General features: G+C 42.4%; 41 protein-coding genes and 1 rRNA gene (1 of these 42 only partly in view). 13 read left to right on the top strand and 29 right to left on the bottom strand.

Translation table 11 applies throughout. From position 1 onward, the window contains the following. Positions 1 to 7: 7 nt before the first annotated feature. Both rrf and B0O44_RS23245 read left to right on the top strand, forming a co-directional pair. Positions 8 to 119 (top strand): 5S ribosomal RNA (gene rrf, locus B0O44_RS23250). A 385-nt stretch (positions 120 to 504) separates the two neighbouring features. Continuing rightward, positions 505 to 1,485 carry an acyl-ACP desaturase gene (locus B0O44_RS23245; RefSeq protein WP_110834488.1) on the top strand — a complete coding sequence of 327 codons (981 nt, stop codon included), beginning with the start codon at positions 505 to 507 and terminating at the stop codon, positions 1,483 to 1,485. A gap of 66 nt (positions 1,486 to 1,551) precedes the next feature. Here B0O44_RS23245 and B0O44_RS23240 read toward each other — a convergent pair whose 3' ends face one another. The 11 genes from B0O44_RS23240 to pyrR all read right to left on the bottom strand — a co-directional run bounded on the left by B0O44_RS23240 (position 1,552) and on the right by pyrR (position 17,667). Next, complete coding sequence (locus B0O44_RS23240; protein ID WP_110834487.1) at positions 1,552 to 4,941, bottom strand: methylmalonyl-CoA mutase family protein; 3,390 nt, start codon at positions 4,939 to 4,941, stop codon at positions 1,552 to 1,554. Positions 4,942 to 5,011: 70 nt separating this feature from the next. Then, a complete protein-coding gene (pafA, locus tag B0O44_RS23235) occupies positions 5,012 to 6,679 on the bottom strand; it encodes an alkaline phosphatase PafA (protein WP_110834486.1) in 1,668 nt (555 codons plus the stop codon). Positions 6,680 to 6,752: 73 nt separating this feature from the next. After that, positions 6,753 to 8,039: a bifunctional folylpolyglutamate synthase/dihydrofolate synthase gene (locus B0O44_RS23230; RefSeq protein WP_110834485.1), complete on the bottom strand. Its 1,287-nt coding sequence runs from the start codon at positions 8,037 to 8,039 to the stop codon at positions 6,753 to 6,755. 25 nt (positions 8,040 to 8,064) lie between these two features. Continuing rightward, the gene (locus tag B0O44_RS23225) at positions 8,065 to 8,880 is read right to left on the bottom strand and encodes an energy transducer TonB (RefSeq protein WP_110834484.1); all 816 of its coding nucleotides are present in this window, start codon (positions 8,878 to 8,880) and stop codon (positions 8,065 to 8,067) included. Beyond that, positions 8,880 to 9,281 carry an ExbD/TolR family protein gene (locus B0O44_RS23220; protein WP_110834483.1) on the bottom strand — a complete coding sequence of 134 codons (402 nt, stop codon included), beginning with the start codon at positions 9,279 to 9,281 and terminating at the stop codon, positions 8,880 to 8,882. Before B0O44_RS23220 ends, B0O44_RS23225 begins: the two co-directional genes overlap by 1 nt. Continuing rightward, on the bottom strand, positions 9,281 to 9,991 hold the full coding sequence (locus B0O44_RS23215; protein ID WP_110834482.1) for a MotA/TolQ/ExbB proton channel family protein: 711 nt from the start codon (positions 9,989 to 9,991) through the stop codon (positions 9,281 to 9,283). The genes B0O44_RS23220 and B0O44_RS23215 overlap by 1 nt, the downstream gene beginning before the upstream one ends. Before the next feature lies 1 nt (position 9,992). Then, a complete protein-coding gene (locus tag B0O44_RS23210; RefSeq protein ID WP_146229894.1) occupies positions 9,993 to 11,261 on the bottom strand; it encodes an HU domain-containing protein in 1,269 nt (422 codons plus the stop codon). Between the two features lie 54 nt (positions 11,262 to 11,315). Next, positions 11,316 to 13,022: a TonB-dependent receptor gene (locus tag B0O44_RS23205; protein ID WP_110834480.1), complete on the bottom strand. Its 1,707-nt coding sequence runs from the start codon at positions 13,020 to 13,022 to the stop codon at positions 11,316 to 11,318. Positions 13,023 to 13,034: 12 nt separating this feature from the next. Beyond that, positions 13,035 to 16,052, bottom strand: a complete 3,018-nt coding sequence (locus B0O44_RS23200) for a tetratricopeptide repeat protein (protein ID WP_110834479.1) — start codon at positions 16,050 to 16,052, stop codon at positions 13,035 to 13,037. A 131-nt stretch (positions 16,053 to 16,183) separates the two neighbouring features. Continuing rightward, the gene (locus tag B0O44_RS23195) at positions 16,184 to 17,116 is read right to left on the bottom strand and encodes an aspartate carbamoyltransferase catalytic subunit (protein WP_110834478.1); all 933 of its coding nucleotides are present in this window, start codon (positions 17,114 to 17,116) and stop codon (positions 16,184 to 16,186) included. 2 nt (positions 17,117 to 17,118) lie between these two features. Next, positions 17,119 to 17,667 carry a bifunctional pyr operon transcriptional regulator/uracil phosphoribosyltransferase PyrR gene (gene pyrR, locus B0O44_RS23190; RefSeq protein WP_110834477.1) on the bottom strand — a complete coding sequence of 183 codons (549 nt, stop codon included), beginning with the start codon at positions 17,665 to 17,667 and terminating at the stop codon, positions 17,119 to 17,121. Between the two features lie 119 nt (positions 17,668 to 17,786). Here pyrR and B0O44_RS23185 point away from each other — a divergent pair, with 119 nt between their 5' ends. Continuing rightward, positions 17,787 to 18,182 carry a thiol-disulfide oxidoreductase DCC family protein gene (locus tag B0O44_RS23185; RefSeq protein ID WP_110834476.1) on the top strand — a complete coding sequence of 132 codons (396 nt, stop codon included), beginning with the start codon at positions 17,787 to 17,789 and terminating at the stop codon, positions 18,180 to 18,182. Here the strand turns inward: B0O44_RS23185 and B0O44_RS23180 are convergent, their stop codons facing one another. The 3 genes from B0O44_RS23180 to B0O44_RS23170 all read right to left on the bottom strand — a co-directional run bounded on the left by B0O44_RS23180 (position 18,183) and on the right by B0O44_RS23170 (position 23,135). Then, a complete protein-coding gene (locus B0O44_RS23180) occupies positions 18,183 to 19,787 on the bottom strand; it encodes a beta-N-acetylhexosaminidase (protein WP_110834475.1) in 1,605 nt (534 codons plus the stop codon). It abuts the gene before it with no gap. 83 nt (positions 19,788 to 19,870) lie between these two features. Beyond that, a complete protein-coding gene (gene rpsA / locus B0O44_RS23175; protein ID WP_110834474.1) occupies positions 19,871 to 21,805 on the bottom strand; it encodes a 30S ribosomal protein S1 in 1,935 nt (644 codons plus the stop codon). A 121-nt stretch (positions 21,806 to 21,926) separates the two neighbouring features. Beyond that, on the bottom strand, positions 21,927 to 23,135 hold the full coding sequence (locus B0O44_RS23170; protein WP_110834473.1) for a PepSY-associated TM helix domain-containing protein: 1,209 nt from the start codon (positions 23,133 to 23,135) through the stop codon (positions 21,927 to 21,929). A 221-nt stretch (positions 23,136 to 23,356) separates the two neighbouring features. Between B0O44_RS23170 and B0O44_RS23165 the strand changes: the two genes are divergently transcribed. After that, on the top strand, positions 23,357 to 23,953 hold the full coding sequence (locus tag B0O44_RS23165) for a TMEM175 family protein (RefSeq protein ID WP_110834472.1): 597 nt from the start codon (positions 23,357 to 23,359) through the stop codon (positions 23,951 to 23,953). Positions 23,954 to 24,086: 133 nt separating this feature from the next. Then, positions 24,087 to 24,767 carry a substrate-binding periplasmic protein gene (locus tag B0O44_RS23160; protein ID WP_110834471.1) on the top strand — a complete coding sequence of 227 codons (681 nt, stop codon included), beginning with the start codon at positions 24,087 to 24,089 and terminating at the stop codon, positions 24,765 to 24,767. On the opposite strand, the gene B0O44_RS23155 is transcribed toward B0O44_RS23160, so the two are convergent. Together B0O44_RS23155 and B0O44_RS23150 are read right to left on the bottom strand one after the other, a co-directional pair. Next, positions 24,752 to 24,988 (bottom strand): DUF6965 family protein, encoded by a 237-nt coding sequence (locus tag B0O44_RS23155; RefSeq protein WP_110834470.1) that lies wholly within the window; start codon positions 24,986 to 24,988, stop codon positions 24,752 to 24,754. The two genes, B0O44_RS23160 and B0O44_RS23155, sit on opposite strands and share 16 nt — an antisense overlap. A gap of 12 nt (positions 24,989 to 25,000) precedes the next feature. Next, on the bottom strand, positions 25,001 to 25,498 hold the full coding sequence (locus B0O44_RS23150; protein ID WP_110834469.1) for an ACT domain-containing protein: 498 nt from the start codon (positions 25,496 to 25,498) through the stop codon (positions 25,001 to 25,003). A 403-nt stretch (positions 25,499 to 25,901) separates the two neighbouring features. Between B0O44_RS23150 and B0O44_RS23145 the strand changes: the two genes are divergently transcribed. Then, a complete protein-coding gene (locus B0O44_RS23145) occupies positions 25,902 to 26,339 on the top strand; it encodes an OsmC family protein (RefSeq protein WP_110834468.1) in 438 nt (145 codons plus the stop codon). A 36-nt stretch (positions 26,340 to 26,375) separates the two neighbouring features. Here B0O44_RS23145 and B0O44_RS23140 read toward each other — a convergent pair whose 3' ends face one another. The 5 genes from B0O44_RS23140 to cmk form a co-directional block, all read right to left on the bottom strand. Further along, positions 26,376 to 26,786 (bottom strand): DUF5655 domain-containing protein, encoded by a 411-nt coding sequence (locus B0O44_RS23140; RefSeq protein ID WP_211321437.1) that lies wholly within the window; start codon positions 26,784 to 26,786, stop codon positions 26,376 to 26,378. A 63-nt stretch (positions 26,787 to 26,849) separates the two neighbouring features. Continuing rightward, positions 26,850 to 28,256, bottom strand: coding sequence for an efflux transporter outer membrane subunit (locus B0O44_RS23135; protein ID WP_110834504.1), 1,407 nt, complete (start codon positions 28,254 to 28,256; stop codon positions 26,850 to 26,852). A 10-nt stretch (positions 28,257 to 28,266) separates the two neighbouring features. Next, positions 28,267 to 31,443, bottom strand: coding sequence for an efflux RND transporter permease subunit (locus tag B0O44_RS23130; RefSeq protein ID WP_110834467.1), 3,177 nt, complete (start codon positions 31,441 to 31,443; stop codon positions 28,267 to 28,269). Between the two features lie 48 nt (positions 31,444 to 31,491). Next, on the bottom strand, positions 31,492 to 32,661 hold the full coding sequence (locus B0O44_RS23125; protein WP_110834466.1) for an efflux RND transporter periplasmic adaptor subunit: 1,170 nt from the start codon (positions 32,659 to 32,661) through the stop codon (positions 31,492 to 31,494). A 148-nt stretch (positions 32,662 to 32,809) separates the two neighbouring features. Then, entirely contained in the window at positions 32,810 to 33,487 is a 678-nt protein-coding gene (gene cmk / locus B0O44_RS23120) for a (d)CMP kinase (RefSeq protein WP_110834465.1), read from the bottom strand. Positions 33,488 to 33,628: 141 nt separating this feature from the next. Between cmk and arfB the strand changes: the two genes are divergently transcribed. Beyond that, positions 33,629 to 34,042: an alternative ribosome rescue aminoacyl-tRNA hydrolase ArfB gene (arfB, locus tag B0O44_RS23115; RefSeq protein WP_110834464.1), complete on the top strand. Its 414-nt coding sequence runs from the start codon at positions 33,629 to 33,631 to the stop codon at positions 34,040 to 34,042. Between the two features lie 27 nt (positions 34,043 to 34,069). Here arfB and B0O44_RS23110 read toward each other — a convergent pair whose 3' ends face one another. Both B0O44_RS23110 and lon read right to left on the bottom strand, forming a co-directional pair. Beyond that, positions 34,070 to 35,026, bottom strand: coding sequence for a lipid A deacylase LpxR family protein (locus B0O44_RS23110; protein ID WP_110834463.1), 957 nt, complete (start codon positions 35,024 to 35,026; stop codon positions 34,070 to 34,072). 68 nt (positions 35,027 to 35,094) lie between these two features. Then, entirely contained in the window at positions 35,095 to 37,566 is a 2,472-nt protein-coding gene (lon, locus tag B0O44_RS23105) for an endopeptidase La (protein ID WP_110834462.1), read from the bottom strand. A 280-nt stretch (positions 37,567 to 37,846) separates the two neighbouring features. Between lon and B0O44_RS23100 the strand changes: the two genes are divergently transcribed. Further along, the gene (locus B0O44_RS23100) at positions 37,847 to 38,473 is read left to right on the top strand and encodes a tetratricopeptide repeat protein (RefSeq protein ID WP_110834461.1); all 627 of its coding nucleotides are present in this window, start codon (positions 37,847 to 37,849) and stop codon (positions 38,471 to 38,473) included. Positions 38,474 to 38,534: 61 nt separating this feature from the next. Here B0O44_RS23100 and B0O44_RS23095 read toward each other — a convergent pair whose 3' ends face one another. Continuing rightward, entirely contained in the window at positions 38,535 to 39,062 is a 528-nt protein-coding gene (locus B0O44_RS23095) for a hypothetical protein (protein ID WP_110834460.1), read from the bottom strand. Further along, positions 39,062 to 40,582: a 2,3-bisphosphoglycerate-independent phosphoglycerate mutase gene (gene gpmI, locus B0O44_RS23090; protein ID WP_110834459.1), complete on the bottom strand. Its 1,521-nt coding sequence runs from the start codon at positions 40,580 to 40,582 to the stop codon at positions 39,062 to 39,064. The genes B0O44_RS23095 and gpmI overlap by 1 nt, the downstream gene beginning before the upstream one ends. Positions 40,583 to 40,847: 265 nt before the next feature. Here gpmI and B0O44_RS23085 point away from each other — a divergent pair, with 265 nt between their 5' ends. The 4 genes from B0O44_RS23085 (at position 40,848) to B0O44_RS23070 (ending at position 43,672) form a co-directional block, all read left to right on the top strand. Beyond that, positions 40,848 to 41,243: a DUF4783 domain-containing protein gene (locus tag B0O44_RS23085; protein ID WP_110834458.1), complete on the top strand. Its 396-nt coding sequence runs from the start codon at positions 40,848 to 40,850 to the stop codon at positions 41,241 to 41,243. 93 nt (positions 41,244 to 41,336) lie between these two features. After that, entirely contained in the window at positions 41,337 to 42,179 is an 843-nt protein-coding gene (nadC, locus tag B0O44_RS23080) for a carboxylating nicotinate-nucleotide diphosphorylase (protein WP_110834457.1), read from the top strand. Positions 42,180 to 42,182: 3 nt separating this feature from the next. Then, positions 42,183 to 42,827: a glycerol-3-phosphate 1-O-acyltransferase PlsY gene (gene plsY, locus B0O44_RS23075; RefSeq protein WP_110834456.1), complete on the top strand. Its 645-nt coding sequence runs from the start codon at positions 42,183 to 42,185 to the stop codon at positions 42,825 to 42,827. A gap of 11 nt (positions 42,828 to 42,838) precedes the next feature. Next, positions 42,839 to 43,672, top strand: coding sequence for a M48 family metallopeptidase (locus B0O44_RS23070; RefSeq protein ID WP_110834455.1), 834 nt, complete (start codon positions 42,839 to 42,841; stop codon positions 43,670 to 43,672). Between the two features lie 23 nt (positions 43,673 to 43,695). On the opposite strand, the gene B0O44_RS23065 is transcribed toward B0O44_RS23070, so the two are convergent. The 4 genes from B0O44_RS23065 to B0O44_RS23050 form a co-directional block, all read right to left on the bottom strand. Beyond that, a complete protein-coding gene (locus B0O44_RS23065; RefSeq protein WP_110834454.1) occupies positions 43,696 to 44,961 on the bottom strand; it encodes an anthranilate synthase component I family protein in 1,266 nt (421 codons plus the stop codon). Positions 44,962 to 45,045: 84 nt separating this feature from the next. Next, complete coding sequence (locus tag B0O44_RS23060) at positions 45,046 to 46,323, bottom strand: adenylosuccinate synthase (RefSeq protein WP_110834453.1); 1,278 nt, start codon at positions 46,321 to 46,323, stop codon at positions 45,046 to 45,048. Positions 46,324 to 46,434: 111 nt separating this feature from the next. After that, complete coding sequence (locus tag B0O44_RS23055; RefSeq protein ID WP_110834452.1) at positions 46,435 to 46,923, bottom strand: Fur family transcriptional regulator; 489 nt, start codon at positions 46,921 to 46,923, stop codon at positions 46,435 to 46,437. Between the two features lie 63 nt (positions 46,924 to 46,986). Continuing rightward, entirely contained in the window at positions 46,987 to 49,197 is a 2,211-nt protein-coding gene (locus tag B0O44_RS23050) for a RelA/SpoT family protein (RefSeq protein ID WP_110834451.1), read from the bottom strand. Positions 49,198 to 49,435: 238 nt separating this feature from the next. Between B0O44_RS23050 and B0O44_RS23045 the strand changes: the two genes are divergently transcribed. Next, positions 49,436 to 49,768 carry the 5' portion of a DUF4294 domain-containing protein gene (locus B0O44_RS23045; protein WP_110834450.1) on the top strand. 297 nt of this gene lie beyond the right edge of the window, so the window shows 333 of its 630 coding nt (coding positions 1-333); it begins with the start codon at positions 49,436 to 49,438; its stop codon lies beyond the right edge, outside the window.

Here is a 49,768-nt window from a genome sequence, read left to right as displayed (position 1 = left end):
AAAATATTTAGGTGCCTATATCGGTGGTGTCCACCTCTTCCCATTCCGAACAGAGAAGTTAAGCCCACCAGAGCCGATGGTACTGCGGTAACACGTGGGAGAGTAGGTCGGTGCCAAATCTTAAAGAAAGCCTGTAGTGAGAACTGCAGGCTTTTCTTGTTTATGGGCATTCTGTTCCAGGTCAGGTCAAGCCAAGCCACACCAAAGCCGGCCTGAGCGGGCTTATTCAAACAGCAGCTTTTCCCTTTCCGAAGGGCCCAAACCTTGACCGGACGGGAAACCTTAAATCCATACCAAACCCTGACAGAGACAGAACAAATGAGTCCTGATCAGTCCCCTGGTACCTGAGATGGAAACGCTGAAAGCTTTAGTTTACACACAGGAAATCAGGCTTCTTCTACATGGAAAGTTGTATGAAATGATATAGTGATAATAAAATGATCAAGGTCAGTTTTTATGCAATTTTTTTGGTTATCTTTGCAACTAATTTAAACACACAAAACAATGAGTTTTTTCGCAGAGAAAAGAAGGGAAGTGATGCTGCACATTGAGAAGTACATGCTCGAAATGATGCCTACATACCTCAAACCGATTGATACGAATTGGCAGCCATCTGATTTTTTACCTGACTCTACGAGTGAAACCTTTTACCAGGACATTAAAGCACTTAGGGAAAAAGCTCAGGACCTTTCTTATGATCTGGTGGCCGTTCTTATTGGTGATACCATCACAGAGGAAGCCTTACCAACTTATGAGTCCTGGCTGGCCATGGTTGAAGGTGTAAGCAGGGATGAACAGGGAGGTTGGATGAAATGGAACCGTCACTGGACTGCAGAAGAGAATCGTCATGGCGATTTACTGAATAAATATCTTTATCTATCAGGACGCGTTGATATGCGTCAAATGGAAATCTCTACCCAGTATTTAATTGCTGATGGGTTTGACATTGGTACAGGCCATGATCCTTACCGGAATTTTATTTACACCAGTTTCCAGGAGCTGGCGACAAATATTTCGCACAGAAGGGTAGCTTCCCTGGCTAAAAAGGATGGGGATACGCTATTGTCGAAAATGTGTGGTGTAATTGCCTCAGATGAAGCAAGACATGCAAAAGCGTACAAAGATTTCATCAGTAAGATCTTTGAAGTGGATCCTAACGAAGCGATGTTGGCTTTTGAGGATATGATGCGCAAAAAAATCGTTATGCCGGCACATTTTCTTAGAGAAATGGGAATGAAAATAGGGCAAACCTTTGGTCATTTTACAGATGCTGCCCAACGTTTGGGTATTTATACGGCTATGGATTACGTAGAAATTATGCAGCAATTAATTGAAGAATGGAAACTCGAAGGCATGCGCGACCTTAATGAAGCGGGTGAAAAAGCCAGAGATTATATCATGGCGCTGCCAAACCGATTAATCCGCATTGCAGAACGAATGAAAAATCCTACAATGGAATATAAATTTAGCTGGATACATGCTTAATCAATCCAAATTATAAAACAAAGGCCCTGAATAATTTATTCAGGGCCTTTGTTTTATAGGATAAATTTACATATTTCTTCTGTACTGACCCCCAACTTCATAAAGGGCATTGGAAATCTGTCCCAGGGAACAGATTTTGCAAACCTCCATGAGTTCTTCAAAGATGTTTTTACCGGCTACAGCTGACTTTTGTAATTGTTTCAGTACTTTGTCTGTGTGCGCAGAGTTTCTGTCCTGAAAGGCTTTTAAAGCATTGATTTGATATTGTTTCTCTTCTTCAGTAGCACGGATGACCTCACCAGGCACAATCGTTGGTGAACCGTTTTTATTCAGGAAAGTATTTACACCTACAATCGGATATTCTCCGGTATGCTTCAGGGTTTCATAATACAGACTTTCCTCTTGTATTTTTCCTCTTTGGTACATGGTTTCCATGGCACCCAGTACCCCTCCTCTGTCGTTGATGCGTTTAAATTCAAGTAGCACAGCTTCTTCAACAAGATCGGTCAGGTCTTCAATAATAAAAGATCCTTGCAAAGGGTTTTCGTTTTTGGCCAGTCCCAATTCCCGGTTAATGATCAGTTGTATCGCCATAGCTCTTCTGACAGATTCCTCTGTTGGCGTAGTGATTGCCTCATCGTAAGCATTGGTATGAAGGGAGTTGCAATTGTCATAAATAGCGTACAAGGCCTGCAGGGTCGTTCTGATGTCATTGAAATCAATTTCCTGTGCATGTAAAGACCGACCTGAAGTTTGTATATGGTATTTTAGCTTTTGAGAACGGTCATTACCCTTGTATTTATTTTTAATCGCTTTTGCCCAAATTCTTCTGGCAACCCTTCCTATTACCGAATACTCCGGATCAATGCCATTGGAAAAGAAAAAGGATAAGTTAGGAGCGAAATCATCTATATGCATGCCCCTGCTTAAATAGTATTCCACAAAGGTAAAGCCATTGCTTAAAGTAAAGGCCAATTGTGAGATTGGATTCGCTCCTGCTTCGGCAATGTGATATCCTGAAATGGATACGGAATAAAAATTCCTCACCTTTTCATCTATAAAATACTTTTGGATATCGCCCATCATCCTTAAAGCAAATTCTGTAGAGAAAATGCAGGTGTTTTGGGCCTGGTCTTCTTTAAGAATATCGGCCTGAACAGTTCCCCTCACCGTACTGATGGCATGTGCTTTGATTTTAGCATAAATGTCTGCGGGAAGGACCTGATCACCTGTGGTACCAAGGAGCATCAGGCCAAGTCCGTTGTTGCCCTCAGGCAGCTGACCATTATATTGGGGCCTGGTTAAACCTTTTGATTCGTACAAGGCCTTTATTTTTCTTTCAGTCTCTGCTTGCAGGCCATTTTCTTTAATGTATTTTTCACATTGCTGATCGATGGCTGCATTCATAAAGAATCCCAAAAGCATAGGGGCAGGGCCATTTATGGTCATGGAGACAGAGGTAGAGGCTGCACAAAGATCAAAGCCGGAATAGAGTTTTTTTGCATCATCCAACGTGGCAATGCTCACCCCGGAGTTTCCGATTTTACCATAAATATCCGGCCGGATATGAGGGTCTTCGCCATAAAGGGTAACAGAATCAAAAGCAGTGGAAAGCCTGTGCGCAGGCTGACCGAGAGAGACATAATGGAAACGTTTATTTGTTCTTTCCGGACCGCCCTCTCCGGCAAACATACGGGTGGGATCTTCACCATCTCTCTTGAGCGGGAAAACACCTGCTGCATAAGGAAATTCTCCGGGAACATTCTCTGTCAAAAGCCAGCGCAGAATGTCTCCCCAGTCCTGGTACCTTGGCAGGGATACTTTAGGTATTTTTAGTTTGGAAAGGGATTCATAAAATAAAGGCTGTTTGATTTCTTTGTCCCGGACTTTGTAAATGAAATTCTCTGCTTTATATTTTTCCTTTGTTTCCGGCCATTCTCTTAGCAGACGTCTGCATTGTCCATCCAGTAGTTCTTCTAAATGGTTGTATACATCTTGCAAGGCTTTTTGTGTATGCGAATCAACAGTCACATTGGAAGAGGCTTCGCTTTCTGCTAGTTTCAATACCCCCTGAAGCTGGTATAGCTTTCTGGCAATAGTGCTTTGCTGATCCACCCATTCATTATAAGTTTGACTGGATTCGGCAATTTCGGCAAGGTATCTGATCCGGTCGGGTGGAATAATGTATATTTTTTCGGATTGCTCAGCGGTAAGCACCATCTGTGCTTTAAAGTCAACACCTGTTTTTTCTTTAATTTTATCCATCAGTGAACTGAACAAATTGTTCATTCCCGGGTCATTGAATTGGGAAGCCATGGTTCCATAAACAGGTATGAAGTCATCTTTGGCATCAAAGAGGTTGTGGTTCCGTTTATACTGCTTCCTTACATCACGCAAGGCATCCAGGGCACCTCTTTTGTCGAATTTGTTGATCGCAACCAGATCTGCAAAATCAAGCATATCAATTTTTTCCAGCTGTGTCGCTGCACCGAACTCAGGGGTCATCACATATAAAGAAACATCGCAATGCTCTGTGATTTCTGTGTCGGACTGGCCAATACCAGAGGTCTCCACAATGATCAGGTCATATCCTGCAGCTTTGCAGATGTCAATGCTTTCCTGCACATTTTTAGAAAGGGCCAGATTTGCCTGTCTGGTCGCCAGAGAGCGCATATAAACCCTTTTGTTGTTGATGGCATTCATTCTGATCCGGTCGCCAAGTAGTGCCCCGCCTGTTTTTCTTTTAGAAGGGTCTACCGAAATGATCGCCAGGGATTTATCTTTTACCTCAATGAGAAACCTTCTGACCAGTTCGTCGACCAGAGAGGATTTTCCTGAACCCCCGGTCCCGGTAATACCAAGTACAGGGGCTTTATTATTTTTAGTTAATTTTTTAAGTTCATTGACAAAGGCCTGGGCGGCCTCGGGGTCATTCTCCGCCACTGTTATGGCGGTGGCTATGCTTTTAACTTCTTTATGTGGAATTTTTTTTAGTTCTCCGTTCACAGAAACAGCCGTGATGTAATCGGTCTGCTCCAGCATGTTGTTAATCATACCCTGCAGTCCCATTTTACGACCATCGTCTGGGGAATAAATTCTGGTGATGCCGTATTCCTGTAATTCCTGAATTTCGGACGGAAGGATAACACCTCCACCTCCTCCAAATATTTTAATATGGGATGCCCCTCTTTCCTGAAGGAGGTCAAACATATATTTAAAGTATTCCATATGTCCTCCCTGGTAGGAGGTCATGGCAATACCCTGTACATCTTCCTGTATTGCACAGTTGACAACCTCATCGACAGAACGGTTGTGCCCTAAATGGATCACCTCTGCCCCAGAGGATTGCAGAATGCGCCGCATAATGTTAATGGTGGCGTCATGGCCATCAAATAGTGCGGCAGCTGTTACGAAGCGTATTTTATTTTTAGGTTTATAGATTTGAATGTGTTCCATAGAATGGGATTATACTTGGTGAACAAAGGTACTAAAAAATGAAAAGCCGCAGGTTGTGCGGCTTTCATTATTATTGTGTAAGTTCTGTGATTGGTTCACCTACGCTGCCACTTGGCATCTGTATCTGGAGCATTGCCGCCAGGGTAGAAGCAATGTCTGTCATATAATGGTTCTTATTGGTTTTTCCTGCTTTTACCTTCCAGCCCATAAAAACGAGCGGAATGTGTGAGTCATAGGGATACCAGGCACCGTGTGTTGTTCCTGTTGCGCCGCCATCAAACCAGTTTGGCTTCAATACGAAATAAACTTCACCACTTCTACGGGCATTAAATCCATTTGCAAGACGTTTTTTGATTTCCTCAGGCAGGGTTGCTGTACTGATTTTTGTCAAATCCACTGCATCCATAATACCTGCCTGATGTTTTAAGAAATTAATGGTGGTTTTTTTAATCTGTTCAAAATCCACTTTGTTTTCAGTGATGAGTGGTTGGTCAAAAATGACCTGGTTGTTCATCACAATCAGAACACTGTTTTTGATTTTGAACTCTTTTTCCAGCGTACTGTTCAGGTCTTTGGCCAATTGTCTGTTGCTCACCAGGCCACCCGGAAGTTTATTTTCTTTCATAAAACCGGGAACATGTGCAGCACCATGATCTGCGGTCAGGAAAAACAGGTAATTGCCTTTACCAACTGTTTTGTCCAGGTAAGCAAAAAAATCTGCCAGGTCCTTATCCAGACGTAAAAAAGTATCTTCTGCCTCTATAGAATTGGGACCAAACTGATGCCCAATGTAATCTGTTGAAGAGCAGCTGACGGCAAGAAAATCAGTAACCGGCCCTTGACCAAGATGCTCAGAAGCAATGGCTGATTTTGCAAGGTCGAGCGTCATGGTATTGCCATATGGCGTACTTCTGATCAGGTCATAATTATTTCCGATAGATTTTTTCAGAATATGTGGAAAAACTGTTTTATCCTCACCTTTGTAAAGGCCTTCATAGGATTTATCATCCGTTGTACTTTGTACATAAGTGTTTATCGGATATAGGGTATTCCAGTCCTGGGCATAATAGGTGTCTGGTTTTTTTAGTTTATTGTAGTCTGCAACCCAGGATGGTAATTCCTGCATATAATATGTACTGGTGATCCAGTTTCCGGTGACCCCGTCATACCAATAGGCTGCATTTGCAGCATGGCCGGCCGGTAAAATAGAACCCCTGTCCTTAAGGGAAATTCCTATTACTTTGCTCCTGAAATTGGTAGCCAGTCTTAGTTCATCGGTAATGGTACTGGAAAGCATGTTTTTTGGAGACATCTCTCCGGCGTTCGAACTACTGCCAACCGTTTTTACCTCTTTATCTTCAGTACAATATACATCCCTTCCCAATTCAGGGTCATACCAGTTATTACCTATAATGCCATTAATTGCAGGAACAGAACCTGTATAGATACTGGAATGTCCGCAGGCCGTATAAGTCGGCAGGTATGGGATAAAAGTATTTTCCGCAGAAAAACCTTCATTGACGAGTCTTTTAAAACCACCATTGCCATAACGCTCATAATATCTGTACAGATAATCCCATCTCATTTGGTCGACAACCAGACCTACAACCAGTTTAGGCCTGTTAACCGCCGCCGGATAGGTGGTACTTGAAGAAACTTGTTTAGGTGTTTTCTGCTGTGCAAATGCAGGACTGCACAGCATCATCACTGCTGAAAACTGTAGGAGTAATTTTTTCATTATTTGTTATATAGTGTATGCGACAAATGTACTCAATCCTTTAAAATTACCAGATTAAGCCAAAGTAAAGATATTATATCACTTCGGCGACTACAAAAGTGCTGCCCCCTATAAAAATAAGGTCTTCAGCTACAGCTGCAGCCTTAGCCGCATTTAAGGCTTCTTTTACCTGGTCAAAAACTTTTCCCTTAAGTCCAAGCATTTTTGCCTGGGCAGCAAGCTCAGCAGCTGGCATTGCTCTTTCTAATGCAGGCTGCGAAAAATAGTAGCGGGCATCTTTTGGAAGAAGGGCAAGCACGCCACTGATGTCCTTGTCTTTTACCATGCCAATGACCATGTGGAGCTGCTTATGGGGCGTATTTTGTATGTTTTTAAGCACTTCCGCTATTCCAGCGAGGTTATGACCTGTATCACATATAATTAGTGGGGCCTTTTGCAGGATCTGCCACCGGCCCTGCAGACCGGTTATTTTTTTAACATTTTTGAGCGCATGGTAAACAGCTTCATCTGAAATAAGATAGTTTAGTTTTTTTAATTGCTCAATTGCAGCGGCTACAGTTAAAACATTTTTAAGCTGATAGGAACCGGTCAGATCGAGTGTAAGTTTTTCGAAAAACAGCTCCTTATTTTTATAGATAGACAAGGAAAGGTAATTCCCTTTTTGCCCGATGTTCGCTGCATGCCAATGGTCTTGCGCAAAAAAAAGCGGACTATTGGTTTCTGTAGCCTTAGTGAAAAACACGGGGTCTGTTTCCGGATGCCGTTCCCCGATCACTACCGGGGTATCTTTTTTTATAATACCTGCTTTTTCAAAAGCAATTTCCTTCAGTGTATGACCAAGCATATTGGTGTGGTCCAGGCTGATGTTGGTAATTACAGATAAATCCGGATGAATAATATTGGTGGAATCCAGGCGGCCACCCAATCCGACCTCAATAATGGCCACATCCACCTTTTGCTGCTCAAAATATGAAAAAGCCATTGCCACGGTCACTTCAAAAAAAGAAGGCTCTAAAGATTCAATCAAGGCACGCTGTTCCCTGACAAAATGAGTTACAAAGGGTTTGGAAACCATTTTACCATTAACCCTTATTCTTTCTCTGAAATCTTTAAGGTGGGGCGAGGTATAAAGGCCCGTTTTATACCCGGCCTTTTGCAGTATGGCCGCAAGCATGTGTGAGGTCGAGCCTTTGCCATTAGTTCCGCCTACATGTATGGTTTTAAATTTTTGCTGTGGATTTCCTAATGCCTGGCACATTGCAACTGTATTGTGCAGGTCTTTTTTGAATGCAACTGCCCCAACACGAGTAAACATTGGAAGTTTACTGTAAAGGTAATCCAGGGTTTCTGAGTAAGTCATTTTAAAAATGATGCTTTAAGAAAAGCTATTTTACTTTGAAATTAAAAACAACTACGCCAACCTGTACATCAGGAGCAGCGTCTGACTGATTGAGCCGGGCACCCATTACGGCTTCTTTACATTTCTGCCAGAGGTCACGGTCATTTAAAGTGGTCCCTTTTACACCCGGGACCGCATTGATGACAATTCCTTCCTTATTGATGGAAATACGTACGGCAATTTTGCCTGTCTTTTGACCATCATCATGAGGAGTAACCAGATTTGTAAAACGTCTTAAGGCAATGGGGGTTTCTCCAAAACCTGAACCGCCTTCTCCATATTTATTACTCAGCGGATCGCCGTTAATGCTGCCCTGGTTACCTGGCGTATCACCGGTACCATCACCCTGCCCGGTACCTTTGTTGGCTTTACCTTTATAAAGGGCATTCTGATTAATAGTTGGTTTTGCCGGTTTGCTTTCCACAGCAGCAGTAGGAGGGGCGGTTGTTTTTGTTTTTTTGGTATTGATGTTTACCGACTCTTCTGTATTCTGTGTAACCACCTCTTTATCGCTGGTTTGAGTGGTTGGCTGCTCAATGGTTGGTTTTTCAGGAACCACCTTATCCGGTGCTTTTTTATTGGCATTGGGATCTGCAGAAGGTTCTTCTATACTGGTGTAATCTGTACCCATTCCGGTAACAGATGTTCCGTAATTCACCACCATTCCGCCCATTCCCGCTTCCTCTACAGGCTTAAAGGAACCTATAACAATGAAAAAACTTAAAACCAGCAATACAGCCATAATCCCGGTGGATATGGCTAAAGCTTTAGGGTAATTATTTTCTTCTTTGTAGTACGACATTATTTTTTTGGTTCAACAGCCAGTACGACCTTAAGTTTCAGTTGATTGGCAACATCAAAAACCTGCATGGTATTTTCTATAGATACACCTCTTGCCACATACAATACGATGGTCATATCGGGTGAAGCCTTTTGATAAGTTTCTACGGCAGCTTTCAGGTTTTCCAGAGTAACCTGTTGCTTCTCAACAAAATAATTCAGTTTATCATCAATAGAAACGGTAATTGTTTTCTGCGCGGAAGATTGCTGCCCGGATTCGGACCTTGGGAGCAATAACTTGACCACCTTTGGATTAACTACTGCAGATGCAAGCAGAAAAAACAACAGCAGAAAGAACATAATGTCGTTTAGTGCAGAAGTATGCACTTCAACTGCTCCTTTTTTTCTTTTTCGCAGATTCATTATTTCCCTGGTTCTTCTAATAAATCAATAAACTCAATGGCATCTGTTTCCATTCTCAAGATGATCCTTTCAACCATCATGTTTAAAATGTGGTACAGCACATAGGCAATGATACCAATGATCAGACCTGTTGCCGAAGTGATCATTTTAGTGTATAAACCACCAGAAATTGTACCAATTTCAATAGCTCCTTTTATAGATACGTCATGGAAAATGGTAATAACCCCGATAATGGTACCCACGAAACCAAGCATTGGGGCAATACCTGCTATAATTCCCAGGATACCAATGTTTTTTTCCAATTTGGATACTTCCAGTTTACCTACATTTTCTATAGCGGCCTCAATGTCCTTAATAGGGCGTCCGATCCGTTTTAACCCCTTTTCCAACATTCTGCCCAAGGGAGAATTGGTGTTGCGGCAAAGGGCAATGGCGTTTTCCAATCGTCCGTCATGGATATATTGTTTAATCTGAAGCATTAAATTGGCTTCTGTCTTGGAAGATTTTCTAATGGTCAGGTAACGTTCGGTAAAAATTACTAATCCCAGGAAAGCCAGGAAGGCAAGAGGGATCATCACCCAGCCGCCTTTAAACAGCAGGTCTATGAAATGAAGTTCCGGAGGCGCAGTTGTTACAGCCTGTTTTACAGCATTGGCAGTATCGGTTAGTCGGTTCGCCGTATCACTGGCACCCTGTAGCAATGTGATCATATTATTCTGGTTTGTGTGTATTGGTAAAAACGTAAAGACCTGTGATTTTAATCTTTTCTTCCAGTCTTATTTTTTCGGCATCTGCAGTGGCTTTATCCTTATAGCTTGCAATACTGATTTTAATCTTTTTTCCTTTTCTATGGCTGACAATGGTTGCGTTGACACCCCATTTTCTTTTCATAAATTCGATAAACCGGTCTGCTTCCTGTTGATTTGCCACTGAGGAACCAATAACTTCATAGGTTGTTTGCTCAGCAGGTTGTGCAATAGTTGTAGCGGAGCCAGCAAGGTTTACACTGTCTTTTGAAGGACTGACTTTGGCTGCAAGCGTGTCTTTTTTGACGGTCTCCTTTTTAGGGAGCGAATCGACCGGTTTGTTCAAACTGTCCTTTACCGGATTAGGCAATACCGGTTTCTGCTGCTCTGCAGCAGGACTGGCCTGCTTGACCAGCTGATCAAAAAACTGAGGCTTCAACAGAAAAAGGCCCATAAAAATAATCAGCAGGACCAGTAAGGTCAGGATCAGGATCAAATATAGCGGTGTACTTTTTCTTTGTTCTTCATCGGGTACAACAGGGTCCTTATAAAAAGGAGTGTTCACTATTGGTTCATTAACCGGAAGTGGATCTGAAGAAGGTGGAATCACAACTAAAGGTACCTCTGGTATGGCTTCCCCTGTTGATGGATTTTCGTTTTCATCTGCCGCAGAAATGAATTCTTCCTGGTTGTTTTCCGGGGCAGGAACAAGTTCTTCTTCCTGTAAGTTTTTTTCTTCCTCCGGGTCCTGAACCTGCGGCTGGGCATCATGATGGGGCACTACAGTTTCCACCTCAGGAACAATTGTATCGGTTTGTTCAGGTGCAGGTACCTGTTCCTGAACACTTGGAAGGCCGTAAAACTCAAAACCAAGCTGCAGGTCTTTTTCCGGATGAAATGAAGTAAGGCCGTTTTCACTAATTAATTTTCCCAACGGAGAAAGATCGGCCTGTTTATGATCCGTCAGTTGTTTTTTCAGGCCCAGTGTAAACTGTTCAATGTAATAATTGGCAGATTCAACAGATATATGGTGTTGCTGGCTAATGTGCGCAGCCAGTAAAGAACTTTCCGAGACCTCCGTTTTAAATTGTAAAAGATAACTCGGAGGAAGGAAAGAATGTAAATTTGCATCATACCTACCAGGAGACTTTTTTTTAAAGAAAGTTCCCAGATTTGGCAGTCCAACCTCTTTATGTGTTTGAATAAGCTCTGTTAAGTACGATAATATATCCATTTTGGTAAAAATAAATTTTAATTCTTTATCAACCAATTATTAATTAAAAAGCGGTTAGAAAGAATAGGTCAGACCTCCAAATACATTTAGGCCAATAGGCTGATAATAAAGGAACCTGCCATTTGATGTATTATTCAATAAATTATTCGCTTTGGCAAAAACAGCAAACTTGTTGTTGATTTTATAATTTGCGCCTATACCAAGGTCCACAAAACCTTTAACGTTCACAACGGTTTCATTGTTGCGGTCAGGTACCACATATGGAGTCACCGGCTTTGCGGTATACAGCTTCGCTTTGCTGTCATCCTGCAAGGCAACAGCAGCATTGAAGCTCAGCTTATCGTTGAAGTTATACAATAGATTGGAACTCACCCTAAGTTGCGGTTTAAACCAGCTTTTTGTTTCAGAAGCCGGCTTATAGTTTTCCAGGTTTAATTTTCCTGTCCATTTCAAAGCATTGCTCACCTGTACGGAAATTTCTCCCTCAACTCCAAAAAGTTTCATGTTTCCAAAATCATAGATGACATCAAATTTATAAGGAGAAGCAAAGTCATTTACAAATAAGGGCATTTGTGAAATTTCTTTATGATAGACCTTGGCTTTATAACCAAAGCCCGGGCCTGCCGTTCCTTTAATTCCTCCGGTGATGCTCAGTTTCTCTACAGAATTCTGGATTTCAATATTGCTGTTCAGAAAAGGGTTTTCATCCGTCAGCTGTTTTAAGGACGTCCGGTTCACATCTCCTTTTAACTCTCCGAAAACCTGCAGGTAATCCGGAATCAAAGTGAAGTCTGCCGTTACTGCCGGGAAAATTCTGGTTTCAGAGAAGGCGCCGAATTCCTGGACAAAGTTAATTCCTGCATTGATTTTTACGCCATTGGATTGTAACCTGATGTAGGGGTTCAATTTCAAAAGGTTGTTGCCCACACTTACATTCAGGTCCTGGGTTTTTCCGAATTCTACTGAAGTTGCAAGCCCAAGGTTAAAACTGCTGATCCTTTTATTCAGATAACCGTTTAGTACAACCGAGTTTTCTTTTGCATTGAATTTATCTCCCCAGATATAGCCGTTTAATTTTGCCGCATAACTCAGGGCATTCTCATCTGTGGTATACTTGCTGGCTATTTCTCCTTCGGCTTCAAAAAAATTGAAAGCTTGTTTTTCCGGATTGGCGTTTACAAAGGAATTGTTTGGATCTTGTCCATAGAAAGCAAGGCCATTTCGCTGATAGTTGACACGACCACTTAAAGTAAACTGGTCACCGATACTTCGTCCGAAAACACTAAACTCCTGCTGATTGAATTTTTGTTCATTCAATTTACCTTGTTGGCCAAAGTGTCTGAAAAAACCACCAGCCTGCAAGGCTTCATCCCGGCCCAGGTTAATGTATGCCTCGGCAAGTGTTGTGGTTGCAGAACCAAAGCCCGCTTTCACATAATTGTTCATTAAAGCAGCCTGACGTTCATCGGCCAGTTGCTGGGCCTGTAATTTATTGATGTCCGAATTTAATTCCAGTTTGCGGTCTGTCAGGGCATAATTAAAACGCGCCTTATAGGTTTTGATGTCATTAAGGTCCGGACTTCTTCTGAGCTTTACGGCTTCGGCCAGAACAGGTTTATATGGTCTGACGACTTCAATTTCTTCTGCGATGGTCTTGTCGTCTTTTTTCTTATCGGTAGTTTTGGTATCCTGTGCCTGAAGGCCCAATGTACCCGCTGAAATAAAAAGTACAGTCGTATATAGTAGTTTGCTGAATCTCATGTGTGTGCTCGCTTATTTAATTTTTTCTAATTTCTCTTTTGCTGTCGGAACAATATCATCCTTGCCTTCGTAATTGTCTATGATACTCAGCAAGGTACTTTTGGCTTGTAATTTATCTTTGAGCGCAAGATAGTTATCAGATAACAGTATAAATGCTTTGGCAACCCAGTAGTCATAGGAGGCCATATTGTTGATCAGGTCGAAACAGGTCTTCTGAGAAGTTTTATAATCACGTTTTGCATATTGAAGGGCCGCCAGTGTATATTTTGCTTCAGCAGCTGCCAGAGTTTTGGTTTTACTGACCACGTTACTGAAAGATTTGATGGCCATTGTGGTATCTGCTTTTAAAAGATAAGCCTTTCCTGCATACAAATCCGAGCTGTTCTTTTCCTCTTCAGAAGCTTTATCAGACTCCTTAACCAGTTGTGCGTATTTCAATTCATCATCAGGCATTTTTAGCGCATCATAAGCTTTTAACAGGTTATTGATGGCATAAGAATAATGGACTTTGTAATCTGCGGTGGTTTCCAGTCTTTTCAGGTAAACGACAGCTTCATTGTATTTTTTCTCTTTTAAAAATACCTGGGATATACTGATTAAAGAACGTTCCGTATAATCACTGGTCCAGTCGTTCAAAATGTATTCGTAATCAGGAATGGCCTCGGCCGAACGGTTGAGCTTAACCAGGGATTCTGCACGGATAAACTTAGCTTCCTTGTCGTGGATGGCTTTTGGAAATTTGTCAAAATACCCGTTCACTGCCTCAAAGGCGCCTTGAAAATCGCCCTTCAGGTAACGGTTATTTGCAGCCTGAAAAACGATGTTGTCCTGATCGGCAACAGAATAATTTCCAATCGGAGTGGTACCTGCATAAGCAATAAAACCATTTGCATCACCTCTGTCTACATAAATATTCTTGATGGAAGCCAGGGCTTGTTTTGCCTCTTCAGTACTTCCATAATCGGTAATAACTTTTTTGAAGGTGGTCAGGGCTGCATCATCCTGGTCCTGGTTGTATTGTACAAGACCAATAGTGACCATTGCCCTTGGTACATAACTGCTGTGGGGGTATTTACTGATTAATCCGGTCAGGTCTGTTTTTGATTTATCAAGGTCCCCTTTATTAAAATAAGTATAAGCCCTTTCAAAACCCGCATCATCTGCATAATTAGATCCCGGAAATTGTTGCAGTAAACTTTCCATGGTGCTGATCTTTGCATCATCCTGACCACTTAAACCCTGGATCATACCCCTTTGGAATAAGGCATAATCTTCACCGGGAGATCTGCTGCTGATGATCTTATTGTAGTTCAGCAAGGCATTGTCGTAACTTTTATTGACAAAATAGGAGTCTGCCAGCCTGATGGTCGCATCATTAACCGTTTTGGGATCTTTATCGTTCCCATTCAGGAAGCGTTCAAAATAAGTTGCCGCCTTTGAATATTTTTCGTCTTCAAAAGCCGCATAAGCCAAAGCATAATTGGCAAAATTGTAGACTTTGGTTTTATCTGCCGCCGGCATGCTCAGAAAGGTTTCAAAAGTTTTCACGGCCTCACCGTACTTTCTGAGCTCGTAAGCTGCTTCTGCACTCCAATATGTGCTCAAGGCATGAATTTCCTCATCTTCAGGGAATTTTGCTGAACGAAGAAACATAGAGAGGGCATTAGGAAAAGCACGCTCATTATAGAACTCCAGGCCTCTGAAGTAAGTCACTTTCTGATAGGCCTCTTTGGCTTCCGGTGATTTATTTGGAATGGGCTCCAGAATATCAATGGCCGCCTGGTAGTTTTTACTGCTTAACAGAATTTCACCCAATAAAGTCTTAGCCTCATTGATTTTGCGGGAAGTAGGAAACTGTTTAAGAAAATTCTGTGTGGCTTCCAGGGCCTGCTGGTTAAACTCAAGTTCATAACTCAGTTTGGCATAATTGATCCAGGCATCTTCCTGAATGAATTTGTCGAAACTAAGCCTTGAAGCCCTGAAGAAGGCACTTCTTGCTTTCTCTTTATTTTTTAACTCCAGAAACGAACGCCCCAGGGTGTGCATTCCGCTCTGCAGGTATACATCATCGCTATTTAACTTTTCCAGGACGGTGACCGATTCTTTATATTTTTTGAGTTGGAACAGGGAATAACCGTACTGATAAACAAACAGGTTATTCACCACGCCTGACTTATCTTTTGCGTAATAATCAGCAAAATATTTCTCGGCATTTTTATAATCGGATTTTGCAAAATAGGAAGCAGCAATCAGGCTAAGCATTTCCGCTTCATATTGTTGTTGTGAAGTCTGAAGTACAGGAACAGCATAACTGATCACATCATCATAGCGCTGGTCCAGGTAGTACATAGAGGTAATGTAATATGGATAACTGGCCTGATAGGTTGGTGAGCCTTTCAGTTTTTCGAAATTGGCCAGCGCAGTTTTATACTCTTTGTTAAGGTAATTGATATAGGCAAAATAATAGGTGGCACTTTCCTGGAAAGGAGAGACCTCTTTTTTTACAGATTCAAAAAGAGGTTCTGCTTTTTCAAAGTCTTTAAGTTCAAAATAAGCATAACCTTGTTTGAACTGGTATTCCAGTCGCTGTTTCTGGGACAGGGTAGAAGGGTCTGTTTTTTCAAACCATTCCAGGGCCTTTTGATAGTTTTTCTGTGCAAAATAAGACTTTCCTACATGGAAATAAGCCAGCTTTGTATTGGGGTTTAAAGGATAGTCTTTGATGAAATTCTGAAAGAGGTTTTCGGCATCTGCATTTCCCAGTTCAAGGGCACACACAGCGGCATAGAATTTTGCATTTTCCTTTAATAAGGTCAGTTCAGCATTGCTTTCCTGTTGGGCAGCAGGTTTGATCCTGGATTGTTCCACCAGTTTAAACTGCTGTGCGGCAGCTACATATTTTTCATTGTCTAATAATTCTAATCCGCTTTGATAATTCTTGTTAAGGTTTACTAATGGACCTAACTGGGCATACCCTGCCGTTAGGTTTCCTGCCAATAAAAGCGGTATAAAAAGGTATTTTTTCTGCATCGGATTTCAAATATGGTTGTCGCTAATATAGATATAGTAATGTATCTTATTAACATTAGAAATTAACATGTGTTAATAACACTGTTTAACGTAAAGTTATTTAAATTGGTATAAAAAAGAAGCTGAAGATCTTAATCCCGCTGAGAAGCAAGGAGATAAAGTACGGCCATTCTGACGGCGACCCCATTTTCTACCTGTTCAAGGATAATAGACTGTTTACTGTCTGCAACATCACTTGTGATCTCCACACCCCGGTTGATCGGGCCCGGGTGCATGACAACAATCTCTTTGTCCAGGCTATCCAGAATCTGTTTGTTCAGGCCATACATCATGGCATACTCCCGAAGGGAAGGGAAGTATTTGATGTCCTGTCTTTCCAGCTGTATGCGAAGCATATTAGCCACATCACACCAGTTTAATGCTTTTCTAAGATCGTGTTCTACTTTAACCCCCAGGCCGTTAATAAACTTAGGAATCAGGGTGGTCGGTCCACAGACCATCACTTCGGCTCCTAATTTCTGAAGGCATAAAATATTGGAAATCGCGACCCTTGAATGCAGGATATCACCCACAATGACCACTTTTTTACCGGCAACATCTCCAAGTTTCTGACGAATGGAAAAGGCATCAAGTAAGGCCTGTGTCGGATGTTCATGTGCTCCATCTCCGGCATTGACGATCTGGGCGTTGATGTGTTTACTTAAGAATACACCGGCACCGGCATAAGGATGTCTCATGACAACCATGTCTACTTTCATGGCCAGAATGTTGTTCACCGTATCAATTAAGGTTTCTCCTTTACTCACCGAGGAAGAGGAGGCCGCAAAATTAACGATGTCAGCCGATAAGCGTTTCTCTGCAAGCTCAAAGGAAAGTTTAGTACGGGTAGAGTTTTCAAAAAAGATATTGGCAATCGTGATGTCTCTTAAAGAGGGAACCTTTTTTATGGGCCGGTTAATGACTTCTTTAAAATTATCTGCAGTTTCAAAAATCAATTCAATATCATTCCGGTCAATATCTTTAATGCCTAAAAGATGTCGGGTTGATAATTTTTCTGCTGCCATTTCTACTTATTTCTTTCTGATAATAAAATTACTTTGTCTTCTCCTTCTGTTTCTTTCCAGCTGACCCTGACCAGCTGAGAATCCAGGCTGTCTACCTGTTGTCCGATGTAATCCGGTTCAATAGGGACGTGTCTGGAAAACCTGCGGTCTATAAGGACCATCAACTCTACTTTGGCTGGCCGTCCATAGGCAAGCAAAGCATCCAGTGCCGCGCGAATGGTCCGTCCTGTCCACAACACGTCATCTATCAGGATCACATTTTTACCTTCAATAATAAAATCTATGGTATTGCTGCTGGCCGAGACCAGGCCATCTTTGCGCCTGAAATCATCCCTGAAAAAAGTAATATCAAGATTACCTTTCTGGATTTTATTGTTTTTTAAGATCTCAGAGAGCTCCATTTTGACGCGATCAGCGAAATAACTTCCTCTTGGCTGGATGCCAATCAAAACAGTGTTCGAAAAATCGGTATGATTCTCAATTAGCTGATGACAAAGTCGCTTAATTGTGATTTGGAATTTTTTTCCGTCTAGCAGGGTTCTTTTTTGCATTGACTCAAGGATTAGACAAATATAGAAAATCGAATTGAAATCTGTAATTGCTTTTCCATTTTTATTAGGTATTGTATAAGTTTTAGCCTGGAAAGAAAGCTAAAACCTTAACTTTGAGGATGGAGCGGGGAATAATTTTTTTTGACGGGGTTTGTAATCTATGCAACAGTGCTGTTCAGTTTGTCATTCAGCGGGATGCGAAAGATTATTTTCGGTTTGCGGCCTTGCAAAGCGAGCAGGCACAGGAATACCTGGACCGCTTTGCTGTTGACTTTCAGGCCATGGACAGTATTCTGCTGCTGGAAAACGGGAAACTTTACCGGAGATCTTCAGCCGCACTCAGAATCACAAAACATTTGGGTGGGCTATGGCCAGCGCTGTATATCCTGATTTATATTCCGGCCTTTATCCGGGACTTTTTTTATAAGCTGATTTCGGGTAACAGGTACAAAATCTGGGGCAAAAGGACAAGCTGTATGGTCCCCACCCCAGACCTTGAGAAAAAGTTTTTATAATCAGGGTGTCAAATACCTTTTACTGTAATTAATGTTCATCAGGTCATAGCGTTTAAACTGTGTTTTTAACCTGTTTTTAAAATCAGCCAAATTTCTTTTTTCCTTAGGGCTCCATAAAACTTCACTTAAGGCATCCAGACGTGGAAAGAGCATATATTCCACCTTGGCCGGATTGGTGATGTATTCAGACCATAAATTCCCTTGTCCGCCCCAGATGTACTTGCCTTCGGCCAAAGAAAGCTCTTTAGAGACCGGTTCATAATTGTACACCACCTCCAGCGGAAGGTATTTGGCCGCGGTCAGGGAATCGTCTTTTAAAAATTGGGTATGATTGAAGTACATCATGTTCTCGGGGGTCATAATGACCTTATGTTGTTGTTTGGCTGCCGCAATCCCACCTTTTTCACCCCTCCAGCTCATGACAATGGCGTTGGGCGCAAGGCCTCCGTCCAGGATTTCGTCCCAGCCGATAATGGTTTTTCCCTTGCTGTTGACAAATTTTTCGATCCGGTGGATAAAATAACTTTGCAGTCCACTTTCATCTTTCAGTTTATTGTCTTTTATAATTTGCTGGGATACCGCCGATTGTTTCCACCATATTTTTGAGCCCTCATCACCGCCAATATGAATATAAGGAGCAGGAAAAAGCTGCATCACTTCTGTGAGTACATCTTCCAGAAAACTAAAAGTCTGATCAGTAGGCTGTAATACATTGTTGAACTTATTGAAAATTCCCCAGGTCTGGGCCACTTCATATTTTTTAGCAGGTTCAGTTCCCAGTTCCGGATAAGCGGCCAGGACAGCCATGCTGTGCGCGGGCATTTCTATTTCAGGAATAATGGTAATGTAGCGGTCCTGAGCATATTTAATCACTTCTTTAATCTGCTCTTGCGTGTAAAAACCCCCATAGCGTTTGCCATCATTACCGGTTCCAGGATACAAGCCTATAATCGAGCCGTCACGCCATGCTCCAACTTCAGTCAGTCGTGGATATTTTTTGATTTCTATCCTCCAGCCATGGTCATCGGTTAAATGCCAGTGAAAATAATTCAACTTATGCATGGCCAGGTAATCGATGTATTTTTTGACAAAACTGACTTCAAAAAAATGACGGCTAACGTCCAGGTGCATGCCCCTGTAATCAAATCTTGGGTAGTCGAGTATTTCAATCGCCGGTATTTTTCCGGGGATACCATCTGAAAGCAACAGTTGAAGAAGGGTTTGTACACCATAAAAGATGCCCTGGTCTGTAGAACTTAAAATGCTGATTCCTTTTTTCGAAGCCGACAAGGTATATTGATCTGCATGAGGTGCGACGCTTGCACTTCGAATCAGGCTGATGACATTGGACTTCTTTTCATTTGGGCCATATGGAGCGGTCGAAAGCTGCAGGTGATTATATTTTTGGATAAAATCCGACAGAAATGCTGCCGATTTATTTAAAGAAGTATCACTGATCAGGATTTGAGTATGCTTATCCAGCTGGAACTGATCGGAAGGGCTGCCTGCTTTTACAGATACAGGAATGGGAATCAGGCTTTGACTTTGTGCTTTAAGGGTATTAAAAAACAGTGCGCCGATTAGAAAATAGTAAAGGATCTTCATTGTAAAATCAATTTGATCCCCAAAATAACAAAAAAAAAAGCATCCCGGTTAAGGGATGCTTTTTATATATAAGCTTTGGCGGTTTATTTAGCTTTGTTTTTGCTTTCTTCACCTTCCATTTGCTCTTTTAACTGAGCAAGTACACCTAAATCGCCTAATGTTGATTTCTCAACAGAATCTTTAACTTTTTTAACTGCACTGCTGGATGCTTTAGCTTCTTTTTTCTTAGTCGCTCTTTCTTCAGCAACGGCCTCAGCTTTAGCCTCTTCCCAGATACGGGCATGAGAAACAACGATACGTTTAGCATCTTTGTTAAACTCAATGATTTTGAAGTCATTGGTTTCTTCAGCTTTGATAACAGAACCGTCTTCTTTAGCCATATGTTTTGTAGGTACGAAACCTTCAACACCATAAGGTAAAGCAATAACAGCACCTTTATCCGTTACTTTAACAACAGTTCCCTGGTGGATTGAATCCATAGTAAAGATGGTTTCAAAAGTATCCCAAGGGTTTTCTTCCAGTTGTTTGTGACCTAAGCTTAATTTACGGCTTTCCACGTCTAATTCAAGAACAACGACGTCTAATGTATCACCAACTTTAGTGAATTCGTTAGGGTGGTTAACTTTTTTAGACCATGAAAGATCAGAGATATGGATTAATCCGTCAATTCCTTCTTCGATTTCAACAAATACACCGAAGTTAGTCATGTTTTTAACTACTGCAGAATGTTTGCTTCCGATTGGATAACGTTCCGCAACATTTTGCCAAGGATCTTGAGTTAATTGTTTAATACCCAAGCTCATTTTGCGCTCATCTCTGTCTAAAGTTAAAACTTCAGCTTCGATTTCATCTCCAACTTTCAGGAATTCCTGAGGGCTGCGCAGGTTTTGAGACCATGACATTTCTGATACGTGGATCAGACCTTCAACTCCAGGGATGATTTCTAAGAAAGCACCGTAATCCGCAACAGTAACAATTTTACCTTTTACTTTAGAACCAACAGCTAAGTTAGCATCTAAAGATTCCCAAGGGTGAGGAGTCAATTGTTTTAAACCTAATGCAATACGTTTTTTCTCATCATCGAAGTCAAGAACCACAACATTGATTTTCTCGTCTAAGCTCAATACTTCTTTTGGATGCTCTATGCGGCCCCATGAAATATCAGTAATGTGCAATAAACCGTCAACACCACCTAAATCGATGAATACACCGAAGTCAGTAATGTTTTTAACAGTTCCTTCCAATACCTGACCTTTTTCAAGTTTAGAAACGATTTCAACTTTTTGGCTTTCTAAGTCGTCTTCAATTAAGATTTTGTGAGATACAACTACGTTTTTAAACTCGTGGTTGATCTTAACAACTTTGAATTCCATTGTTTTACCCACGTATACATCGTAATCGCGGATAGGTTTAATGTCAATTTGAGAACCAGGTAAGAAAGCTTCAACACCCATGATGTCCACGATAAGACCACCTTTTGTACGGCTTTTAACAAATCCGTTGATGATTCTGTCGTTTTCAAGAGCCTCATTGATAGACTCCCATGATCTTTGGGTTTTAGCTCTTTTACGAGATAAGATTAACTGGCCGTTCGCATCTTCAGGTGCTTCAACGAAAACGTCAACTTTGTCGCCAATTTTAAGATCCGGTGTATCACGGAACTCAGAAGTAGATACCAGACCGTCAGATTTAAATCCTACGTTTAATACTACATCTTTGTTGTTGATAGATACAACAATACCGCTGATGATTTCACCTTGGTTGATTTGATTAAAAGTATCGGTGTACATATCCTCGAACTTTTTACGGTCCTCGTCAGAATATTTTCCGAAAACTTTGTCGTCTGCATCCCAATCAAAATCTTGATCTGGGGTAGCTAATGATGATTTGATCTGCTCGATCGACACTGAATCAGCTTCTGACTCAATGGTTTCTTTCTCAGTCAGACGTGCGTCTGCACCTTGCAATTCGGCTTTTTTAGCCTCTAGTTCTTTTTCTGCTACTTGTTTTTTTGCCATTAAAAATTTAATCTCCTTTTCCCGTTAGGGACTGCAAAGATACAAATTAATATTTTATTGGAAATATTTTTTTGATAAATCTTATTGATTTTGAACTGCTTGTGTATATATTATAGCAAAATTACAGCACCGGTGAGGGTTTTTTCTTTTTCTTTCTTTTGCCCCACCAGATGATAAAGCCCGTAACAGGCAGTGTTGCAATGATTAAGCTGGCAGAAAATGCCATAATTTTGCCAGGAAGACCCAATATGGCACCCACATGAATGTCATAATTCATGGAAATTAATTTTTCCCCTCCGTTTTTATCTTCATAGTTTTTCCGGTGCAGTAATTTTCCCGTGTAACGGTCAAACTGAAGGCCATCGGTACGGTAAAAGACTTCTTTTCCCTGGTAACCATTTGCATAAATAACCCCCTCGGCTCCCGATGCCGGAGACATTCCAATGCGGTCGGCTTTGGGCATCGCTTGTTTGGCCTGTTCAAAAGCTACATCAAAAGGGTTCGCGGAAATCGTTTTGGTGGAATCGGATTTAAAAGAATCGTTTGCCGGAGGGCTGAAACTGCCCGAGGCAATGACGTATACCGTGTTCTGGAACCATTGAAAAGCCCATACCATTCCACTTAAGGCAAGCACCAATGAAATCAGCATGGCATAAAAACCAGGCACATTATGAAGGTCGTAGTTCAGCCGTTTAAAACCCGCTTTCCATTTGACTTTGAAACTCTTGTCCCTGTTGGTTTTGTTCCATTTTTTTGGCCACCAGTGGATGAGCCCTGTAATTAGTATAATGACAAAAATAAAAGTCGCCCAGCCCACAATCTGTTGGCCGTATTTATCGTTCAGCAAAAGGCTCCAATGCAGGTATTTGACGATATTGAAAAAATTATACTTGCCATCCTGAATACCGGTTACTTTTCCAGAATGGGGATCCATAAACACCAGGTCAAAATAGTCGATGGTTCCAAAATAAGTCAGGGCCTTTTCATCACCAGGTTTATAGGTGTAAAATTCCCAGGCCCTGGAAGGATCCCTGTAAGTCGTTAAAAAATTAACCTTTTTTTGCCCGCCAAGCGCCTGCTCGGCTTTTTGGACCAGCTGACTTAAGGGGAGCGTTTTTGCACTGGGATTGGCCTGAATGAAAATCTGGTCCTTATACAGCCATTGGCTGATCTCCACCTGAAAAGCATAAATACATCCGGTCAGTGCAACAATAATGATAATCAGTCCCGAACTGATGCCCAACCATAAGTGCAGCCAGTCACTAATCCTTCTGAAAAGTGATTTTTTACTTTTGTTTTTATGCGGATGTCTTATTCTTTTATTTAGCATGGAAATATCAAACCCTCGTTTTGCTGGCTCTTGTGGTTATTTAGATTAATTATAAACTAATGCAAAGAAAAGCCGAAGAAATGACAGTTGCAAATTATTTATGTCTGCTCAGAGAAAGAATATCCGGGAAAGAATGGAAATGCTGAAGTGCTGACAATTTAAACAGGGCCTGGGTAAAAAAGCGCAGAGTTTGTATATTGGGTTTAAATAGACCCTTAAATATGCATAAAGGAAGACTCGAAGCTTTTAGTGATGGTGTGATTGCCATTATTATAACCATTATGGTACTGGAAATTAAAGTGCCCCATGAAAAAGACCACATTAAGGACCTGGTTCCTTTAATCCCTGTTTTTATCAGTTATGTGCTCAGTTTTATTTACGTTGGCATTTACTGGAACAACCACCACCATACTTTCCAGCGCGTAAGGTCTATTAACGGACCAACCCTGTGGGCAAACCTTCACCTGCTTTTCTGGCTGTCCCTGATCCCTTTTGTAACCGGCTGGATGGGTGAAAACCATTTCAGTCAATGGACTGCTGCGCTGTATGGTTTTGTTTTGCTGATGAATGGAATCGCTTATTCTATTCTGATCAATGTATTGATCCGCAATGGCGGAAAGAACCCCGAACTGCGTAAGGCCATCGGATCTGATACCAAGGGCAAAATATCTGTTGCCCTTTATCTTATAGCCATAGCAGTTTCCATGGTGAATTCCTGGATCAGTTTTGGTATTTATATTCTGGTGGCCATGATTTGGTTCGTGCCGGACAGCCGGATAGAGAAAACCATGAACTCCGAATATACGGAGACCGAATAAGGATAAATCAAACAACAGACTTCTTTTTTCTCCTATATAGCCTTATCTTTATAGAGGAATCTATGGTGACCCAGGTATTCAATGAATAGATTAAACGGGCAAAATCTTGAATTAAATACTAAACACCAAAAAAATGAAAGATACACTCAAAATCGGACTGGACTCTGTAGCCCCGGTGCCCATGCATACAGATTACCATTCTGCGGTTTTTGAAGGGTTCGAAGTGGACCTGATGCAGGAGATTGCCAGCCATCTGGACCTGAAAATAGCCTATGAAATTTCACTGTGGAAAAACATTCTTGAAAAACTGTACAAGGGACAACTGGATATGATTTGTTCTGCGGTTACCATGACGCCTTCCAGACAAAGGATCTTGGAATTCAGTGCACCCTATTTGCAGTTTCGTCTTTGCGCAGTGGTTAACCAGGGGACTTCCCTTAACAACCTGAACAGTTTTGAGCATAAAACTATTGGGGTCCGCATTGCAACAGAAGCAGAAAAGTATATTATGGGGAAATTTCCGGGCCATCAGGTGATCCATGCAGAAAAAAACGAAGCACTTTACACCCTGCTGCTGGAAAAAAAGCTCGATGTTGTGATTGATGACTCACCCATAGCCGGAGGTTTTCTGCAAAAATACAAAAGCCTTCAGATTGGAATGTTTCTTCCCGATACCCATTCCCATTACGCCATTGCTATGAAAAAGGGTGATGTTGAACTCAAAAAGAAAATAGATAAAGTTTTAAAACGGCTCAAAGAAAATGGCACCTATCACCGGATCTACAAAAAGTGGTTTACCTACATTGAACTTTGATCTGTTGTTTTTGGGGCATTCCCGGCTTCTATAATTTCTTTCAACTGCAGGAGCCTGTCCATAAAACTCGAGTAAGCGCGGATGTGTCCATGGGCTTTCACGGTGATGATGTGGCTGCGCACAAACTTTTTGACGTCTGTTATTTTTATTGCCGGGTTTAAATAAACGGTTTCCGGCAAATCAATCCCTTCAAAATAAGTCTCTAATTCTTCAATTGACATGCGCAAATATAACTAAAAAAGCCCCTGAATATGTGTCATTGATTTCTCCATGATCAGATTTGTTTTGCAAAAACCCAAGAGATAAGTGCTGTCCAGCTGGTTATAGAGTTCCAGTATATCGGCATCTGTACCTGTTTTTTCCAGCAGGACTGCATTTTCTGAGAGCGCAGTAATACTTGCGCCGTACTTTTGGATCAGCGCCCAGTAAGAAGAAGTCAGGATGTCTTTGGAAACACTGAAAAAACCAATTTTACGCTGGATGTTCTCCTGGGCAGCGTCGGCCCTTGCCTTATACACTTCTATAAACCTTTCGAGTTTGAACAAGGTGTTTTGGACTTCATCTACCGGTAGGAATGCCTCTATGGTAATCAACACAATTGTACTGATGTCGGTCCTGGAAACATTTAAGCTTTCCATTTCATAATTTCTTTTATTGAAAACAGAGGTAAGCTGGTTTAACAGTCCTTTTTTGTCTTCCGAGACAACGCTGATGATAAATTTTCCCTTCATGATTTTAAGCAAAAAAAAAGCCTTCCGGGTAGGGAAGGCTTATGATTTATAATTTTCAATTTATTTTACATAACCTTCCCTATATCATGAATGACAATAATAATTACAATAGCAATCACAGATAAGCTAGGCTTAACGTTCAGCATATGTAAATTTAAATTTGTCATCAGAGCAGCAGGGTTTATTGTTTTTTCAAACTTAAGGATTTTGTTTTAAAAAAAGAGCATACAGGCGTTAAATCTTCGTGAACAAATGAACAAGCAGGCAGGACCGCCTGGTCCAAAAATTAACACAATTAAGACAGGGGCTTGTTATAATTTTAAAAATGAATGCTTAAGTTTATAACCGTTGATGTGCTTTGCACGGAAAATGTAATCATTACAGAAATTTAATTGTCACATACATGAAAAGAAGAGTAACCGCCGTTTGGAACGGTACGGGCCTGGAAGGTAAAGGAACATTATCATCGGCCAATAATTTCTTTAATCAGACCCCTTACAGCTTTAAAACCCGTTTTGAAAATGAAGATGGTAAAGCAGGCACCAATCCCGAAGAACTGATTGCAGCAGCCCACGCCGGTTGTTTCAATATGCAGCTGAGTTTTATGATTGTTGCAGCAGGCTTTACTGCAGATGAGCTGAGTACAGAAGCTACCGTTTCCCTGGATCCGGTAGAAGGCGGTTTTGCGATTTCCAATATTACCCTGGACCTGCATGGCAAGGTAAGTGGAATGGATGAGGCTAAATTTATAGAACTGGCAAATGCTGCAAAAGCAGGTTGTCCGGTAAGTAAAGCACTAAGTGCCACCCCAATTACACTAAATGTAAGTTTTAGTGCCTAAAAATTAAAGCAGTAGGGGGCTATTAGCCCCTTACTGTTACTCTTCCAGGGCAATTCGCATAAAGCCCAGAACTTCCTCATTTAAATCTTCTTTGGCGTGCATCCTCAAATGGTGGTTGTACTGATTGCTGCCCGGAACCTGTCCGAATTTGATAAAGCAAAGGTTATCCGGGTAAAGTTGTTTAAAGGGAAATACCACATGGATAAAATTTTTTCCAAGCTGGCTAATGTATACAATTCTTTTTCCATGATGTTCCAGACTGATCATGGTTTTTGTCGTGTTCAGGCGGAGCTCGGCCAATTGTTCAAAAGTGCGGATGAAATGATTAAAAAGCTCGAGGGTTTTCTCAGACTTTCCCTTTAAAAAATCTGCCACACTTTTTTCATTGCAGGCATGCTGCTGGTTATTCCTTAAAAAATTTTGCTGACATAAGGGGCAGGTCCACATGCTTTGTTTTTTAGTAAAAATAAAAAAGCCCGTTGAATTTTTCAACGGGCTTTTTCTTTGAATTTATTTCCAGCCGCCGCCCAGCGCCTGGTATAAATTGACAACAGCTTGTAACTTCTGCAACCGGTCATTGATCCCGCTCAGTTGTGCTGCCAGTAAACTCTGTTCTGAAGTCAGTACATCTGTATAATTGGTTGCAGAACTGTAACGCAACAATTCCTTGGTATAATCCACTGCTTTGGTCAGCGAGGCAATCTGCTTTGCCCGGGTCAGTTCTTTCTCATTTGCGGTCTGGTAAGCATATAAGGCATTTGAAACTTCCTGCCCACTGGTCAGCAGGGTTTGCTGGAAGCTGTAAAAGGCAATTTGTTGCTGGGCCTGCGCTGTTTTTAAGCGGGCCTTGTTTTGTCCTTTATTAAAAATAGGCTGTGTTAAGCCCCCCATCAGACTATAGAAAATAGAATTGTCAAAAAAGTTTTTCACCTGTAAACTGGATAAACCACCATTTGCCGTTATGGTCAGGGCAGGATAGAAATAGGTTTTGGCCGTATTGGTGTTTTCGAAAGCCGCTCTGAAGGCCAGCTCAGCCACCTGAACATCCGGACGGTTTTTGAGCAACTGCGAAGATATGCCGGTTTTGAGGTCGGAGTAGGGCTGTTGCTGGTCCAGATTGCCACGGCTGATTTCGCCCGCTCCTTTTCCCAGAAGAATACTCAGTGCATTTTCAGTTTCCCTGATGCTTCTTTTTAAATCAGGAATGCTGACCTGCGCGGCATAAAGATTGGCTTCACTTTGCACAACTGCGGCACCATTTACAATCGCTCCTTCTTTAAGGGACTTCATGGTTTCCACATCAGTTTCCCTGATTTTTACGGTCTGCTCGGTAATGCTCAACTGTTTATCCAGTGCAAGCAGGGAATAATACGCATTGGCAATATTGGCAATAAGTTTGGTTTGTACCGCTTTTTTAGCCGCATCACTTTGCAACAAAGAAGCATAGGCCGAACGTTTGGCACTGCTCAGTTTCCCCCAGATGTCTGCTTCCCAGCTGGTACTCAGCTGGGCCTTATAAGTTTGGGTTTCGGTGACCACACCCACGCTAGGCGGAATGTTCAGGGCCGCCACAGACTGTTTTGCATCTGTTACCGAAAGGTCAGCACTCAGGCTGGGCAGAAATGCAGCTTTACTTAACCTCAGGCTTGCCTCTGCAACCTTAATTTTCTCAATCGCCTGTTTTAAATCCAGGTTCTCGTTGATGCCCTGTTGGATCAGGTTTTGCAATACAGGGTCTGCAAACAAATCCTTCCAGAACAGGTTTGCGATGCTGGTGGTATCGGTTCCGTTTTGACCGCGGTACAGATCATTGGCATTCAATGATGGCGGGCGTTCATATTTCTTGGTCACACAGGCACTCAGTGTCAGCGCGGAAAAACCAATAATGAAATAAAACTTTTTATACTTAGAATTCATGTTTTTAAGGTTAATGTTCACGGACATCGGCCACTGGAAATTCAATGTCCTGCTGTTCTTTATCTACGTTTTCGTCAAATGGTGATTTATTGCTTACTTTTTCCTGTAAAGTCTGGAACACGATAAATAAGGCCGGGATCACAAATATCCCGAAAACTGTACCAACCAGCATCCCTCCAACGGCACCGGTACCAATAGATTTGTTACCCGACGCGCCCACGCCTGTGGAGAGCATCAGTGGGAGCAAACCTAAAATAAAGGCAAATGAGGTCATCAGGATCGGACGTAAACGTGCTGTCGCACCTTCTACTGCTGCCGCTACAATGCTCATGCCTTTTCTGCGGCGGTCTACTGCAAACTCTACAATTAAAATGGCATTTTTTGCCAGTAAGCCCACCAGCATGATCAAGGTAATCTGTGTATAGATGTTGTTGTCAATGCCAAAGATTTTATCAAAAATAAACACACCTGCCAGACCAATCGGTAAAGAGATCAGTACAGATAGGGGAAGGATATAACTTTCATACTGGGCACACAATAAAAAGTACACAAAAATCACGCAGAGCAGGAAGATGAATACCGTTTGGTTGCCACCGGAAATTTCTTCCCTGGACAATCCGGAAAACTCATAACCATAACCCGCTGGTAAATGGATGGCCGCTTCTTCCTGTACTGCTTTTAAAGCATCACCAGAACTAAAGCCAGTACTGGGGTTACCTGTTATCGAAATGGATGTAAATAAGTTGAAACGGGAAATTGCCTGAGGGCCATAAACTTTTTTCAGGTTAATGAACTCCGAGATTGGCGCCATGGAACCGTTTGCATTTCGCACATAAATGCCGTTTAAGCTTTGTTCGTTTGCACGGTACTGGGCATCGGCCTGGTACATGACCCGGTATTGTTTTCCAAATTTATTAAAATTTGACGCATAGACCCCTCCATAATAACCCTGTAAAACACCCAGAATGTCACTGACGCTTAAGCCGGCTTGTTTGGCCCTGGCCGTATTGACTTCTATCAGGTACTGAGGGAAGTTGGGGTTAAAGGACGTTGCCGCATACTGGATTTCCTTTCTTTTGCTCAAGGCTGCAAGGAAGTTGTTGCCGATGGCGCTAAACTTGTTGATGTCTCCGCCTGTTTTATCCTGCAGCTGGAACTCGAAGCCCCCGCTGGTTCCAAAACCCTGTATGGTAGGCGGGGCAAAGAAAATCACTTTGGCGCCTTTAATACTGGCTGTTTTGGCAAAGAGTTCACCAATAATAGCCTTTACATCTCTTTGTCGCTGATCCCATGGTTTCAGCCTGGAAATCACCATTCCATAAGAACTTCCCGTACCGCTGATCATACTGCGGCCAATTACTTTTAAGGAATTTTTTATTTCAGGAATGGTATGGACAATACTGTCAATTCTGGTGATCACCGCATTGGTCTGCTCCTGGGAGCTGGCTGCAGGCAAAGAAATATCCGACATAATTGTTCCAAGATCCTCATTGGGAACAAAACCTTTTGGAGTTGTCCTCATGGTCCAGATCAGAACGACCGTAAATAAGGCGATGCCCAGGCCAGCTACCCATTTGTTATGGGAAAGAAAAGTCACGGACTTTTTGTATTTACTGGTCATCCGGTCGAAAGAAGTATTAAAGGCAACATAAAAACGTTGCAGGAAATTTTTCTTTTTACCGTGGTCATCCTCGTGGGGTTTCAGGAAAAGGGCACACAAGGCAGGACTGAGCGTTAATGCATTGATGGCAGAAAGAATAATGGCAATGGCCAGGGTTAAACCAAATTGTTTGTAAAATACACCCGAAGAACCCTGGATAAAACTCACCGGAATAAATACCGCGGCCATGACCAGGGTAATGGAAATAATGGCCCCGGAAATGTCATCCATGGCATCAATGGTTGCTTTTTTGGCCGATTTATAACCATGGTCCAATTTGGCGTGTACAGCCTCTACCACCACAATGGCATCATCAACCACAATACCAATGGCCAAAACCAAAGCGAATAGGGTTAGTAAATTGATGGTGAAACCAAAAAGGCTTAAAAAGAAAAAGGTACCGATAATCGCAACCGGCACACTGATGGCCGGGATCAATGTCGAACGGAAATCCTGCAGGAAAATGAACACCACCAGGAACACCAGGATAAATGCCTCGATCAGGGTATGGATTACTTTTTCAATGGAAGCGTCCAGGAAGTCATTCACGTTCACCAGTGGTGCATAATGCACCCCCTTAGGGAAGGCCGCCGAAGCGTCATCGAGTACTTTTATAGAGCCTTCAATAACCTCTTTCGCATTGGAGCCTGCTGTTTGGTTAATCGCAATACCTAGGGCTGGTTTCCCGTCAAAACTAACCGAACTGGCATAACTTTGCGCACCCAGCTCTATCCTGGCCACATCTTTTAAACGCAGCACCTGTCCGTTGGCGCCGGTTTTAATAATGATGTTGCTGAATTCTGTTTCGGTTTTCAGCCTACCGGTATATTTAAGGGTATATTGGAAAGATTGTTTGCCCTGTTCACCAAATTGTCCCGGAGCGGCCTCTATATTTTGCTCGGCCAATGCCACACTAACATCATTGGGCACCAGGCCATAGGTTGCCATCACGTCCGGTTTCAGCCAAATCCTCATGGTATAATCCATTAAACCAAAAGCATTCGCATCGCCGACCCCATTGATCCTTTTGATTTGGGGGATCAGATTGATGTTGGCGTAATTTTGCAGAAACTTTTGATCATAGGAAGGATTGTCACTGTAAAGACCAAAAATAAGCACGTTACTGGCCTGTTTTTTTGCGGTGATTACACCCGCCCTGGTGACCTCTGCAGGCAGTAAACTTGTTGCCCTGGAAACACGGTTCTGAACGTTTACAGCCGCCAGATCGGGATTGGTACCCAGTTTAAAATTAACGGTAATGGTTGCAGTACCGTCATTCCCGGCGGAGGAAGTCATGTAAGTCATGTCCTCTACACCGTTAATCTGTTCCTCTAAAGGAACCACCACACTGTTCATTACCACATCGGCATTCGCTCCCTGGTAAGAGGCCGATACCTGTACGGTAGGCGGCGCAATTTCCGGGTACTGGGAGACAGGTATTGTAATTAAGCCCAGTACACCCAGGATCACGATAATAATCGAGATGACCGTAGATAAAACTGGCTTTTCTATAAATTTCTTAAACATATATCTTATTTCAGCCGGCCGGATGGCCGGAAGTCATCAACAGGTTACTTATTTTTTTGGAGCAGCATAAACAGAATCCGCACTTTGTTCCTGCGGTTTGATTTCAGCCCCATCTTTAAGGGATTGAAAACCTTCGAGCACAATTTTATCATTTGCTTTCAGGCCTTTGGTGACCACATAGAAATTATCCTTTGCGTTTTCCATGATCTCAATTTCTGTGTTTTTAACAATGCCTTTGTCATCGACCACGAAAACGAACTTTTTACCCTGAAGGTCGGTGGTCGCCTTTTGAGGAATAAGGATTACATTTTCCAGGTGCTGCGGGATAATCACCTGCGCACTGGCACCACTTCTGAGCAGCCTGACCGGATTGCTGAAAGTTGCCCTTAAGCTTACTGAACCTGTTCCTGTATTGATTAAACTGTTGATGGATTCTATTTTTCCATTCTCGGCATAAATGGTCCCATCTGCCAGGGCCAGGGATACAGCCGGAATGTTTTTCATTTGCGCCTCGAGTGTTTTGCCTTTGTAATTTCTGGAGAAATCCAGTAACTGCTTTTCATTCAGAGAGAAATAAGCATATATCTTTGAAATGTTGGCAACTGTGGTCAAAGGTGTGGTACCGCTGCTGCTCACCAGACTTCCGGTTTTAAATGGAATGCTACCAATTACCCCGTCAACAGGACTGGTAATGGTGGTATAACCTAAATTCACTTTTGCATTGACCAGTTCAGCTTTGGCTTGGGCAAGGGCTGCTTTTTTACTTTGAAGAGTCAGCTGGGCAGCATCCAGTTCATATTTACTGATGATGTCTTTATCCACCAATGGTTTGGTTTTATTCACCTGCAATTGTGCTGTATTGACATCTGCCTCTGCGCTGCTGATGGCCGCTTTTGCAGTTCTGACGGCCTGCTCATATTGCGGGGCATCAATGGTAAATAAAATCTGGCCCTTTTTAACTGCGGCACCTTCATCTACATAAATCCTCTGAATAAACCCATCCACTTTAGGCCGTATATCGATGTTCTGAATACCTTCCAGGGTTGCCGGGTATTGAGAGTTCAGGGTAGTTGATTGCTCTTTTACCGTTAAAACCGGATAAGGCTGTGGCTGTTTCGCTGCAGCTGCGGCCTGCGCTTCTTTTTCTTTTTTATTACCGCCGCAGGAAATCAGTACTGATCCGGACAAGATCAGGAGCGCTAAAGGGATTGTTTTCATAAAGGGTATATGCATTTATTATAATAAATTTAACAAGCGATAAAAGTATTTAATAACATTATGCCAGAAAACACAATAATGTAATATTGTTACCTTAAAGTCCGGGAAAGTGTAATAATGATGTTATAAACAGGGTAAATGCCCTTTTTTAACTCAAAAAGGGCTGTACTTTAGATAGGGCAAATTGCAGCTGTTCGTCCTGCGTAATATTGGTATTGTCCAGAATAATGGCATCCTGGGCGCGGGTCAAAGGGCTCTCTGCACGGGTGGTGTCTGCATAGTCCCTGTGGGCAAGGTTTTCAAAGACCTCTTCGAGCGTGGTACTGGTATCTCCCTTGCTTTGCATTTCCTTAAACCTTCTTTCTGCCCTGATTTTAGGGTCAGCTGTCATGAAAAGTTTAACCTGCGCATCCTCGAAAACCTTTGTGCCAATATCCCTGCCATCCATGACAATGTTTTTGGATTTCCCCATACGCTGTTGCTGGCGGACCATTTCATGACGGACCAGTTTATTGGCTGAAACCTCACTTACTTTTTCAGAAACAGGCATTAACCTGATTTCTTCTGATACTTCTTCCCCGTTTAAAGTGATGTGCGACTGATAATCCCGGGAGTGGAAATTCAATTCGATATGCGCAAGCGCATATTTGACAGCTTCGGGATCATTGATGTTGACCTGATTGCGGATGAAATAAAGAGTTACCGCACGGTACATGGCACCGCTGTCTATATAGATGAAACCTAATTTTTTAGCCAAAGCCTTTGCAAGTGTACTCTTTCCGCATGATGAATAGCCATCAATAGCTACAACCAGGTTTTTTCTCATGAGTGCAAAGTTAATATTTCGGCCAAATTTTCCGGGTAAAAAGCTTCATAATTTTGGCAGCTTTCAAATAAGTTTAAGCTTTTAATACGCTTTGCGCACTTATCATTTATCAGTTAAGAAAGATATGCTTAATTTTACAACATGTTACCAGTAAGAGAAGATATCCTGAAAACGGCCAGTTTTAAAACCTCCAGAAGCGGAGGGAAGGGCGGACAGCATGTAAATAAGGTTTCCAGTAAAGTAGAATTGCTCATCAGATTATCGGAGGTTCCCTTTCTTGATGAGCAGGAAAAAACGCTGGTCATCAGCAGGCTCGCCAACCGTATAGATCAGGAAGGCTACCTGCATATCGTATCCCAGGAAGATAGGAGTCAGTTGCTGAATAAAGAAAAGACCATTGCAAAATTACTACATCTTTTAAAAGCAGCTTTGCATGTGGAAAAGGCAAGAAAGCCAAGTAAAATACCCAGGGCAATCGTAAAAAAACGACTGGAAGAAAAACAGAATAAAGCCTTAAAAAAAGCTGGCCGAAAAAAACCTCAATTAGATTATTGAGGTTTTTTTATGTCCGTACAAATAGGATCAGTTGAAGCGGTAAAACAGGCTAATGGTACCATACTGGTGCGCCCATGCGGTACTCTTTACTTCCTTTGTTTTAAATAATACGGCAAAATCAGCAGTAAAACGTTGGGAACTATAATTTACACCAAGCTGCTGGGCAAAAACAACCGGCTTGGAACCAAAAGTGACCGGACTGTTGTGGTTAAATAAACTGCCCTGTATGGTTGCATCATAGGCCACAAAATTAAGCTGGGGTTTTGCATAAAAAAAGAGCTCTTGCTTAACGAGTCCTTTCGTTTTGGCATTTTGACCAATTGCCGCATTGGTGTAGGCCGAATTGAACAACTGGTTAATGCTTCCCGCGCGAATTATAATTCCTGCACCTGCGCCACTAAAAGTAGTCCCCGCATTGGCATAACCTTCAAAAGAAAAATCCAGAAAAGGATTCGGGGTTCTGTAAAGCAAACGGGTATATTGTGCAGACAGGTTAATGGCCATTTCATTTTTTATCTGGTAATCCCATCCTTCAGGAGCATAGAAGCCAACAGTCCTGTGCAAAAGCTCCTGTGCTTTCTGGGCAAGGGAATTGGGACCCGTGGTCCCGATCTGTGCCGCGGCACGGAAAATACTTTCATTTTTAAAGAACCAGTTCAAAGCACCTTCCCCATACAAATAACCTGCAAAGGGGCGGTCCTGTTTGGCCGGATCCGGAACAAATCCCGAAATCGGGTTGTACATTTTTTGTCCCAGGGTAATTTCCAGCGTTTTTTTCTCCAGGCCTTCTTTTAGCTCCTGCTGATTAAAGGCGTGGCGAAACTGGATAAACAGCCCATTGGTATAATAACGGTCTGAGCCCTGTGCCAGATAAGCGTCGTTATCACTTCTAAAGCCAAACTCGTTTTTATAGGTTTGTGCACTGGTTTGTGCAAGGGAAAAACAAAGGAAAAGTCCTGTAAGACTGGATTTAAATAATTTCATGCCGGAAAATAAAAAGCCCCGGCTTTAGCCGGGGCTTAAAGATATTTATTTTAACACAAACCCTTCAATTAGTTTGAAGCTGTTTTTGTTTTAATGCTCAGGTCCAGGGGATTTTTTACTTTATCCCTGGTCAGGGCCAGATCAATCACCTCTTTCATTTCAGATACATAATGAAAATTCAGGTCCTTGATGTAACTTTCCTTAATTTCCAGAATGTCTTTTTTGTTCGATTTACACAAAATGATGTCTTTGATGTTGGCTCTTTTGGCAGCAAGAATCTTTTCTTTAATCCCGCCAACCGGCAGTACTTTGCCCCTCAGGGTAATTTCGCCTGTCATTGCCAGATTGGATTTTACCTTACGTTGTGTAAAAGCAGAAGTGAGGGCGGTCAGCATGGTAATTCCCGCTGAAGGACCATCTTTTGGAGTTGCTCCTGCCGGAACATGGATGTGGATGTCAAAATGATCGAATAAATCATAATCTATATCGAACAAACTGGCATGCGCACGCAGGTAGGCGAGGGCAATCACTGCCGATTCCTTCATCACATCTCCCAAATTTCCGGTCAGGGTCAGTTTGCCTTTACCTGGGCTTAGGCTTGCTTCAATAAACAGGATATCCCCGCCCACAGAGGTCCAGGCCAGGCCTGTTACCACACCGGCAACTTCATTGCCTTCATATAGATCCTTGTCAAAAATCGGGGCCCCAAGAATCCGTTCCACATCCTGCTCAGTTAAAGAAGGCTCATAGCTTTCTTCCATCGCAATTTTTGTAGCAACCCCTCTGACCAGAGAACCTATCTTTTTTTCCAGGCCCCTTACCCCAGATTCCCTGGTGTAGTCTTCTATAACTTTTTCAATAAGACCCGCTTTCAGGTTAATGTCTTTCGATTTAATCCCATGTACCTCTTTTTGTTTTGGCAGCAGGTATTTTTTTGCGATCTCAATTTTCTCTTCAATGGTATAGCCGTTCACTTCAATGATTTCCATACGGTCCAGCAATGCCGGTTGTATGGTGCTCAGGGAGTTGGCCGTCGCAATAAACAATACGTTGGACAGGTCGTAATCTGCCTCTACATAATGGTCATTGAAAGCATTGTTTTGTTCAGGGTCCAAAACTTCCAGCAAAGCAGAAGAAGGATCACCCCTGAAATCTGAACCGACTTTGTCAATTTCATCCAGTACAAATACCGGGTTGGCTGCGCCGGCTTTTTTTATAGACTGTATAATTCTACCCGGCATGGCACCTATATAGGTTTTTCTGTGCCCGCGGATTTCAGCTTCATCCCGGATGCCACCCAATGCCATACGTACATAATTGCGGTTTAAAGCCTTTGCAATGGACTTGCCCAGGGAAGTTTTACCAACCCCCGGAGGCCCAACCAAACAAAGGATGGGGGCTTTCATGTCCCTTTTTAGTTTAAGTACGGCCAGGTATTCTATAATCCTTTGCTTTACTTTCTCCAATCCAAAATGGTCTTTGTCCAGCACACGCTGTGCCCGTTTCAAATCAAAATTGTCTTTGGTGAAATCGTTCCATGGAAGGTCCAGAAGCAATTCCAGATAATTGATCTGTATAGAATAATCTGGTGCGGCAGGATTCATGCGGCCCAGCTTTTCCAATTCTTTGTTAAAATGGTCTTTTACATGAACTGCCCATTTTTTCTTTTTGGCACGGGTCTCCAGGGCTTCATACTCCACATCTGAAGAATTTCCGCCCAACTCTTCCTGAATGGTTTTAAGTTGTTGATTCAGGAAATAATCCCTTTGCTGTTTGTCCAGGTCTGTACGGACCTTGGACTGGATCTGATTTTTCAGTTCCAGCATCTGGAGCTCCAGGGTAAGGAGTTCCATGACCATTTCAGCGCGTGCCCGCTGGCTGGTCATTTCCAGCATTTTCTGTTTGTCCGACACATCCGCATTCATATTTGAGGAAATGAAGTTGATCAGAAAAGAGGTGCTTTCTATATTTTTGAGCGCGATGCCGGCTTCACTGGGGATATTAGGGGACAATTGTATAATTTGAGCAGACATTTCCCGGATAGAGGCCACCAGGGCTTTAAACTCTTTATCCTGTTTGTGTTTGCTTTCTTCAAATTTCTGGATGGTCACCTTAATATAAGGTTCAGATTGTACTTCAGAAATCAGTCTGAACCGTTGTTTGCCCTGTATGATCACCGTGGTATTCCCATCGGGCATTTGCAGCATTTTAATAATATGGGCAACTGTACCTACGCTGTTCAGCTGCTCAAAAGTCGGGTCCTCAATAGAAACATCCCGCTGTGAAACCACACCGATAATGCGGTTGCCCTTATAGGCTTCTTTAATTAATTTGATGGATTTATCCCGGCCCACGGTAATTGGTATAACTACACCAGGGAAAAGTACGGTATTGCGCAGCGGTAGTATCGCCAGTACGTCCGGGGTTTCTTCGTTGTTCATTTCATCTTCGTCCTGCTGGGACATTAAAGGAAAGAACTCGGTATCTTCATTTATGATAGGTAATGCATTGCCAAAATCAAACTGATCTTTTATACTCATTAATAATGCCTTTCTTAAAATAATAACGACATTCTGACAGAAGGTCGTATCAAAATATATAATTATATGTTGATAGGGTATAATTTCAACTCTTGTGCCAAACCCATTTGGAGCGGGACCACATGCTAAAACGGCAGAACTGAAAAAAAATACCTTCAAATCATAATTTGAATTAATTAACGTTAAAGAGGATTAAGGAGCTAAATATTTTTACAATGGTACAATAATTGTCTAAAGTGTATCTTTGATTTTATATCTTTATTTTTTTAAATAAAATTTGATGAACTATCTAAAACAAGCAATTTTTTTATTACTCGTTGTTTCTTCAACTGCATCAATCGCACAAACCAGTGGTTACGAGAAGTTGGGCATGCAGGCCATGATGAAGGGGGATTTCAAGGAAGCGGTAGCTCAGTTGGAGAAGGCAGATGCCAAAACCCCGAACAATGCAACTGTATTAAAAATGCTGGGTTATTCTTATTATCAATGTGGTGATTATGAGAATACTATATCTACCTGCAGCAAGCTGATTTCTTTAAAACCGGCAGATAATTCTGCATATTATTACCGTGGCAAAGCCCGGTTAAATGTGGCCAATGACCCTAAGGAATCTTTAAATCAGATGAGGGATAGCTTTTACCAGTCTGCAATTAAAGACTTTACCAAAGCGATTGAACTCAACGGGGAAGAAGATGCTCAATTGTGGCAAAACAGGGGAATAACGTATAAAGATTATGCGATCTTTAAATCTTATAAAGCCAAAAAAGCAGCAGAGAAAAGCTCCTGCATAGCGATGTTTAACAATTCCATCGCTGACTTTCAAAAAATTCTGGTCATGCAGCCACAGCGTAAAGACATTATTGCACTGGTGGATTATGTGAAAGCGCAGATTGCAAGCTTGAAATAAACAACGATATTAAATAAAAAAGAGCGGATGCCTGTACAGCACCCGCTCTTTTTTTATGGCCTTAAAACTTTCCGGTAATCCGGTAGGCTTTGGAATTCAGAAGTTTAATGTTCTGGGTTTTACTGATCCTGTACAGGCTGTCTGGGTAATATTCTAAAGTGTCGACAGAATTGTAAAGGTAATTCTTTGTATGGAGTAAAATCCGCAGGCCCGAAACCTTATTGTTCTTTCGGAAAACCTCCAGCGCTTTGACCGCTACTTTGTCCTGGTCACTTTTATAAAACTCGCGCTGACCTTGCTTGCTCACTTTAAACAAACCCTGCCAGGCTGTCTTGTTGATGTCGGCATCCGAAAAGACCGTTAGCTCTGCATTCCAATCTTTAATGTGCAGGTCTTTGCTTTCTGCGGCACCATTGACCATAACCGTCTTGCTGATCTGCGGGTTTAGTTTGTTGAGCCTGCTGCTTTCCTGTACAAAATAGCCTTTCAGGTCAAAATAAGTCTGCGCAGCCTGGCGCTTAACCTCATCCTGGTTCTGGCAGGCGGTAAAACATAAAGATAAAGAAATTAAGAAGGTGATTTTACGCATCAGATCAATTCGTTTCCGGTCATGATATCCGGTTTGTTAATGCCCATCAGCTTTAAAATGGTTGGCGCAACATCTCCGAGTTTTCCATCCGCAATGGAATGGTAATCGTTATCTACCAGTATGCAGGGCACCAGGTTGGTGGTATGCGCGGTATTTACAGAACCATCAGCATTGATCATAAATTCTGAGTTTCCATGATCTGCCAGAATGATGAAAGAATAGCCATATTCCAGTCCCTTGTTGACCACAACCTCTGTACAACGGTCTGCCGTTTCCACCGCTTTAACCACTGCTTCAAATACACCCGTATGGCCTACCATATCCGGGTTGGCAAAGTTTAAACAGATGAAATCTGCCCATCCGGTTTCCAGTTCTTTACAAATGGCATCAGTAATGCCCTGTGCACTCATTTCAGGTTGCAGGTCATATGTTGCCACCTTAGGAGAAGGAACCATAATTCTTTTTTCATTTTTAAACTCCTGTTCCCTTCCACCCGAAAAGAAAAAGGTAACATGCGGGTATTTTTCAGTTTCGGCAATGCGGATCTGATTTTTATGGTTGTTTTCCAGGACCTCTCCTAAGGTTTGTAATAAGTCATCCTTACTGAAAATGACCTTTACGTCCTTGAAATTTTCATCATAACTGGTCATGGTCACATAATACAATGGCAATTTATGCATGCCAAAATCAGGGTAATCGTGTTGGGTCAACACGGAAGTAATTTCACGGCCGCGGTCGGTTCTGTAGTTGAAACAGATGACCACGTCTCCTGGCTGTATGGTGGCCACTGGCTGACCATCGGGTTTTGTTAAAACCACAGGTTTAATAAACTCGTCGGTAATGCCTTGGGCATAAGATTTTTCCAGTGAAGCGGCTGCATCTGCAGAAGGGGTCCCGATTCCTTTGGTCAAAAGATCATAAGCTTCTTTTACCCGTTCCCAGCGGGAATCCCTGTCCATGGCATAGTAACGTCCAATGATACTGGCCAGTTGTACCGGTGAGTTTGCGATATGTTGCTGCAGGCTTTGAATAAAACCCAAACCGGAATTCGGGTCAGTATCCCTGCCATCGGTAAAGGCATGAACAAAAACATCTTTTAAATGCTGTTCTGTCGCCGCATCGCAGAGGGCTTTGAGGTGATTGATGTGTGCGTGCACGCCTCCGTCAGAAAGCAAACCAATAAAATGCACGGCTTTGCCATTTTCTTTGGCATATTTAAAAGCATCTGTCAGCACCGGATTACTGAACAGGCTCCGGTCAGAGATGGCTTTGTTGATCCTTCCCAGTTCCTGATACACGATCCGGCCGGCGCCCAGGTTCATATGGCCGACCTCAGAATTTCCCATTTGTCCTGCAGGTAAACCAACGGCTTCACCAGAGGCTTCAAGTTTTGAATTCGGGTACTTTTTTAACAAAGAATCAAAGAAAGGTGTATTGGCAGCGTAAGCAGCATCCGACTTATCCTGTTTTCCGTAGCCCCAGCCATCCAGAATAAGGAGCATTACTTTTTTGTGTGTCATTAGCTTTTATGGTTTTTTTTCGTGTTGTACATAATTTTTTCGTATTGCAAATTATTCTGGTTATGAAACATACCTATACCCAGGAATGTTCACCCAAATTTTAAGTTAAAACGATTTGAATATATATTTGCGCAAAAAAGATGTTTAAACATGCTTCTTGCTATACAAATATAAGCCTATTCTATTTTTGAAGAGCAGATAATTACAATTTATGATCTGTTAATGGCATAATTTATGTTGTGAGGAGTTTATATTATGAATTAAAATGATCAGATTTTTGTTTCCGGTGCTCGTGTTTATTATGCCGTTTCTCCATTCAACAACGAATCAGGCCGATTTTATTGATGAAATGTCGTCCCTGTTTAAATCTGGAAACGCAAAGGAAATCGGAAAAAGTTTTAGTTCTTCTGTAGAGCTGACCATGCTAAATGAGGAAGATGTCTACTCCAAAGTACAAGCCGAACAAATTTTAAGGGATTTTTTTACCAAACATGTGCCGGTTGGATCATCCATTCTTCATCCCATTAACAGCAACCCGAATTACAGGTTTGGTGTGCTCTCCCTGGTGACCAGAAATGGCAAATTCAGGGTGTCTGTAACCGCCAGAAAAAGCGGTAATGTTTTTTTAATTACCGAACTCCGGATCGAATCGGAGAAATAAAATAGTACACAACAGAGCCCGTTTAAAATTTATTAGATAAATTTTAAACGGGCTCTTGCGTAAAAATACTATTTTTGGTTTAAAATTGATGATTTGGATAAGCAGATAATACACCTATTTATAAAAAATGCCATTGCTGAAGATTTAGGTGATGGAGACCACACTTCACTTTCCACTATACCGGCCGGTGCACAGGGCAAAGCAAAATTATTGGTCAAAGAGGATGGGATCCTTGCAGGAGTCGCACTCGCCCAGGAAATATTCGCCCACATAGACCCGGCTTTGAAACTGGAAATCTTTATCAAAGATGGTACGCCCGTAAAGTATGGAGACATTGCCTTTACAGTAGAGGGCAGTACCCATTCCATTTTACTGGCAGAGCGGTTGGTGTTGAACTGTATGCAAAGGATGAGCGGAATTGCAAGCAAAACCAACAGGGTGGCCAAACTGCTGGCACCTTATGCGACAAAAATATTGGATACCCGCAAAACCACACCGGGCCTTCGCGATCTGGAAAAATGGGCCGTAAAAATTGGCGGTGGAGTAAACCATCGTATTGGCTTGTACGATATGATCCTGATTAAAGACAATCATGTAGATTATGCGGGCGGGATCAGCAACGCCATTCGCTCGGCAAATGAATACCTTCAGAAAACAGGCCGGAAACTTGAAATTGAAATTGAAGTCCGTAACCTGGACGAACTTGAACAAGTGCTGGAAAATGGGAAAGTGAACCGGATCATGTTGGACAATTTTAGTTTTGAAGACCTTCGGGAGGCTGTTAAAAGAATTGACCATAAATATATTACGGAAGCATCAGGGGGAATCCTTGAAGAAAATATTACAGAATATGCAGCCTGCGGCGTAGATTATATTTCTATGGGTGCACTGACCCATTCTGTAAAAAGCCTGGACATGAGTTTAAAAGCTTTTTAGGATATGATTTCTATCTATTCTATTTCAGCAGTATTGCTGGCCTATCTTTTTGGGTCTATACCAACTGCGGTATGGCTGGGGCAGGCATTTTATGGGGTGGATGTCAGGGAGTATGGAAGCGGTAATGCCGGTGCGACCAATACCTTTAGGGTATTGGGTAAAAAAGCAGGTATTGCAGTGATGACCATTGATATTCTAAAAGGCTATACGGCAACCAAACTGGCTTATTTTATAGGGCTTTCGGTAACCGGGCCACATAACTCCTCTCAGTTTATCAATTACGAACTGGCCCTGGGGGTAACCGCTGTCATGGGACATCTTTTTCCTGTTTTTGCAGGATTCAGAGGCGGAAAGGGGGTTGCAACACTTTTTGGAATGATTTTGGCAGTCCATTTTCAGGCAGCTTTACTTTGTGTTCTTGTCTTTGTGGTGGTTTTACTGGTGACCAAATATGTTTCGCTAAGTTCCATATGTGCAGGATTTACATTCCCTCTTGGGATTATATTTATCTTTCATTCTTCGGTAAAATCAGAGGTGCTTTATGGGATGTGTGTATGTATACTCATTCTGGTCACCCATCAGAAAAACCTCGAAAGGTTATTAAAAGGCAAAGAATCAAAAGTTTATCTGTTTAAAAAGAAAAACTAATAAACTTCCCCATGAAGAAATTTCAACTGATGGGTATAGGGCTGGCCACGGCAGTCCTGACCCTGAATTCCTGTTCGACTGTCCCTTTATCCGGACGCAGCCGTATAAATTTTGTAAACGAAGGTGAAATGCAGTCGGCAGCAGCCCAAAGCTATACCACTTTATTAAAAGATCCCCAAACCAAGGTTTTGAACAATGCCGATGCCCAGCGGGTAAAAAGGATTGGTCAGCGCATCGCTTCTGCGGTAACCAAATACATGACGGCCAATGGTTATGGCGAACAGATTCAAGGGTTTAACTGGGAATTTAACTTAATAGACAGTAAAGAGATCAATGCCTGGTGTATGCCGGGTGGAAAAGTTGCCGTATATTCAGGTATTCTGCCGGTAGCCAAAGACGATGCCGGACTGGCTACGGTCATGGGGCATGAAATTGCCCATGCGGTTGCCCGGCACTCTTCTGAAAGGGCGTCTAAAGCTAAGGTGGCAGAAGGAGTGGGAGGCCTGCTTGGGGCTGCAACCTCCGGCAGTGCTGCAGGCACCCAGCAATTGATCAGCCAGGTATATGGAATCAGTGCACAGGGTTTTTATTTATTGCCTAATTCCAGAACGCAAGAACTGGAAGCCGATCACCTGGGCCTGATTTTTATGTCTATGGCAGGATTTAACCCTTCCAGTGCGGTTAGCTTTTGGCAGCGCATGGCTTCGGCCAGCCAGGGTGGACAGAAACCGCCTGAATTTTTAAGTACACACCCGGCAGATGGCACCCGTATTGCCCAGATCCAAAGAGACCTGCCCGAGGCACAGCGTTATTTCAATTCACCAACCGGTAAACCGGTCAACTAATTATACAAAATCGTGTGGCTGATTTAAAAGGGTTGTTCATTCAACCCTTTTAACGTTTTGATCATGGCAGAGGCTTTCAGCAGACATTCTTCATATTCTTTTTGGGGATCTGAAGCATAAGTGATGGCCCCTCCAACCTGGAAAGAGAGCCGTTGCCCCGACTGGTGATAAAGGATGCTCCGGATCACCACATTAAAATCAAAATCCCCGGCTGGATCAATATAACCCAGGGCGCCTGAATAAGCACCTCTTTTACTTTCTTCATAACGTTCAATCAGCTCCATGGCCCTGATTTTGGGCGCACCAGTCATCGAACCCATAGGAAAAGTATTTTTAATGGCATCTATCAGGTCTAGCTCAGGGTTTAGTTCACAGCTAATGCTGGAGATCATCTGGTGTACCTGCGGGAAGCTGTAAATGCCAAACAATTCCTTTACTTTTACCGTTCCAGGTACAGCACTTTTGGTCAGGTCATTGCGCACCAGGTCCACAATCATCACATTCTCTGCCTGTTCTTTTTTGTCGTTTCGCAGCTGCCGGCGGATGTTTTCATCTTCTGCCGGGTCCGTGCTCCTTTTGGCGGTTCCCTTTATGGGCTGGGAAAGTAAATGATTGTTCCTTTTACTTAAAAACCGCTCCGGACTTGCAGACAATACATAACGGTCTTTTATTTTGAAAAAACCTGCAAATGGAGTGGGGGATAAGGTACTCAGGTCCTGGTAGACAGAAACCGGGTCTATAACGGCATGTTCTGCAAAAAATTCCTGGCAAAAGGTCACTTCATAAATATCGCCAAGCCGGATATGCTCTTTCAGTGCCCGGACCTTTTCCAGATAAGTATCCCGGCTCATGCGGGGTTTTAAATCAATGGGCCCTGTATCTCCTGTAGGTGTATTAAAGGTGCTGATCTGAGCAGGCAGGGCCGGATCCCCGATTAATACTTCTATATGACCTTGCTTAACCCCAATAAGGTATTCAGGGGCAAAAAAGAAAAGGTCTGGAAAATCCATCAGATCTGCATTTTGTGAACTAAGGGCTTCCGTGCCATTTTTAAGGTCATAAGCCAGCAGGCCGAACAACCAGCCGGGGGAAGCCCGGTAAAAATGTTTGAGCTCCTCAAAAGCCTGATGGCCTGTGGCCGTAAGCTGTTTGCAGGCCCCGGCGGCAACCAGCAGGTCATATTTGCTGTTTGTATCCGAATAAGCATTTGAATCGAGCATACAGCAGACTTCAAAAGAATTTGCCCAGCCCAGCAGTTGTTTTTTAAATACGGGATCCAGTTTTGTCATTGATGCGCCAAAGTTATAACATTTCATGGCGCAAAAAAAAAGGACCGCCATTAGGCAGTCCCTTTAAAGGTTTTTATTTTAAAATTAGTTCAACACCAGGGTCTGTACGCGGTCAGGACCTACAGAAAGATATTTAACCGGAACCTCCAGCTCTTTTTCAAGGAAGGCAATATAATCGGTCAGTGCAGCCGGAACATCTTCAACCTTGCTCACTTTGGTCACATCGGTTTTCCAGCCTTTAATGGCTTTTAATACCGGTGTCGGTTTAACCGTGATGATGTCATAAGGCATATAGTCAATGGTCTGTCCGTTATGTTCATAATGTGTGCAGGCATAAATGGTGTCAAAGCCATCCAGTACATCTGCTTTCATCATAATCAGCTCAGTGACACCGTTTAGCATAATTGCATATTTTAAAGCCGGCAAATCGATCCAGCCGCAACGGCGTGCACGACCTGTGGTTGCACCAAACTCGTGACCCACCTGACGTAAAGTCTCGCCCACTTCATTTTCCAACTCGGTAGGGAAAGGACCGCCACCAACACGGGTACAGTAAGCCTTAAAAATACCATATACCTGTCCGATTTTATTAGGGGCAATACCCAAACCCGTGCAGGCACCGGCAGTGGTGGTATTGGAAGAAGTCACAAAAGGATAAGAACCAAAATCGACATCCAGTAAAGTACCTTGTGCACCTTCGGCCAGTACACTTTTTCCTTCCTTCAGGTAGCCGTTTACAAAATGTTCACTGTCTACATGAGGAATGCTCTTGATAAATTCAATGGCCTGAAAAAAAGCAGCTTCTTTTTCGCTAAGGTCATACTCAAAATCGTAATGAGATAAAATCTCCTTGTGTTTTTCAACAAGTTTGGCATAACGTTCTTTAAAATCCGGTAAAGTGGTGTCGCCAATACGCAGGCCGTTACGTCCGGTTTTATCCATATAGGTCGGACCAATTCCTTTTAGGGTAGAACCGATTTTATCCTTGCCCATTTTCTGTTCGTTGGCTGCATCCAGCAACTGATGGGTAGGCAGGATCAGGTGCGCTTTACGTGCAATGACCAGTTTTCCTTTTGCAACCGGGTCATGTCCGGCCGCTTTTAAATTGTCTAATTCTCTTTTTAAAATGATGGGATCAATTACAACACCATTACCAATCAGATTCATGGTTTTTTCGTTAAAAATACCGGAAGGAATGGTATTGAGAACAAATTTTTTGCCATCGAATTCTAAAGTATGGCCAGCGTTTGGTCCGCCTTGGAAACGAGCGATTAAATCATATTGCGGACTGAGTACGTCAACAATTTTACCCTTGCCCTCGTCACCCCACTGCAGGCCCAGAAGCACATCTACTTGCGTCATTATTTTAAATTAAGAAAAAATTATAATTGGATATTTAAGTTTAATTTTTTAACAGGCATAAAGCAGCCATGAGCTCTGAGAAGCTGATTAAAATCAAAAATTTTAAAACCCTTAACTTGCATGCTGTATCTCTGCATTTTCAGTTGCAGCAGCTTTTGCTTTACAATCAAAGCAAACCCCGTAAAGGTTCAGGGAATGGTGTTTAATGTCAAATTTTAACAACTCACCGACCATGCTCTGAATCTGATGGATCCGCGGGTCACAAAATTCAACCACCTTACCACAATCAATGCAAATGATGTGATCATGCTGGTGATAACCATAAGATTTTTCAAACTGCGCCATGTTTTTTCCAAACTGATGTTTGGTCACCAGATCGCAGGAAACCAGTAATTCAAGTGTATTGTACACCGTTGCCCTGCTGACACGGTATTTCTGGTTTTTCATATGGATGTAGAGGGTTTCTACATCAAAGTGATCGTCTCTTGAATAGATTTCTTCCAGGATAGCAAAACGCTCCGGCGTTTTTCTAAGGGCTTTATTTTCGAGATAGGCTTCAAATATTTTTCTGACCAACTCGCTGTTGTGATTTGTAGACATAGTTTTCAAACTCCTTTCAAAGGTATCAATTTTTATTAAAATGGTAAGATTAAATCCTAATATTTAGGCATCGAACCTGGTCACCCCGGTCACGCCCCTAACTTCTAACAGGTTTTCAATCAGCTTATCCAGGTGTTCCTTATCGTTAACATAGATCATAATTGAACCATCAAAGATCCCATTATCTGTGTCTACGGTAATAGAACGCATGTTTACTTTAAAATCGCCGGAAATCACCTTGGTAATGTTGTTGATCAGACCTACATCATCGATACCAATAATGTGCAGTCCGGTTAAAAAGGTGAGTTCTTTCTGCCTGTTCCATTTTGCTTTTACAATACGGTAACCATAATTGGCCATTAGCTGTGCGGCGTTCGGACAATTGGTCCGGTGAATTTTGATGCCCTCATTCACCGTTACAAAGCCAAATACGTCATCTCCCGGTATAGGATTACAACAGGCGGCCAGGGTATAATCGATTTTCTGCAGGTCTTCCCCAATCAGCAGAATGTCCGATTCAGGTCCTTTCACTTTACTCAGCAGCGCTTCAATTTGCTGGTGGTCATTTTTTTCCGGAGTACTCCGGTTTTCAATCTCTTTCTCGGCAGCCAGGTACTCCCTGAGGTCCTTGAGCTCAATTTTTCCATTGGCAATACCAATAAACAGGTCTTGTGTAGAAGGTAGTTTAAAGAAATAACTGAGTTTATTGAGGTTGTCTGTATTGTAAGTGATTTTTAATGATTTCAGTTTGCGTTCCAGAATTTCCTTACCCTGTTCGGCAACTTTTCTTTTCTCCTCTTTTAAAGAAGATTTGATCTTGGACTTGGCCTTGGCGGTCACCACAATGTTCAGCCAGTCCTCTTTAGGGACCTGCTTCCCGGAAGTGATGATTTCTACCTGGTCCCCGTTCTGCAGTTTGTGCGACAGGGGCACCAGTTTGTGGTTGACTTTGGCCCCAATACATTTGGCCCCCACATCGGTATGGATTTCAAAAGCAAAATCCAGGGCAGTGGCACCTAATGGCAATTGCAGCAGGGCCCCTTTAGGGGTAAAAATGAAAATCTCATCAGAGAAAAGGTTCATTTTAAAATCGTCCAGAAAGTCCAGCGCATTGGCTTCGGGATTGTTGAGCATTTCCCTGACCTTCATGATCCATTGGTCCAGACCATTGTCATTGCTGGATTCTTTGTATTTCCAGTGTGCGGCAAAACCTTTCTCTGCAATTTCGTTCATCCGCTGGGTACGGATCTGTACCTCTACCCACTGGCCCTTAGGCCCCATAACGGTGGTATGCAAAGATTCATAGCCATTTCCTTTGGGAGAAGACACCCAATCCCTTAAGCGGTCGGGATTTGGCCGGTATAAATCGGTCACGATCGAATAAGCCTTCCAGCAATCGGCTTTTTCGTGTTCTGGGGCACTGTCCAGAATGATCCGGATGGCAAAAAGATCATACACCTCTTCAAAAGGGATGTTTTTCTTTTTCATTTTGTTCCAGATGGAATGGATGGACTTTGGACGGCCAAAGATATCGGCAACCAGTCCCTGTTCGGCCAGAATTTCATTGATGGGCTCAACAAAACGTTTAATGAACAGGTTCCGTTCTGCTTTTTTCTCATTGAGCTGGGTGGCAATATATTTGTAAGTGTCCGGTTCCAGGTATTTCATGGACAGGTCTTCCAGCTCAGACTTGATGGCGTATAGGCCTAACCGGTGTGCAAGGGGCGCATACAGGTAAATGGTTTCAGAAGCAATTTTCAATTGTTTCTGTCTGGGCATAAAATCCATTGTCCGCATATTGTGCAGACGGTCGGCCAGTTTAATCAGGATCACCCGTACATCATCGGCCAGGGTGAGCAGCATTTTCCGGAAGTTCTCTGCCTGTAAAGAGCTGTTGTAATCAAATACACCCGAAATTTTGGTCAGGCCGTCAATGATCTTTGCGGTCTTTTTGCCAAATTCCCTTTCAATATCCTCCAGGGTGATCTCTGTATCCTCCACCACATCATGGAGCAGGGCGCAGACGATAGAAGTGGTACCCAGGCCTATTTCTTCTGCAGCAATCTGTGCCACAGCGATAGGATGATAAATATAAGGTTCACCCGATTTGCGCCGCATGTTTTTATGGCTTTCAAGGGCCATGTCAAAGGCTTTGCGGATCTCTTTTTTATCCCCCCGTTGTAAAGTTGGCTTGCAGGCACGCAGCAAGGCCCTGTACCGTTTCAGTATTTCTTGTTTTTCTGCTTCTAAATCGATCACCAAAGTATTCTTCATCTCTTCTGTAAATTTCCAAATGGTTAAAAACCATTATCCGCTTGCTGTTTGTATTTTATCAATTTCCTGCCCAAAATGCAGGTAGATTTGTATTATTTTCGTAATAATTATAGCTTGCCTTTCGTTAAAATGCTATATTAGTTCACCAGGCCCGCATCTGACATTCCAGCAACAAAATTAGGAGTTCAGATGAATCCTAATATATAAAATTGCTTTAACTTTGCAGGAGTATAAATTTATGAAATTTTATAGGTTAATTATTCTGCTAATTGTCATTATTACAGGGTTTACCGCAAAAGCCCAGGAGACAGTTGTACCTGTAAATAACCCTGTAAAAATGCCAAAGTTGGGTAAAAACGATACGATCCGGGTGGCCGGAACCAATGTAGACGGGGAAATGATTCCCTGGATTGCCCTCAAAGAAGTAATTATCTATGGGGAAAGAATTTTTAAATCACCTGCCGAACAAGCTGCATACAACCGTTTAAGGTATAACGTACTTAAGGTAATGCCTTATGCCCTGTATGCCAAACGCCGTTACGAACAACTCGAAAAAGACCTGGCGATCACC

Origin of the sequence: Pedobacter nutrimenti, from assembly GCF_003208655.1 — a bacterium.
Classification (GTDB): Bacteria; Bacteroidota; Bacteroidia; order Sphingobacteriales; family Sphingobacteriaceae; genus Pedobacter; species Pedobacter nutrimenti.
This window is presented reverse-complemented; position numbering and strand designations above follow the sequence as displayed.

Coding starts and splice junctions, on each gene's coding strand:
- B0O44_RS23245 (WP_110834488.1), top strand. CDS start 505: ATGAGTTTTTTCGCAGAGAAAAGAAGGGAAGTGATGCTGCACATTGAG.
- B0O44_RS23240 (WP_110834487.1), bottom strand. CDS start 4,941: ATGGAACACATTCAAATCTATAAACCTAAAAATAAAATACGCTTCGTA.
- pafA (WP_110834486.1), bottom strand. CDS start 6,679: ATGAAAAAATTACTCCTACAGTTTTCAGCAGTGATGATGCTGTGCAGT.
- B0O44_RS23230 (WP_110834485.1), bottom strand. CDS start 8,039: ATGACTTACTCAGAAACCCTGGATTACCTTTACAGTAAACTTCCAATG.
- B0O44_RS23225 (WP_110834484.1), bottom strand. CDS start 8,880: ATGTCGTACTACAAAGAAGAAAATAATTACCCTAAAGCTTTAGCCATA.
- B0O44_RS23220 (WP_110834483.1), bottom strand. CDS start 9,281: ATGAATCTGCGAAAAAGAAAAAAAGGAGCAGTTGAAGTGCATACTTCT.
- B0O44_RS23215 (WP_110834482.1), bottom strand. CDS start 9,991: ATGATCACATTGCTACAGGGTGCCAGTGATACGGCGAACCGACTAACC.
- B0O44_RS23210 (WP_146229894.1), bottom strand. CDS start 11,261: ATGGATATATTATCGTACTTAACAGAGCTTATTCAAACACATAAAGAG.
- B0O44_RS23205 (WP_110834480.1), bottom strand. CDS start 13,022: ATGAGATTCAGCAAACTACTATATACGACTGTACTTTTTATTTCAGCG.
- B0O44_RS23200 (WP_110834479.1), bottom strand. CDS start 16,052: ATGCAGAAAAAATACCTTTTTATACCGCTTTTATTGGCAGGAAACCTA.
- B0O44_RS23195 (WP_110834478.1), bottom strand. CDS start 17,116: ATGGCAGCAGAAAAATTATCAACCCGACATCTTTTAGGCATTAAAGAT.
- pyrR (WP_110834477.1), bottom strand. CDS start 17,667: ATGCAAAAAAGAACCCTGCTAGACGGAAAAAAATTCCAAATCACAATT.
- B0O44_RS23185 (WP_110834476.1), top strand. CDS start 17,787: ATGGAGCGGGGAATAATTTTTTTTGACGGGGTTTGTAATCTATGCAAC.
- B0O44_RS23180 (WP_110834475.1), bottom strand. CDS start 19,787: ATGAAGATCCTTTACTATTTTCTAATCGGCGCACTGTTTTTTAATACC.
- rpsA (WP_110834474.1), bottom strand. CDS start 21,805: ATGGCAAAAAAACAAGTAGCAGAAAAAGAACTAGAGGCTAAAAAAGCC.
- B0O44_RS23170 (WP_110834473.1), bottom strand. CDS start 23,135: ATGCTAAATAAAAGAATAAGACATCCGCATAAAAACAAAAGTAAAAAA.
- B0O44_RS23165 (WP_110834472.1), top strand. CDS start 23,357: ATGCATAAAGGAAGACTCGAAGCTTTTAGTGATGGTGTGATTGCCATT.
- B0O44_RS23160 (WP_110834471.1), top strand. CDS start 24,087: ATGAAAGATACACTCAAAATCGGACTGGACTCTGTAGCCCCGGTGCCC.
- B0O44_RS23155 (WP_110834470.1), bottom strand. CDS start 24,988: ATGTCAATTGAAGAATTAGAGACTTATTTTGAAGGGATTGATTTGCCG.
- B0O44_RS23150 (WP_110834469.1), bottom strand. CDS start 25,498: ATGAAGGGAAAATTTATCATCAGCGTTGTCTCGGAAGACAAAAAAGGA.
- B0O44_RS23145 (WP_110834468.1), top strand. CDS start 25,902: ATGAAAAGAAGAGTAACCGCCGTTTGGAACGGTACGGGCCTGGAAGGT.
- B0O44_RS23140 (WP_211321437.1), bottom strand. CDS start 26,786: ATGTGGACCTGCCCCTTATGTCAGCAAAATTTTTTAAGGAATAACCAG.
- B0O44_RS23135 (WP_110834504.1), bottom strand. CDS start 28,256: ATGAATTCTAAGTATAAAAAGTTTTATTTCATTATTGGTTTTTCCGCG.
- B0O44_RS23130 (WP_110834467.1), bottom strand. CDS start 31,443: ATGTTTAAGAAATTTATAGAAAAGCCAGTTTTATCTACGGTCATCTCG.
- B0O44_RS23125 (WP_110834466.1), bottom strand. CDS start 32,661: ATGAAAACAATCCCTTTAGCGCTCCTGATCTTGTCCGGATCAGTACTG.
- cmk (WP_110834465.1), bottom strand. CDS start 33,487: ATGAGAAAAAACCTGGTTGTAGCTATTGATGGCTATTCATCATGCGGA.
- arfB (WP_110834464.1), top strand. CDS start 33,629: ATGTTACCAGTAAGAGAAGATATCCTGAAAACGGCCAGTTTTAAAACC.
- B0O44_RS23110 (WP_110834463.1), bottom strand. CDS start 35,026: ATGAAATTATTTAAATCCAGTCTTACAGGACTTTTCCTTTGTTTTTCC.
- lon (WP_110834462.1), bottom strand. CDS start 37,566: ATGAGTATAAAAGATCAGTTTGATTTTGGCAATGCATTACCTATCATA.
- B0O44_RS23100 (WP_110834461.1), top strand. CDS start 37,847: ATGAACTATCTAAAACAAGCAATTTTTTTATTACTCGTTGTTTCTTCA.
- B0O44_RS23095 (WP_110834460.1), bottom strand. CDS start 39,062: ATGCGTAAAATCACCTTCTTAATTTCTTTATCTTTATGTTTTACCGCC.
- gpmI (WP_110834459.1), bottom strand. CDS start 40,582: ATGACACACAAAAAAGTAATGCTCCTTATTCTGGATGGCTGGGGCTAC.
- B0O44_RS23085 (WP_110834458.1), top strand. CDS start 40,848: ATGATCAGATTTTTGTTTCCGGTGCTCGTGTTTATTATGCCGTTTCTC.
- plsY (WP_110834456.1), top strand. CDS start 42,183: ATGATTTCTATCTATTCTATTTCAGCAGTATTGCTGGCCTATCTTTTT.
- B0O44_RS23070 (WP_110834455.1), top strand. CDS start 42,839: ATGAAGAAATTTCAACTGATGGGTATAGGGCTGGCCACGGCAGTCCTG.
- B0O44_RS23065 (WP_110834454.1), bottom strand. CDS start 44,961: ATGACAAAACTGGATCCCGTATTTAAAAAACAACTGCTGGGCTGGGCA.
- B0O44_RS23060 (WP_110834453.1), bottom strand. CDS start 46,323: ATGACGCAAGTAGATGTGCTTCTGGGCCTGCAGTGGGGTGACGAGGGC.
- B0O44_RS23055 (WP_110834452.1), bottom strand. CDS start 46,923: ATGTCTACAAATCACAACAGCGAGTTGGTCAGAAAAATATTTGAAGCC.
- B0O44_RS23050 (WP_110834451.1), bottom strand. CDS start 49,197: ATGAAGAATACTTTGGTGATCGATTTAGAAGCAGAAAAACAAGAAATA.